This is a genomic window from Flavobacterium psychrotrophum (assembly GCF_003403075.1).
Taxonomy (GTDB): Bacteria; Bacteroidota; Bacteroidia; order Flavobacteriales; family Flavobacteriaceae; genus Flavobacterium; species Flavobacterium psychrotrophum.
On the sequence record NZ_CP031557.1, the window covers coordinates 3,690,042 to 3,747,712 of the forward strand.

General features: G+C 41.0%; 58 protein-coding genes and 1 tRNA gene (2 of these 59 cut by a window edge). 27 read left to right on the forward strand and 32 right to left on the reverse strand.

The features are described 5' to 3' along the window. The 8 genes from DYH63_RS15885 to DYH63_RS15920 all read right to left on the reverse strand — a co-directional run. Positions 1-507, reverse strand: the 5' portion of a protein-coding gene (locus tag DYH63_RS15885) for a DNA-3-methyladenine glycosylase I (RefSeq protein ID WP_116789726.1). The gene continues 54 nt to the left of window position 1, outside the view; the window shows 507 of its 561 coding nt (coding positions 1-507); the start codon lies at positions 505-507; its stop codon lies off the left edge, out of view. Between the two features lie 2 nt (positions 508-509). Continuing rightward, positions 510-1,190 carry a queuosine precursor transporter gene (locus tag DYH63_RS15890; RefSeq protein WP_116789727.1) on the reverse strand — a complete coding sequence of 227 codons (681 nt, stop codon included), beginning with the start codon at positions 1,188-1,190 and terminating at the stop codon, positions 510-512. 24 nt (positions 1,191-1,214) lie between these two features. Beyond that, complete coding sequence (locus DYH63_RS15895) at positions 1,215-1,622, reverse strand: type II toxin-antitoxin system VapC family toxin (protein ID WP_116789728.1); 408 nt, start codon at positions 1,620-1,622, stop codon at positions 1,215-1,217. Beyond that, positions 1,623-1,865, reverse strand: a complete 243-nt coding sequence (locus DYH63_RS15900; protein WP_116789729.1) for a hypothetical protein — start codon at positions 1,863-1,865, stop codon at positions 1,623-1,625. 49 nt (positions 1,866-1,914) lie between these two features. After that, complete coding sequence (locus DYH63_RS15905) at positions 1,915-2,745, reverse strand: alpha/beta hydrolase (RefSeq protein ID WP_116789730.1); 831 nt, start codon at positions 2,743-2,745, stop codon at positions 1,915-1,917. Positions 2,746-2,867: 122 nt separating this feature from the next. Continuing rightward, complete coding sequence (locus tag DYH63_RS15910; RefSeq protein WP_162927059.1) at positions 2,868-3,194, reverse strand: hypothetical protein; 327 nt, start codon at positions 3,192-3,194, stop codon at positions 2,868-2,870. Then, on the reverse strand, positions 3,143-4,105 hold the full coding sequence (locus DYH63_RS15915) for a hypothetical protein (protein ID WP_116789732.1): 963 nt from the start codon (positions 4,103-4,105) through the stop codon (positions 3,143-3,145). Before DYH63_RS15915 ends, DYH63_RS15910 begins: the two co-directional genes overlap by 52 nt. A gap of 113 nt (positions 4,106-4,218) precedes the next feature. Next, a tRNA-Leu gene (locus DYH63_RS15920) sits at positions 4,219-4,298 on the reverse strand. Positions 4,299-4,469: 171 nt separating this feature from the next. Between DYH63_RS15920 and DYH63_RS15925 the strand changes: the two genes are divergently transcribed. From DYH63_RS15925 to pth, 3 genes are all read left to right on the forward strand, one after another. Beyond that, positions 4,470-5,411: a ribose-phosphate pyrophosphokinase gene (locus DYH63_RS15925; RefSeq protein WP_116789733.1), complete on the forward strand. Its 942-nt coding sequence runs from the start codon at positions 4,470-4,472 to the stop codon at positions 5,409-5,411. A 31-nt stretch (positions 5,412-5,442) separates the two neighbouring features. Further along, the gene (locus tag DYH63_RS15930) at positions 5,443-6,051 is read left to right on the forward strand and encodes a 50S ribosomal protein L25/general stress protein Ctc (protein ID WP_116789734.1); all 609 of its coding nucleotides are present in this window, start codon (positions 5,443-5,445) and stop codon (positions 6,049-6,051) included. Positions 6,052-6,262: 211 nt separating this feature from the next. Continuing rightward, the gene (gene pth, locus DYH63_RS15935; RefSeq protein WP_116789735.1) at positions 6,263-6,889 is read left to right on the forward strand and encodes an aminoacyl-tRNA hydrolase; all 627 of its coding nucleotides are present in this window, start codon (positions 6,263-6,265) and stop codon (positions 6,887-6,889) included. 92 nt (positions 6,890-6,981) lie between these two features. Here the strand turns inward: pth and DYH63_RS15940 are convergent, their stop codons facing one another. Both DYH63_RS15940 and DYH63_RS15945 read right to left on the reverse strand, forming a co-directional pair. Next, entirely contained in the window at positions 6,982-9,675 is a 2,694-nt protein-coding gene (locus tag DYH63_RS15940; protein ID WP_116789736.1) for a zinc-dependent metalloprotease, read from the reverse strand. Between the two features lie 152 nt (positions 9,676-9,827). After that, positions 9,828-12,515 carry a zinc-dependent metalloprotease gene (locus DYH63_RS15945; RefSeq protein WP_116789737.1) on the reverse strand — a complete coding sequence of 896 codons (2,688 nt, stop codon included), beginning with the start codon at positions 12,513-12,515 and terminating at the stop codon, positions 9,828-9,830. Positions 12,516-12,708: 193 nt separating this feature from the next. Between DYH63_RS15945 and DYH63_RS15950 the strand changes: the two genes are divergently transcribed. From DYH63_RS15950 to DYH63_RS15970, 5 genes are all read left to right on the forward strand, one after another. Next, positions 12,709-13,644, forward strand: coding sequence for a bifunctional riboflavin kinase/FAD synthetase (locus DYH63_RS15950; protein ID WP_116789738.1), 936 nt, complete (start codon positions 12,709-12,711; stop codon positions 13,642-13,644). Further along, positions 13,641-14,966: an HTTM domain-containing protein gene (locus tag DYH63_RS15955; protein ID WP_116789739.1), complete on the forward strand. Its 1,326-nt coding sequence runs from the start codon at positions 13,641-13,643 to the stop codon at positions 14,964-14,966. Before DYH63_RS15950 ends, DYH63_RS15955 begins: the two co-directional genes overlap by 4 nt. 185 nt (positions 14,967-15,151) lie before the next feature. Then, a complete protein-coding gene (locus tag DYH63_RS15960; protein ID WP_162927060.1) occupies positions 15,152-15,625 on the forward strand; it encodes a hypothetical protein in 474 nt (157 codons plus the stop codon). A gap of 83 nt (positions 15,626-15,708) precedes the next feature. After that, positions 15,709-17,370 (forward strand): tetratricopeptide repeat protein, encoded by a 1,662-nt coding sequence (locus tag DYH63_RS15965; protein WP_116789741.1) that lies wholly within the window; start codon positions 15,709-15,711, stop codon positions 17,368-17,370. Positions 17,371-17,454: 84 nt separating this feature from the next. After that, entirely contained in the window at positions 17,455-19,323 is a 1,869-nt protein-coding gene (locus DYH63_RS15970) for an OmpA family protein (protein WP_116789742.1), read from the forward strand. Between the two features lie 3 nt (positions 19,324-19,326). Here the strand turns inward: DYH63_RS15970 and DYH63_RS21710 are convergent, their stop codons facing one another. Beyond that, positions 19,327-19,458, reverse strand: coding sequence for a hypothetical protein (locus DYH63_RS21710; protein WP_256386671.1), 132 nt, complete (start codon positions 19,456-19,458; stop codon positions 19,327-19,329). A gap of 285 nt (positions 19,459-19,743) precedes the next feature. Between DYH63_RS21710 and DYH63_RS15975 the strand changes: the two genes are divergently transcribed. The 3 genes from DYH63_RS15975 (at position 19,744) to DYH63_RS15985 (ending at position 23,089) form a co-directional block, all read left to right on the forward strand. Continuing rightward, a complete protein-coding gene (locus DYH63_RS15975; RefSeq protein WP_116789743.1) occupies positions 19,744-20,625 on the forward strand; it encodes a cupin-like domain-containing protein in 882 nt (293 codons plus the stop codon). Between the two features lie 47 nt (positions 20,626-20,672). Next, positions 20,673-21,152: a regulatory protein RecX gene (locus DYH63_RS15980; protein ID WP_116789744.1), complete on the forward strand. Its 480-nt coding sequence runs from the start codon at positions 20,673-20,675 to the stop codon at positions 21,150-21,152. A gap of 95 nt (positions 21,153-21,247) precedes the next feature. Further along, the gene (locus DYH63_RS15985) at positions 21,248-23,089 is read left to right on the forward strand and encodes a tetratricopeptide repeat protein (RefSeq protein WP_116789745.1); all 1,842 of its coding nucleotides are present in this window, start codon (positions 21,248-21,250) and stop codon (positions 23,087-23,089) included. A gap of 109 nt (positions 23,090-23,198) precedes the next feature. Here the strand turns inward: DYH63_RS15985 and DYH63_RS15990 are convergent, their stop codons facing one another. Together DYH63_RS15990 and DYH63_RS15995 are read right to left on the reverse strand one after the other, a co-directional pair. Beyond that, a complete protein-coding gene (locus tag DYH63_RS15990) occupies positions 23,199-24,095 on the reverse strand; it encodes a helix-turn-helix domain-containing protein (RefSeq protein WP_116789746.1) in 897 nt (298 codons plus the stop codon). A 129-nt stretch (positions 24,096-24,224) separates the two neighbouring features. After that, positions 24,225-25,046, reverse strand: coding sequence for an SDR family NAD(P)-dependent oxidoreductase (locus DYH63_RS15995; RefSeq protein ID WP_116789747.1), 822 nt, complete (start codon positions 25,044-25,046; stop codon positions 24,225-24,227). A gap of 215 nt (positions 25,047-25,261) precedes the next feature. On the opposite strand from DYH63_RS15995, the gene DYH63_RS16000 reads away from it, so the two are divergent. The 3 genes from DYH63_RS16000 to DYH63_RS16010 are packed head-to-tail and all read left to right on the forward strand — an operon-like array spanning position 25,262 to position 27,304. Next, entirely contained in the window at positions 25,262-25,837 is a 576-nt protein-coding gene (locus DYH63_RS16000; protein ID WP_116789748.1) for a hypothetical protein, read from the forward strand. A gap of 4 nt (positions 25,838-25,841) precedes the next feature. Continuing rightward, positions 25,842-26,918: a hypothetical protein gene (locus DYH63_RS16005; protein ID WP_162927061.1), complete on the forward strand. Its 1,077-nt coding sequence runs from the start codon at positions 25,842-25,844 to the stop codon at positions 26,916-26,918. Beyond that, a complete protein-coding gene (locus DYH63_RS16010; RefSeq protein WP_116789750.1) occupies positions 26,918-27,304 on the forward strand; it encodes a hypothetical protein in 387 nt (128 codons plus the stop codon). The genes DYH63_RS16005 and DYH63_RS16010 overlap by 1 nt, the downstream gene beginning before the upstream one ends. A 61-nt stretch (positions 27,305-27,365) precedes the next feature. Here DYH63_RS16010 and DYH63_RS16015 read toward each other — a convergent pair whose 3' ends face one another. The 4 genes from DYH63_RS16015 to DYH63_RS16030 all read right to left on the reverse strand — a co-directional run bounded on the left by DYH63_RS16015 (position 27,366) and on the right by DYH63_RS16030 (position 30,700). Continuing rightward, the gene (locus tag DYH63_RS16015) at positions 27,366-27,782 is read right to left on the reverse strand and encodes a hypothetical protein (RefSeq protein ID WP_116789751.1); all 417 of its coding nucleotides are present in this window, start codon (positions 27,780-27,782) and stop codon (positions 27,366-27,368) included. A gap of 47 nt (positions 27,783-27,829) precedes the next feature. Continuing rightward, positions 27,830-28,231, reverse strand: a complete 402-nt coding sequence (locus DYH63_RS16020; RefSeq protein ID WP_116789752.1) for a lipocalin family protein — start codon at positions 28,229-28,231, stop codon at positions 27,830-27,832. 109 nt (positions 28,232-28,340) lie between these two features. Then, positions 28,341-29,888 (reverse strand): Rne/Rng family ribonuclease, encoded by a 1,548-nt coding sequence (locus DYH63_RS16025; RefSeq protein WP_116789753.1) that lies wholly within the window; start codon positions 29,886-29,888, stop codon positions 28,341-28,343. A 506-nt stretch (positions 29,889-30,394) separates the two neighbouring features. Next, positions 30,395-30,700: an HU family DNA-binding protein gene (locus DYH63_RS16030; protein WP_256386736.1), complete on the reverse strand. Its 306-nt coding sequence runs from the start codon at positions 30,698-30,700 to the stop codon at positions 30,395-30,397. Between the two features lie 149 nt (positions 30,701-30,849). On the opposite strand from DYH63_RS16030, the gene mutY reads away from it, so the two are divergent. From mutY to gldD, 4 genes are read left to right on the forward strand one after another with little or no spacing between them, the layout of a single operon-like run. Continuing rightward, entirely contained in the window at positions 30,850-31,857 is a 1,008-nt protein-coding gene (gene mutY / locus DYH63_RS16035; protein ID WP_369692790.1) for an A/G-specific adenine glycosylase, read from the forward strand. 44 nt (positions 31,858-31,901) lie between these two features. Beyond that, a complete protein-coding gene (locus DYH63_RS16040; RefSeq protein WP_116789756.1) occupies positions 31,902-32,339 on the forward strand; it encodes a single-stranded DNA-binding protein in 438 nt (145 codons plus the stop codon). Positions 32,340-32,361: 22 nt separating this feature from the next. Further along, positions 32,362-33,660: a gliding motility-associated protein GldE gene (gene gldE, locus DYH63_RS16045; RefSeq protein ID WP_116789757.1), complete on the forward strand. Its 1,299-nt coding sequence runs from the start codon at positions 32,362-32,364 to the stop codon at positions 33,658-33,660. Continuing rightward, a complete protein-coding gene (gene gldD / locus DYH63_RS16050; protein ID WP_116789758.1) occupies positions 33,644-34,213 on the forward strand; it encodes a gliding motility lipoprotein GldD in 570 nt (189 codons plus the stop codon). The genes gldE and gldD overlap by 17 nt, the downstream gene beginning before the upstream one ends. Before the next feature lie 361 nt (positions 34,214-34,574). Here gldD and DYH63_RS21365 read toward each other — a convergent pair whose 3' ends face one another. From DYH63_RS21365 to DYH63_RS16070, 3 genes are all read right to left on the reverse strand, one after another. Then, positions 34,575-35,162: a heavy-metal-associated domain-containing protein gene (locus tag DYH63_RS21365; RefSeq protein ID WP_162927062.1), complete on the reverse strand. Its 588-nt coding sequence runs from the start codon at positions 35,160-35,162 to the stop codon at positions 34,575-34,577. A gap of 393 nt (positions 35,163-35,555) precedes the next feature. After that, positions 35,556-36,122: a DUF3127 domain-containing protein gene (locus tag DYH63_RS16065; RefSeq protein ID WP_116789759.1), complete on the reverse strand. Its 567-nt coding sequence runs from the start codon at positions 36,120-36,122 to the stop codon at positions 35,556-35,558. Positions 36,123-36,188: 66 nt separating this feature from the next. Then, a complete protein-coding gene (locus tag DYH63_RS16070) occupies positions 36,189-37,064 on the reverse strand; it encodes a flavin reductase family protein (RefSeq protein WP_116789760.1) in 876 nt (291 codons plus the stop codon). Positions 37,065-37,238: 174 nt separating this feature from the next. Between DYH63_RS16070 and DYH63_RS16075 the strand changes: the two genes are divergently transcribed. After that, positions 37,239-38,396: a sensor histidine kinase gene (locus DYH63_RS16075; RefSeq protein WP_116789761.1), complete on the forward strand. Its 1,158-nt coding sequence runs from the start codon at positions 37,239-37,241 to the stop codon at positions 38,394-38,396. Positions 38,397-38,455: 59 nt separating this feature from the next. Here DYH63_RS16075 and DYH63_RS16080 read toward each other — a convergent pair whose 3' ends face one another. The 7 genes from DYH63_RS16080 to greA all read right to left on the reverse strand — a co-directional run bounded on the left by DYH63_RS16080 (position 38,456) and on the right by greA (position 42,051). Next, the gene (locus DYH63_RS16080) at positions 38,456-38,992 is read right to left on the reverse strand and encodes a hypothetical protein (protein ID WP_116789762.1); all 537 of its coding nucleotides are present in this window, start codon (positions 38,990-38,992) and stop codon (positions 38,456-38,458) included. Between the two features lie 101 nt (positions 38,993-39,093). After that, entirely contained in the window at positions 39,094-39,498 is a 405-nt protein-coding gene (locus tag DYH63_RS16085) for a hypothetical protein (protein ID WP_116789763.1), read from the reverse strand. 98 nt (positions 39,499-39,596) lie between these two features. Next, positions 39,597-40,106, reverse strand: coding sequence for a hypothetical protein (locus DYH63_RS16090; protein WP_116789764.1), 510 nt, complete (start codon positions 40,104-40,106; stop codon positions 39,597-39,599). A gap of 4 nt (positions 40,107-40,110) precedes the next feature. Beyond that, positions 40,111-40,524, reverse strand: a complete 414-nt coding sequence (locus DYH63_RS16095; RefSeq protein WP_116789765.1) for a lipocalin-like domain-containing protein — start codon at positions 40,522-40,524, stop codon at positions 40,111-40,113. A gap of 195 nt (positions 40,525-40,719) precedes the next feature. After that, complete coding sequence (locus tag DYH63_RS16100) at positions 40,720-41,049, reverse strand: lipocalin-like domain-containing protein (protein WP_116789766.1); 330 nt, start codon at positions 41,047-41,049, stop codon at positions 40,720-40,722. 119 nt (positions 41,050-41,168) lie between these two features. After that, the gene (locus tag DYH63_RS16105; RefSeq protein WP_116789767.1) at positions 41,169-41,558 is read right to left on the reverse strand and encodes an HIT family protein; all 390 of its coding nucleotides are present in this window, start codon (positions 41,556-41,558) and stop codon (positions 41,169-41,171) included. A gap of 16 nt (positions 41,559-41,574) precedes the next feature. Next, on the reverse strand, positions 41,575-42,051 hold the full coding sequence (gene greA / locus DYH63_RS16110; RefSeq protein ID WP_116789768.1) for a transcription elongation factor GreA: 477 nt from the start codon (positions 42,049-42,051) through the stop codon (positions 41,575-41,577). Positions 42,052-42,219: 168 nt separating this feature from the next. Between greA and DYH63_RS16115 the strand changes: the two genes are divergently transcribed. Next, on the forward strand, positions 42,220-42,648 hold the full coding sequence (locus DYH63_RS16115) for a Rieske (2Fe-2S) protein (protein WP_116789769.1): 429 nt from the start codon (positions 42,220-42,222) through the stop codon (positions 42,646-42,648). Positions 42,649-42,876: 228 nt separating this feature from the next. Here the strand turns inward: DYH63_RS16115 and DYH63_RS16120 are convergent, their stop codons facing one another. Continuing rightward, complete coding sequence (locus tag DYH63_RS16120; protein ID WP_116789770.1) at positions 42,877-45,171, reverse strand: GH92 family glycosyl hydrolase; 2,295 nt, start codon at positions 45,169-45,171, stop codon at positions 42,877-42,879. Positions 45,172-45,415: 244 nt separating this feature from the next. Beyond that, positions 45,416-46,162 (reverse strand): DeoR/GlpR family DNA-binding transcription regulator, encoded by a 747-nt coding sequence (locus DYH63_RS16125; RefSeq protein ID WP_116789771.1) that lies wholly within the window; start codon positions 46,160-46,162, stop codon positions 45,416-45,418. Positions 46,163-46,275: 113 nt separating this feature from the next. Here DYH63_RS16125 and DYH63_RS16130 point away from each other — a divergent pair, with 113 nt between their 5' ends. Both DYH63_RS16130 and DYH63_RS16140 read left to right on the forward strand, forming a co-directional pair. Further along, a complete protein-coding gene (locus DYH63_RS16130) occupies positions 46,276-46,878 on the forward strand; it encodes a 5' nucleotidase, NT5C type (protein ID WP_116789772.1) in 603 nt (200 codons plus the stop codon). A gap of 550 nt (positions 46,879-47,428) precedes the next feature. After that, positions 47,429-47,734 carry a hypothetical protein gene (locus DYH63_RS16140; protein WP_116789774.1) on the forward strand — a complete coding sequence of 102 codons (306 nt, stop codon included), beginning with the start codon at positions 47,429-47,431 and terminating at the stop codon, positions 47,732-47,734. 66 nt (positions 47,735-47,800) lie between these two features. Here the strand turns inward: DYH63_RS16140 and DYH63_RS16145 are convergent, their stop codons facing one another. From DYH63_RS16145 to ahcY, 3 genes are all read right to left on the reverse strand, one after another. After that, complete coding sequence (locus DYH63_RS16145) at positions 47,801-48,973, reverse strand: MFS transporter (RefSeq protein WP_116789775.1); 1,173 nt, start codon at positions 48,971-48,973, stop codon at positions 47,801-47,803. Between the two features lie 310 nt (positions 48,974-49,283). Next, positions 49,284-49,919: a leucyl/phenylalanyl-tRNA--protein transferase gene (gene aat / locus DYH63_RS16150; protein WP_116789776.1), complete on the reverse strand. Its 636-nt coding sequence runs from the start codon at positions 49,917-49,919 to the stop codon at positions 49,284-49,286. A gap of 282 nt (positions 49,920-50,201) precedes the next feature. Next, positions 50,202-51,518, reverse strand: coding sequence for an adenosylhomocysteinase (gene ahcY, locus DYH63_RS16155; protein WP_116789777.1), 1,317 nt, complete (start codon positions 51,516-51,518; stop codon positions 50,202-50,204). An 87-nt stretch (positions 51,519-51,605) separates the two neighbouring features. Here ahcY and DYH63_RS16160 point away from each other — a divergent pair, with 87 nt between their 5' ends. The 5 genes from DYH63_RS16160 to DYH63_RS16180 form a co-directional block, all read left to right on the forward strand. Beyond that, positions 51,606-52,238, forward strand: coding sequence for a 4'-phosphopantetheinyl transferase family protein (locus DYH63_RS16160; protein WP_116789778.1), 633 nt, complete (start codon positions 51,606-51,608; stop codon positions 52,236-52,238). Positions 52,239-52,254: 16 nt separating this feature from the next. Next, positions 52,255-52,881 carry a nicotinamide riboside transporter PnuC gene (gene pnuC, locus DYH63_RS16165; RefSeq protein WP_116789779.1) on the forward strand — a complete coding sequence of 209 codons (627 nt, stop codon included), beginning with the start codon at positions 52,255-52,257 and terminating at the stop codon, positions 52,879-52,881. Further along, positions 52,851-54,758, forward strand: a complete 1,908-nt coding sequence (locus DYH63_RS16170; RefSeq protein ID WP_116789780.1) for a DUF4301 family protein — start codon at positions 52,851-52,853, stop codon at positions 54,756-54,758. Before pnuC ends, DYH63_RS16170 begins: the two co-directional genes overlap by 31 nt. Before the next feature lie 10 nt (positions 54,759-54,768). Next, complete coding sequence (arfB, locus tag DYH63_RS16175) at positions 54,769-55,170, forward strand: alternative ribosome rescue aminoacyl-tRNA hydrolase ArfB (protein ID WP_116789781.1); 402 nt, start codon at positions 54,769-54,771, stop codon at positions 55,168-55,170. A gap of 630 nt (positions 55,171-55,800) precedes the next feature. Beyond that, positions 55,801-57,671, forward strand: partial view of a TonB-dependent receptor gene (locus DYH63_RS16180; RefSeq protein WP_116789782.1) — the 5' portion only. The gene runs 313 nt beyond the window's last position; the window shows 1,871 of its 2,184 coding nt (coding positions 1-1,871); the start codon lies at positions 55,801-55,803; the stop codon falls past the right edge of the window.

The following is a 57,671-nucleotide window of genomic DNA, read 5'->3' on the forward strand; positions in this document are numbered from 1 at the left end:
CATGTGTGCATAAATAATGGTACTGCCTACAAATTTAAAGCCACGCTTTTTAAGGTCTTTACTTATTTTGTCGCTTAGTGGTGTGGTAGCAGGCACTTCGCTTAAAGAGTTTACCTTATTATCTATAGGCTTACCATCGGTAAAAGCCCAAAAGTATTTACTAAAGCTACCAAACTCCTCCTGCACTTTTATGAAATTCTGCGCATTTGTAATAGCCGAATGCACTTTAAGCTTATTACGTATGATGCCGGGATCTGCCATGAGCCTTTCAATTTCTTCCTCGCCATACTTGGCTATCTTTTTATAATCAAAATTTTCAAAAGCCTGCGCAAAGGTTTCGCGGCGTCGCAATATGGTTATCCAGCTAAGCCCCGCCTGAAAGGTTTCAAGCAACAGGAACTCAAACAAGGTTTCGTCATCATATACCGGCCTACCCCACTCTTCATCGTGGTATTTTTGGTACAGCGGGTCGGTTCCGCACCAGCCGCAGCGAATTTTATCGTCCATAATTATATTTGGTTAGGTTTATGGTTGTGCACATATTTCTCTATCAGCCAGTGGCCAAGGTAAATAAGCGGCGTCATTAATATGGCAATAATAAGCTTTACGCTATAGTTTGTAATACCCGCCTCTATATACATAGGAAAACTCATTTTCCCTGTGGCATAAAACGCAATGCCAAGTACTATAAAAGAGTCAAAGAATTGCGAAATAACGGTTGAACCAGTACTGCGCAGCCATATCATTTTTTCGCCTGTTTTTCTTTTAAAGAAGTGAAACAGCGTTACATCTATAAGCTGCGATATAATAAAGGCCGTGATGCTACCCACAATAATCCACATACTTTGCCCAAACACAGCAGTAAACTGCGCATCGGTAACCCAGCCGGGGCCATTAGCGGCAGGTATTTGCATGGCAAAATACAGCAGTATAAAACAGTAGGCAAGCAGGCAGGCCGTAATTACAGAAAGGCGGCGTACACCTTTTTGCCCAAAGTATTCGTTAATAAGATCGGTTGTTACAAACACAACCGGCCAAGGCACAACGCCTACACTCATTAAAAAAGGCCCTTGCCCAAATATTGGCCCAATGTTAATCAGTTTTCCGCCAATGAGTTCGGCAATAACGGCATTGGTAATAAAAATTCCGGCAAGGATGACGTATAGGGTACTTTTGCGGTTTTCGAACATTGAAATTAAAAAATATTATTATGCTTATATGGTATCCTCAAACCAATTTTCAAGATGAATTCCTTCAAGTCTCACAAAATCTTTGGTATTATCCGTAACTAAGATGAGTTCATTTTCTACTGCTGTTACACCAATCAATAAATCAAATTCGTCATGCATTGGTGTCCCTGCTTTTCTCAAACGAACTTTTTCAGTTGCATACCTTTTAATGCTACCATAAATAGGCACAATAGTCAGCCCATTTATAAAGCTATCTACGGCAACATGATTTTTAGAAGGATTAAGGCTATTTTCAGCTCCAAAGCGCAACTCGGCAACTGTAATTTCAGATATGTAACAATTCTTAAGCCCCTTAGCCTTAAATATGCTATCTATATCAAGCTTGCCTCTTAAAAAAAAGACGCAGATACTGGTATCGATTAAGTAGCGCATCTAGAAAGAAATATCCTTATTAATAAATTGCCTGTTATCTTTTATATCCTTTATAATTTCTTCTGCATTAGCAGCGTCATCAAAAGCGCCAAAAGATTTATAAAAAGCAGCTTCTCTCTTACTGGTAGAAAGTTTTTTTAACGATTTAGCCAAGCGCTCCAAAAGCTCTAATTTATTAACATCACTTAGCCCCTCAAACATATTTGAGTACGCATCTACAATATTTTTATCAATTACAGCCATATCTTTTTTCAAATATACGCAAAAAACCTATAAGCAAAAACGACAATTGTTACTCCCATTTCTTAACCCATGCCTCCATAGCATCAATATTCATTTTTTCGGTATCGGGGCTGTTCATTCCCACATCGTGTCCTTTACCCGGGCGGATAATAAGATTAGACGGCACATTTATTTGCTTAAGTTTTTCCTCAAAACGTACCGATAGGTGATAATCTACAAGTTCGTCGTTATCGCCATGTATAAGTTGAGTCGGAACTTTACTAATATGGAAATACGGGCTCACATTTTCAAATGCACTAACGTCAGCTCCCTCAGCGGGGTTGTAACCGGCATTAGCAAGGTCTTCAAGAATTTTTATCCTGCCCTGCTTGTACAGCCCCGGTAAAAAAGTTTCGGCATCAAAAATAGAAGGCGCGCACATGGCGGTAATACTGCTTACTTTTCGTTTACTTACATAACCGTACATTAGCGAAAGGTGTGCCCCGGCACTAATACCTACAAGGTTTAAACCTTTAAGGGTATAACCATATTTTTTAGCATTGTCCTGCACATACTGTACTGCGCTATCTATATCGTCTAGCAATTGGAGCAAGTGAACCGAATCGCTTACGTATCGGTAATCTACATTAGCCACTACAAAACCGCGATCGCGCAGGTCGCGCGCATGCTTATCAGTATATTCATTACCACCCATGCTCCATGCACCTCCATGCAGCATAATAACAACCGGTGTTTTCTTATTGATATCCTTCGGAAGGAAAAGATCGAGCTGTTGCTGTTTAGCAGCACCATATTTAAGGTGATACAGTTCTTTTTGTGCAAAGGCATTTGTAGCAATAAATATGAAGATACCCATAAGGGCAGTAAGTTTTGTTCTCATAATAATGGATGTGTTTTGGAAACGCTAAGGTAAGGGATTTTCTATCGGAAATTTTAGAGAAAACCAGACGCAATACCTAAAATAGCAGCAGAAAAACGACACGCCTTATAACACATAATGCTCTATATAAACCATGTAATTATTCCATTATTATAAAACCCTACCCGTTTTTCCATAAGAAACAGGAAACTTTTTTTAGCGACAAACTGAAAATCTATTACATTCATGCGGTAACCTATAGCTGCTTTTTGACCTGACTGCCACAACAACCCTGGCTTTATCATGAGTGTTTTAGAATATTTACCAAAAAGACTCTTATCTAACCTGAAAAAGCCCTCGCTTGTGTAAAAATAAAAATGTTTATCGAAAGCATTATACGTTACCGGCCCCACATATTCTAACAGGTCAGGAAACAAATATTCATAATCATACGTAAGTAAATTAGGCAAATCGGTAAACTTATATTTCCCCCGCTTATCTTTTTCCCAACTTTAATCGATCCGTCCAGAAAAAAATGCATGAGGCTTTCAGTAATTACTACTTCTCCTTTACCATTTTCAGCAACCCCTTTTAAATTTCCGGTTAGCGTAGCATCTGCCAGTAATGTTCTTTTACCGGCATATTGAGGATTATCGTAATGAGCTCTTAAACGCTTTTTATTTTTTAGAGAAAACACATACGCACTATCCTTCTGCATTTCGCGGTTTAGCTTATCTTTTCTTTCTTTATTGATTCTTAAACTTTTACGATCATCAAATGTTTCACTAAAGTTTCTGTATTCATAAAATGTAAGCGTATTTAAATCAAACACTACATTGTAAGCACCAAATTCACCGTGATCGTACATCATCCATAAATGTTCTTCGGAATCCATATAATAAAAATCGGCACGTTTTACCACTCCTGGCCTACGGTACTCATAGAAACGCAAGGCATCTGTAGGTTTGTTGAGTATACCTTTATAAATCATTCCTTGTGACGTAGCGAAAAGTGGAAGATTTTCTTTGTCATAAAAAACACTGTGCACGGTGCCTAATTCAGCGTCTTTTAAAAAAGGATCTGTTTGCATGCCTTTTAACTCTGCAATACCCTTCTCTGCCTTATAACAAAACACTTTTCCGAGCTTGTCTTTTGCTAAAGCTGTAACCTGATCAGATATTAGGGTGCGCAAAGTATCGCCATTCATCTGCCAAACAAAAAGCTGATTATGGGTATCAAGTGCATATATGTAATCTGAACTGTAATGCATTTGCTTGTATGCCACAGGAAGATCCTGATGTTTTTGAGGTATGCTATCGGTAGTTTGAGAAAAAACACAACAGTTGTATAAAACGGAGATAACAAACAAAAAGAATTTCATGGTTGGGGCGGTTTTCCCAAAAATAGTAAATCTGCCTTTAACTACTATATGAAATCACCTGAAAGGATAATAACTTTAAAACTAAAAAAGCCTCTCATTACTGAGAGGCTTTGTACCTAGAGTGGGAATCGAACCCACACACCGAAGTACGCGAGTTTGAGTCGCGCGCGTCTACCAATTCCGCCATCCAGGCATATAAAACAAACCCGACTTATAGAATGTTTTCCGGCTGCAAAAATAGAAAATAATATTTAATTTCAGGAAAATAAGAACACTTTTTACCTAATGTATTGAATTAAATTTCTAAATTTGCACCCTGTTTAGAAACACAACACACTAACTAACTACTAAACAGTATATTGAAATGTCGTATTTAGAACCGGAAGCTAAGATATTTGCTTGTTCTCAAAGTACATACCTGGCAGAAAAAATTGCTGCTAATTATGGTATTCCATTAGGCAAGGTATCATTTTCGCATTACAGCGACGGCGAATTTCAGCCGTCTTTTGAAGAGTCTATAAGGGGTTTACGCGTATTTTTAGTATGCTCTACCTTTCCCAGCGCGGATAACCTTATGGAACTGCTGTTGATGATTGATGCAGCCAAAAGGGCTTCGGCAAGACACATAACTGCCGTAATACCTTACTTTGGCTGGGCACGCCAGGACAGGAAAGACAAGCCACGTGTACCCATAGGGGCTAAGCTTGTTGCAAAATTGTTAGAAACGGCCGGCGCTACCAGGATCATGACCATGGACCTGCACGCTGACCAAATACAAGGATTTTTTGAGAAACCGGTAGACCACCTGTTTGCATCGACCATCTTTGTACCGTATATAAAATCGCTAAACCTGGAAAATCTTACCATAGCCTCTCCGGATATGGGTGGTAGTAAAAGGGCTTATGCATACTCTAAATTCTTAGGTTCTGATGTGGTTATATGCTACAAACAGCGCAAAGAAGCTAATAAGATAGAGACCATGGAGCTGATAGGCGACGTTACCGGCAAGAACATTGTGCTGGTAGACGACATGATAGACACCGGTGGTACGCTTGCAAAAGCAGCCGACCTGATGATGGAAAAAGGTGCACTAAGCGTTCGCGCTATATGTACACACCCTATATTAAGCGGCGGCGCTTATGAAAAGATAGAAGGGTCGCAACTGAAGGAACTTATTGTTACCGACAGTATACCACTTAAGAAGGAAACTTCTAAAATAAGGGTGGTTAGCTGCTCTGGCCTGTTTGCAGAGGTAATGCACATGGTGCAGAACAACAACTCTATAAGCGGCAAATTTTTACAGTAACTTATTTTTTATTAATTTATAATTATTTCAAATGAAATCAATTACGATCAAAGGATCTGAAAGAGAAAGCGTGGGTAAAGCGGCAACGCGTACGGCACGTAATGCTGGAATGGTACCTTGCGTGTTATACGGAGGAGATCAGCCAGTACATTTTATTGCAGAAGACAAGGCATTTAAAAACCTTGTTTATACTCCAAACGTACACACTGTAGTAATTGAACTTGCAGGTAAAACATTTAACGCTATCCTTCAGGATATCCAGTTTCACCCGGTAAGCGATGCTATACTTCACATTGACTTTTACCAACTTCATGATGATAAAGAAATCACTATGGAAGTTCCAGTAAAAGTTGTAGGTAACTCTAAAGGTGTTATGGCCGGTGGTGTACTTCGCCTTAACCAGCGTAAACTTAAAGTGCGTGCACTTCCTGCAAACCTTCCTGACTTTGTTGAAGCTGACATTACCGAACTTGAAATGGGTAACAAGCTTTACATAACTAAACTGCCTCAGGATGGTTACAAACTGCTTCAGCCAGACAACACAGTAATCGCTCAGGTACGTATTTCTCGTGCTGCGATGAAAGCTGCTCAAGAAGCTGCAAAAGCTGCAAAAGCTCCTGCAAAAGGAAAGAAAAAATAATTTTATCTTTTCGATATACTCAAAAGCGTCCTCAAAAGGGACGCTTTTTTGGTATATTAGGTAGTTAGTATTTTAGAACATTAGTATCTTGGTATTTTAGACTGTTAGTAAATGGAGGCTATCAGAATGCACTTCGTACTGCCTTAGATTTAGACATTCTAAAAATCTAAAAATCTGGCAATCTAAAAATCTAAAATTTTATCTTTGCCCCATGAAATGGCTTACCAACCTTTTTACGTCTAATAAAGAAGAAAAAGAACCTGCAGATCCTATGAAAAAGTTTTTGATAGCCGGCCTTGGCAACATAGGCGCCGAATATATACATACACGCCACAACATAGGCTTTAAAGTTCTCGACCGCCTTGTACAGCAGGAAGGCCTGGAATGGCAAACTGCAAAGCTGGGTGCCGTAGCAGAATATAAGCTTAAAGGCCGTACCCTGATTTTACTAAAGCCTAACACTTTTATGAACCTTAGTGGCAAGGCAATAAAATACTGGCTGGATAAGGAAAACATCCCTAAAGAAAATTTACTGGTTGTAACCGATGACCTCAACATACCCTTTGGTACCATTCGCATTAAGGCTAAAGGCAGCGATGGCGGCCATAATGGGCTAAAGAGCATACAACAGTTACTGAGCACATCAGATTATCCGCGCTTTCGTTTTGGTATAAGCGATGAATTTAAAAAAGGCCAGCAGATAAGCTATGTACTGGGTGAATGGGATGAAGAAGAGAAGGCCAAACTTCCGGAAAGGCTTGATAAATCTGTAGAGGCCATTAAAGAGTTTACCCTATCTGGCCTGGCAAATACCATGAGCACTTTTAACGGAAAGTAATATTCATTCAGATTATTAGAAAAGCAATCGCATTAAAACAAACAGAGCGCCTAATAAGGCGCTCTGTTTTTATTATAACTATGTCGTAATAATTACTCTATAACAATTTTACGGGTTTCTTTACGATTTCCATCCTGAACAACAACCAGGTAAACACCTTGTTGCACAGTACCCAGGCTTATGTTATTACTAAACAGCCCAGTGTTTGCATAACTCCTGTTATACACCTGCCTGCCGCTCATATCATACACACCAAGCATTACCGGTTTTTGCGATACAGATACAAACTCTACATTAAAGCTACCTTTATTAGGGTTAGGGTATAATTTAAAGTCTTTAAGTCCAAATTCTGCAACAGCAGCCGGCGTAAACACATAACCACAAACCTGTATACTCCATGAGTTTAGTGTTCCTGTATTTTGAGCCTGAATATCAGAAAACTCTAGTTGCCATGTACCCCTTGCATCTTGTCCTGCAAATGCAGAAAGACTCTCTACAGGCACATAAGTTCCTCTTGTAGGGTTACCACACACAAAGCTATTTCCGTTATCGCTGTAAGTTACATTTAGATTATCCCTGGTTCCGCACTGACGATCCCAAAGTAACACTTCGGTACTAGCAGGGCTTTTTACCTTAAATATAAGGTCGCCCACATTTGTATGGTCTGCGCTAACATTTACAGTTACAGATGTAACCCTGTTAACTCTGGTTACAGATGCGTTACTTGTAGTAAAAGCAGTAGTATTATCTGGTATAGATACGTTTCCTGTACCTTCATAAGTAGCACATTCTGTACTAACAATAAGCCCTACCGAAAAATCAATCGGGTTAACTGCATAATACACATTATTTACAGCTTCAACCATTAAACGGCAAAAAGGAGCCTGTATGTTTGCAGGCACAGTAAACGTTTCAGAGCCATCATTTGGCGTATTAGCCACAAGCACTGTGTCAAAAGTCTGGCCGCCATTAGTAGAAAGCAGGATATTTACTGTAGCTGTATTAATACCGTTTGCAGTAGTACCGGCCACATCCCAGGTTACGGTTTGCTGGTCGCCACCCTCCCATACTATATTATCATCGTCCTGAGAAGTAACAGCAAACGGCCCTGCGGTTGCATTAACTGTTATAGCTACGTCGCGTCGGCTTGTTTGCCCGCCCAAAACACTGTTATCTCTAACTGTGTAGGCAAAACGCAGGGTTCGTGCTACATCAGATGTCATCTCCCAAGTAGGGTAAAGGTTGCCTTCAAGCACATCGCTTAGTTGCGGGAAGTAACGATTTTTTGATGTTGATGGCACAACAGAACGATAGTTTGGCCCCTGTATAGCAAAGCTTGTAGGTGTATTTGCATGCAAATTATCATTAGTTACTCCGTCAATTTGCTCCCATGTATAAGTAAGAGCATCTCCATTAGCATCTGTAGCATTGCTGCCTTTTAATACAAAAGCAGTACTTCTTGGTATTGTTCTGTTAGTAAGTGCAGGAACAACAGGTGCAGCATTAGCTATTGTATTTGTTGCTGCACATCCTGTACTGGTAAGCACCTCAAAAATTTCGGCAAGGCTTACCGCATTAAAATAAGCATCTGAATGCTCCTGAACGTTAGCACCGCCACAAATACCGGCATACCCCATAATGGTGGTACCACTACCCGGCTCTACCGAAGTCCTGTTGTTGGCATTGCCATCACAACTGCCGTCTTCTCCGTTAAAAATGTGGTTACCGCCAAACTGGTGGCCCATTTCGTGAGCTACATAATCTATATCATACGGGTCTCCCACAGGCGCAGGGCTTCCTGTTATACCCATAGCTTTGCTTCTTGAACAAATAGAACCTAATTGTGCAAGGCCACCGCCACCCGTACTTACTGTATGTCCTATATCGTAGTTATTATACCCTATAATACGGTCTATTACTGTTTGCGACTCTCCTATAAGTGCTCCGGCATTATTATTAGTAAGACCATCATTACTAGTTAAAAAAATAACATTAGTATTGTTAGGCACCAACTCCATAGTAACAGCAACTTCGCGCTCATATACACCGTTAATACGGGTCATACTTACCACCATTGCGGCAAGTACGGCTGCTTTTTTTTGAGCATCTGTACCATTTGCAACGCCCGCAGCACGTATATGGAAATTAGAATATTCAAAAGTACTGGCCATTGCCAGCCTGTAAGTTCTGAATACACCGTCATTATTAGCAGGAGCACGAAGGCCCTCGCCAAAATTTTGTGCTTTTTCTTTTACCGGGTTTTCTGCCACCTCACAGCTAAAGCTACGATCTTCTTTAAGATCAACCTTACGGTAAGATATGTATGTAGCCGCATCTTTAGTATACGGGTCTATATATAAAACTCCTTTTGGAGAAAGTACCATGGCATGAAGGCCAAAAATAGTAGTACTAAAACGCACCGTAGCCGATGGGGTTTCGATACCCTGACCACTATAAGAGCGTAGTTCAGGATATTTTGCAGCAAGCTCAGGGTGCATTACAGATGCTTCGTAAATACGATAATGTTCTGTTTTGCCTTCGGCATTAGGAAAAGCAACAATAAGATTGCTGTTTCCGCCGGCACTACGCAACGGCGCTGTAGACAAAACCTTTTTAAAGGTAGCATAATCAAGGTCAAACAGGTTGTAAGTGCCAGGCATTGCTATCCTGTCCATTTTTTCCCTGCCCTTTAAAGTTGCTTCATTCGTTTTTTCCCAACCACCGTTTTGGGCATTCCCGAAGAAAAATGCAAACAATAAAATTGTTGCAAGTAATAGTTTTTTCATGATAATCTTTTAGGTAAAAGCACAAATCTAATAGCAAAATTTCATTCTACAGCTATTTACACTTATTTTTTTTCATTTTTACACAGCATCACAATTAAAAAAACAACAAAGGGCGCCGTTACCAGCACCCTTTGTTTCAGTATTTTAACATTTTACTGTACCACTATCTTACGTGTTTCTTTGTGGCTGCCTTCCTGCACAGTTACAAGATATACACCTTGTTCCGCATTTTGCAGGTTTACGTTTCCACTAAAAACACCGGTGTTAGAAAAAGACTTATTATACACCGCCCTGCCCCTTATATCATGCACTGTAACATTAACATCGTTACTTGTCTGTGCTGTAAATGCTACGGTAAAAGAACCGGCGCTTGGGTTAGGATATATAGAAAAGCCCTGCAGCCCGAAAGTTTCAGCAGCCAGTGCACTCACCGTTTGAGAACACACTTGTACCGCCCATGAGTTTAGGGTTCCACTATCATCTGCCTGCGTATCCCTGATTCTTAGCCTCCAGTTACCGGCAGTTGCAGCAGTTGCGTAAGATGCAAGTGTACCCTGTGGCTTATAAGTACCCGTTGTAGGCGATGCACATACTACTGCACTACCGGCATCGCTAAAAGTAACATTTAAATTATCGTTTGATGTACACTGCCCATCCCAAAGATTTACGGTAGTATTAGCAGGGTTAACAATATTTATAGTAAGGTCGCTTACATAAGGGTGTGTTACATCTACAAGAACATTAACGCTTGTAACCTCATCTGTAGTAGCAGGTACCGTTAACGACTGCGTTGTATAGGTAGAAGTACCATCCGGTATGCTTAAGCCTGTAGTGTTTGTATATGTAGTACAGTTAGAGGTTATCCTGTAACCAATACCAAATTCAGCCTGGTTTACCGCATAAAAAACATTGCCTACAGCTTCTACAAGTATGCGGCAGTGTGCGCTTTCTGTACCGGCAGGCACAGTTATTACCTCGCTACCATCATTATCAGTAGCCGACGCAAGGATTGTAGGAAACGTAAGGCCGCCATCTGTAGAAAGCAGGATGTTTACCTTAGCCGTATTAATGGTGTTTGCAGTTGTGCCGGCAACATTCCAGGTTATGGTTTGCTGGCTGCTTACAGCCCAGGCAGCATCTGCGGCATCAGACGTGCTTTGAGATGTAACCTCAAATGGCCCTGCGGCAGATTTTACGGTAATAACAGCTTCATCTGTCATGGTCTGGCCACCATTAGCAACGTTATCCCTGCCGGTAAGCGTAAAATGAAGGCTACGCGCTACGGTAGAAACACTCTCCCAGTTTGAAATAAGTGAGTTGCTGATAACACTACTGAATGCCGGAAAATATCGTGTGGCTGATGCACCGGGAGCAACACTCCTGAAAAGCGGGCCGGCAGTTTTAGTTGAAAGTGCAAAACTATTACTTTCTGCAACTGCCCTGGTGGCGTTATCATTTTCTTCCCAAGTGTAGGTTACTGTAGCTGGGTTTGCCTCTGCCCCTACTGCCTTTAATACAAACGCAGTACCCTTTGGTATGCTGTAGTCGCTGCCGGCATTTATAACAATACCTTCATTATCCATATCAAGGTCTACCGGGCATGAAAGGCCTGCCAGGTTAGCCTGTACCTGTTTTATACTTGCATATGTAAAATAATCATCAGAATGCGCCTGCACGTCATAACTTCCGGTTATACCGGCATAGCCCATTATGCTGCTGCCACTTCCCGGTTCAGTTTGCGCGCCACTGCCTTCATAAGCATAAGAAAAAGTGTGATTGGCACCCATTTGGTGTCCCATTTCATGCGCCACATAATCTATATCAAAAGTATCGCCCTCAGGTATGCCATTTGCCGGAGACGTAATACCACTACCTTTAACAGCATCTTCGCAAACACAACCTATACAACCGGCATTACCACCGCCGCCTGTAGCCCCAAAAAGATGTCCTATATCATAAGCCTCTTCGCCTATTGTAGCTGTAAGGTTTGCCTGTAGCTCATCGTTCCAGTTATCCATGTTAGTAGCGGTAGAATAAGGATCTGTAGACGAATTAGTATAAATAATGCTGGCTTCCTGGTCTATAAGCAACAACTGCACGGCAAAGTCCTTTTCAAAAACACCATTAGCACGCGTCATAGTAGCGTTCATGGCTGCCAGTGCCCCGGCAATTGTTCTGCCATGGTAAATGCCATACTCTCCGGTACATGATAGTGCCAGCCTCATGGTCTTAAATGTTTTTGCATCACTCTTAGCAGTCAATGCGCTGCGCTCTGCAACTTTTTTGGCTCCTTCAAGGTCTATAGTTGTACATTTAAAAGGCAGTTGCCCTTTAGCGCGCTTTACGCCAGAATTAAATATAACATAAAGCTTATTGTTATCTGTATAAGGCTCTATAAATTCGGTCTCTTTATCAGCCCTTAGTACCATGCTCTGAACATTTTGCGGAGATACACTTATTCTTAAATACGCAGTAGGATCTTCTACACCAATACCTACATAAGAACGAATATCAGGGAACTGCGCCTGTAAGCCCGGCATAAAGTTAGATGCCTCAAGCACCGTAAAATGCTCTAAAGCACCACTAATTGTCGGTATTGTTATCTGCACTCCCTTTGCGCCCGATGCCCTTTGCGGAGCCGAGGCAAGCGTCTCCTTAAGCTGATCGGTATCAAGGGTTAAAAAGGTCATCTTGCCGGATGCGGTGGCAAAGGCCTTTTTAACATCGCCATAGGCTGTCTCCTTTCCCGCCGGAACGGTTGTCCAGATTTTTTTGCCCTGTGCAAACATCGCCGTAAACGAGAACGTAGCGGCAACACATAATAGGAACGTTCTTTTCATTCTTAAATAGTTAAGTTTAGGTAAATAAATAGGCTTCAAATTTACCACGCAATCGCACTAATTTAACCCCCGTAAAATGGGCGTTTACCTACAAAATTTATTAGAAATCAGCCATATATCGTTTTAGTTAAACTTTGCCCTCAAAATCTTAACTTAATACATTAAATTTGCGTTTGTTAATAATGAAAGTGGTTTGAAAATCTACCCCTCTATACAGGAATTTACCCCACCTGCAAAAACCGTAGTTACCCTTGGTACTTTTGACGGTGTGCACAAAGGACATAAAGTTTTACTCCAAAAACTTGCCGAAGCATCGGCGGCCATGGGCTGCCAGAGTGTAGTACTTACATTTTTTCCGCATCCGCGAATGGTTTTGCAGCAGGCATCTGATGTTAAGCTGCTTAATACGATGGAAGAAAAAGCCGGACTGCTGGAAGCCGCCGGTGTAGACAACCTTATCATTCACCCGTTTAGCCACGAATTTTCGAGGCTTACTGCCGAAGAGTTTGTAAAAGACATACTGGTAGATAAGCTTAGAGTAGGCAAGATCATTATAGGGCACGACCATCGTTTTGGGCGTAACCGTACTGCCACCACTGCCGACCTTATTATTATGGGACTGGAACTGGGCTTTGAAGTAGAACAAATATCTGCCTTGCAGGTTGAAGAAAACAACGTAAGTTCTACCCGTATACGCAATGCCCTTACTGAAGGAAACATAACTCTTGCTAACAGTTACCTGGGCTACCCTTACTTTATTACCGGTACGGTAAGCACCGGTAAACAACTGGGCCGTACCATAGGCTACCCTACGGCTAATATTGCGATTGGACAGAGTTATAAACTGATACCCGCACATGGGGTATATGCTGTTTCATCTATCATTCATGGAAAAATTGTTTTTGGGATGATGAACATTGGCACGCGCCCTACCGTAGATGGTACCTACCAGACCATAGAGGTAAACTTTTTTGACTTTGATGCCGATATTTATGGTGCCGAGCTAAAAATAAATCTGCACACACGCCTGCGCGACGAACATAAATTTGAATCGTTAGATGCGCTTAAGCAACAGCTGGCACGCGATAAAGAAAACACCCAAGCGTTTTTTAACAGCCACCATGTATGAAAAATCGCCTGTATGAGCAGATAGATAATGCACCGCTGGTGCTCTTCAGGATATTTTTTGGCTTTTTGCTGGCTTGCGAAACCTTTGGCGCTATGGCCACCGGCTGGGTTAAGCATAACTTTATAGACCCTAAATTTACCTTTAGCCATATAGGCATGGACTGGCTCCAGCCACTACCCGGCATTGGTATGTATTTTTACTTTGGTATAATGGGGCTGCTGGGGCTGCTTATAATGGCAGGCTATAAATACCGCTTTAGCATTATATCGTTTACCATTATGTGGGCGGCGGTATATTTTATGCAAAAAACATCGTATAACAACCATTACTATCTGCTTGTACTGGTAAGCCTTATTATGTGTTTTTTACCGGCAAACACTTACGCATCGCTGGATGCACGCCTAAAACCATCCATCAAAAAATATAGCATGCCCAAATGGTGCTCCTGGGTTATGATAGCGCAGGTAAGCATTGTATACCTGTATGCCACTATTGCTAAGTTTTATCCTGGGTGGCTAACCGGCACTTTTACATACAATTTACTAAGCCAGAGTGTAACTACTGAGGGCTTTAGGGATATTATTGTTACAAAATGGTTTGCGCTTTTTATAGCGTATGCCGGCATAGCCTTTGACTTGCTTGTAGTACCGCTGATGTTATTTAAACGCACCCGCACCATAGCTTTTTTTGCTTCGCTCATCTTTCATATTTTTAACAGCATTACCCTAAAAATAGGCATCTTCCCGTTCTTTGCGTTAAGCTTTGCCCTGTTCTTTTTTCCGCCCGATACGATCAGGAATATATTTTTCAGAAAAAAGCCAAAGGTATTTTTGGCCGCACCACAATTTGAAGGGCAAAATATTATACGCTGGTTTTTTGTACCCTACCTTATCATACAGTTTTTGCTTCCGCTGCGTCACCACCTTATAAAAGGCGATGTTTTATGGACGGAAGAAGGCCACCGCCTGAGTTGGCGCATGATGCTGCGCAACCGCAATGGCAGCACAAATTTTACCGTTAAAGATAAAAGCACAGGAAACACTGTGGCTTATGATATAGATAAAGACCTTACCGTAAAGCAACGTGCTGTTATGGGCACCCGCCCGGATATGATATGGCAAATGGCTCAACGTATAAAAAAACAGTTTGCAGCACAGGGCAAAGACGTTGCCGTTTATGCATACACAACCGTTGCCATAAACGAGAGCAGCTATGACACACTAATAGACCCGGATACTGACCTGGCTACTGCCGAATGGAATTACTTTTTTCATTGCCCGTGGATTTTATTGAATGAAAAAACGGACACTAACAAAGATTAACATTCTTTTAGAATTTCTTTAATTTAATCATAATTGTTGTATTAAAGTTTTACTAATTCACATTATGTTCTGCGTTATATTGGCTAAATTCGAAGTAAGAAATCTCAGCACTCACACCGCTGTACGATCATTCTTCAATTATCAAGACAAAAAAATAACTGAATACAGAACCCAAAAAACGAATTATGAAAGCTTCAAGAATCATCATCAACGGCCTCCTTATTTTTATCTGCATCGGCGTTTATTTCCTGATCATGGATAAGCTTGGCCTCTCAAAAAATATTTACCTGCGCCTTGTAAACTTTGTATTTGTAATTTATGGTGTTAACCGCACGTTGCAGGCAAATTTTAAAGACAATGTTTATGGCTATTTTACTAACCTGGCCTCAGCATTCCTAACTGCATTTATAAGCCTTGCAGTGGGTGTTTTCAGTTTTATGATATATGCAGAATACCAGGGTGGCGAAAGGTACCTCCAGGATTTTGCAGACACCTATATTTTTGGTGGTAGTAACCCATCGCCCTACCAGTTTGGCATCGGCTTATTTATAGAAGGCCTTGCGGCATCGGCCATGGTATCTTTTGCACTTATGCAATATTATAAAGGTAAGGTAGAAAACATAAATACTATAGATGACCGCGCCCACAACCCCCACTAATAAACGCATTTATCAATAAATAAGAGCTCCTTTTTAAGGAGCTTTTTTTATGCTTATATTTGGGCACCCATTAAATAAACGCAATGCACAAAAAGCACACTTACCGCATATTTTTATTGCTGCCGGCGGTATTGCTTTTATGCTTTACTGCAAAGGCACAAACCGTAGCACAGTGCGACAGCCTTATAGTAAAAGGCATTGATGCCATGTGGAAAAAAGAGTATGTGCGCTCTATGGAACTGCTAACCCAGGCACGCACTATTGCCGAAAAAAACCGCTGGTATAAGCAGGAGTTCCTGGCCATTAACAACATAGGGGCTAATTACTATGCCATGCTTGATTATGGCGAAGCCCTTAACTACTACCTTGAAAGCTACACCCTTGCCGTAAAAAAACTGGAACCCGTAAATGAGATGGTAGTGCTAAATAACATTGCCATACTCTACTCCCGCGAAAAGAATCACGCAAAGGCAAAAGAGTATTTTAGCAAGGCATATGAAATAGCCAAAGAAAACAACGACTCGCTAAAAATAGGCCTTTATGCCATAAACCTGGGCAATGCCGCTAACGAAAGCCGGCATCTTAAAGAGGCGCGAAAATATATAGATGAAGCCCTGATCTTTACCAAAAGAGATGTGCAATTATATGACCTGGCCGGAGGTGCCCTTGCAGAAAACCTTTTACTTTCGGGTAATACACAAGCGGCCCGCGAAAAGGCCACACAGGTACTTGCTGTTACTAACAATCCTAATTTTAATGGATTAGGCACTACACTGGGCATGGTAATAGCGAAAGCCTATAATAAAGAAAAAAACTATCCGGAGGCAGAAGTTGCTATACGCCATGTTTTTAAAATGAATCCGGCCCTTGATATTAAAAAAGACCTTTATGGGCTTATGTCTAATGTATATGCCGGTAAGGGCGATTACAGCAATGCCCTGATTTATAAAGACTCGGTGGTGTGGGCTGAAGAAGAACTGAACCGTGCCAAGAACGGTGAGCTTTACCAAACCAACAGCGTTAAGTTTGAGTTGCAGGATTACCAGAACCAGCTTGCCATAAATGCCGAAAAACTAAAATCTGAACGCAAACTGTTTTATTACATCATAGCAGTAGCTGCAGCACTGCTTGCTATTATTATACTGCTTATGCGAAATATATCGGTGCGCAATAAGCAACGGCAGCTACTGGCTGAGCGCAACGAGAAAGAACTGGCACTCGAACTTGAAAAAGAAAAGAATGAAAAGCTGCTCCTCGCCCGAGAAATAGCCGAAAAAGAAGCAGCATCCTTACTGGAACAGGAACGCCTTAAGAATGAAATAGAAGTGCGCAACCGTAAGCTTTCCGCACGTGCCTTATACCTTTCCGGCCGTAATGAACTGATAGAAGAAGTTATAACATCATTATCACAAAACACGGCAGTTGCAGATAACGCATCGCTAACACAGCAGCTGCGTTCCTTAAAAGGGCACCTTAAAAATAATGATGAGTGGGATAGTTTTATTACCCATTTTGAAGAAGTAAACCACGGCCTGCTCGAAAAGCTAAAGGCTAAGCATCCATCTATAACCGCTAACGACCTGCGTTTTATTGCTTACATCTACATGAACCTGAGCACTAAAGAAATTGCCACGCTGCTAAACATCACTCCAGAAGCCTGCCGCAAGCGCAAAGAGCGCCTGGCATCTAAAATGGAACTCCCGAATAATACGTCGCTCTACGATTATCTCTCGTTTGTTTCGTAATGCACATTATTTTTATTTCTTAAATAAACGTTAAGCCGGAAAAATTTTTACCTTTAGCCGCTACGTTAACCAACGGAAAAACACATGAAAAACTTATACTTAGCCCTTACGTTTGTACTGGCTGCAAACACACTTAGCGCACAAACTAAAGACACCGAAACGGCCGATAAGCTTTTTGCCCGTTTTGAGTATGTAGATGCCGCAAAAGAATACCTTAAGCTTACTAAAAAAGGCAAAAGCCCATATGTTTACAAACAGCTTGCAGACAGCTACTTTAATGTTTTTAACAGCAAAGAAGCTATAAAATGGTATGCAAAAGCCATAGAAAGCAAGCAGGATGCCGAAACATACTTTCGCTATGCCCAAATGCTGAAGGCTGAGGGCAAGTATGAAGAAGCGAATGCACAAATGCAAAAGTTTGCAACACTGGCGCCAGACGACCAGAGGTCTAAAACATTTTTACAGGACCCCAATTACCTGCCAAGGCTACGTAGCCAGGCAAAACTTTATGACGAAAAGTTACTGGACATTAACGATGAAAAGTATGCCGACTTTGGCGGTGTAATAACCGACGATAATACATTTTACTTTGCCAGTTCGCGGAATACTCTTCGCAAAACCTATGGCCGTAATGAAGAGCCATATCTTGATATGTATACCGCTACATACACAAACGGCACCTTTAGCAAGCCAACGGCTATAAGCGACATTAACTCTAAATGGCACGATGGCCCGGCAAGCGTTACCGGAGATGGTAATGTAATGTATTTTTCGAGCGAAAGTTTTGTAAACGGCACGTTTGAAAAAGACGACTCAGGGCAGCGCACCGGTTTGATACACCTTTTCCGTGCAGAGAAAAAAGATGGCAAGTGGACTAACATTAAGCCGCTGCCGTTTAACGGAAAAACCTGGAGTACCGGAAACCCATCTGTTACTAAAGATGGTAAAACACTCTACTTTGCCAGTAACCGCAAGGGTTCTATGGGCGGTAGTACCGATATCTGGAAAGTAGAAGTTAAAGGTCCTAACGCGTATGGCGAACCTGTAAACCTGGGCAACAAGATAAATACCGAAGGCAGGGAGAACTTTCCTTCTATTACAGATGATGGTAAGTTATTTTTTGCGTCAGACGGGCGCAAGGGCTTTGGTGCACTTGATATCTTTATGATTGACCTGGCCCACAATGGCGAAGCCCTTAACGTAGGCCAGCCGGTAAACTCGCCACTTGATGATTTTGCCTTTAGCTTTAACGTAAAACATAACATAGGCTTTTTTAGCAGCAATAAAGCCGGTAAAGACAACATATACCTTGCCACCCCTATTTGTGGAGTAGAAGCCGTTGTAACCGTAAAAGACGAAGTTACAGGCAAACCTATTCCGGTTGCTAAAGTAGCCATACTCGATGAAAAGAATAACATCATCGAAACCCGCGAAACATCGGCAGATGGTGTACTTACATACAGCGTAGACTGTAACAAGCCCTTCAGGCTACTAGCCGAAGCCAGTGGTTATGAAAATGCTACTGTGGCACTTCCGGCCACTAACGGCGGCAAACTAGACCTTATTGCAAACCTGAAACCGCTTAGCGCCCTTATTGTAGATGGCAAGATAATGCTGAAAAACATTTACTTTGAGTTCGACAAAAGCTTTATTACACAAGATGCGGCAACTGAGCTAAACAAGCTTGTACAAATCATGAAGGCTAACCCTACCATGATCATAGAGCTTAAAGCGCATACCGATACCCGCGGTAGTGCAGAGTATAACCTGAAACTATCTGACGACAGGGCAAAGGCTACCGTGCAGTATGTAATATCGCAGGGCATTGCCGCAGAGCGTATTTCGGGTAAAGGTTATGGCGAGAGCGAGCCTATTGTAAAATGCGGTGATAATTGTACTGACGAAGAACATGCAAAAAACCGTAGGTCTGAATTTATTATTGTAAAAAAATAGGTTTTACAAATCCTGTAAGTGGGCAATGGTTTTTGTAAATATGGTAAAGCCAAATATGGTTACCACTTTTATAGTACGAAGCACATTACAGTCTTTACTAAATATGTGCATTGTTTTTGTTTTAACCAGTTTCATAATAATGCAAATTATAGATTTAATATCCTTTTAATTTAAACGGCTGCCGCGCTTGCCTCACAACGCAGCAGCCGTTTTTATTTAACTTTCTTACTCAAACATACTATTCTTACATTATTTATTTTTTTAAATAATAGACAAACAACAGTTAAGCATCGGTAAATGGCATTTTTGTAATGTCCGGTGGATAAGCGCTTCTTACATATTGGCTAAACTTTAAGATTGTCTCCGTTTACAATTTGCTAACGCTTTAGTAATTTTGTACTGCTAATTAGCCTATACGTTATGCAATTAAACCTAACGGAAATTGAACGGGTAAAAACCATTTCCAAAGAAGACTTCTATAACAACTACGTAAAAAAGCAAAAACCCCTGGTAATAGAGCAGCTAACACAAGACTGGCCTGCCTATGAAAAGTGGAAGCTTAACTATATTAAAGACATAGCCGGAGACAAAACCGTACCCCTGTATGATGACAGGCCAGTATCTCACGAAGATGGCTTTAACCAGGCACATGCCACCATGAAGATGGGCGAATATGTAGACCTGCTGCAAAGTAAACCTACTAATTACCGCATTTTTTTATACAACCTCATGAAGGAGGTGCCATCGCTAAAAAACGATTTTAAATGGCCTGACATTGGGTTAAGACTGGTAAAACAACTGCCCATGCTTTTCTTTGGCGGAGAAAACAGCAGGGTATTTATTCACTACGATATCGACTTTAGCAACATACTACACTTTCATTTCCACGGAAAAAAACGCTGCATCTTATTTGACCCAGGCCAAACGCCATACCTGTATAAAGTACCCCATGCGCTTATATCAAGAGAAGATATTGATTTTGACAATCCTGACTTTGACATATGGCCGGCACTAAAGCAGGCAAAAGGGCTTGTTGCAGATCTTAGCCACGGAGAAATGCTTTATATGCCCGAAGGCTACTGGCATTACATGAAGTATGTAACCCCGGGTTTCAGCATGAGCTTAAGGGCTTTTCCGCGCAGGCCACTAAACCTTATGAAAGCAGCTTACAATGTTACCATAATGCGCTGCTTTGACAATTTTATGCGCAGGTATAAAGGCCAGGCCTGGATAGACTATAAAAACCGTGAGGCCATTATCCGTACACATAAAAAGCTGAACCTGCCGGTAGAAAGCTTTTAAGAAAATTACAGTCCCGTTTTAAAGCGGGATTCTTTATTTTTACACTCATGGATACAGGCCACAAAACATATACGGTAGATGAAGCCACCCGAAAGCTAGAATATTTTTGCAGCTACCAGGACCGTTGTCATGAAGAAGTATTGCAAAAGCTTAAAAGCCTGCGCATGATACCACAGGCAATAGATGCAATAATGGCTCATTTAATAGAACATAATTTTTTGAATGAAGAACGTTTTGCCTGTAGTTTTGCCCGTGGTAAGTGGCGTATAAAACAGTGGGGAAAGCGCCGCATTGTACAGGAACTCAAATTCAGAGACATTTCACGCTATAATATAGAGCGCGCACTCAAAGAAATTGATGAAGAAGAATATATAAATCAATTCAGTAAACTGGCAGAAACACAGTGGGAAAATATAAGGGAAACTTCCATCCTTAAAAAAAAGAAAAAACTTACAGATTTTTTATTGCGAAAAGGATATGAAAACGACATTATATATGACAAAATTAACAATCTGACTGAATTTTGATATTAATATTTTAAATATTTCGCAATTCACAAAATTTTGTTAAATTAGCAAATTCCTTCAATTGTCCCTAACTGAAGCAAAGGAAAAAGCCCTATATGAAATACATTTTTTATCTACTTATATTTTTTGTAAGCTTTACGTGCTTTGCGCAACGCGAAAACGAATTTTCTAAAACGATAAAAGACGCGCAGCGCCTGGTTTACAAACAGCCGGACAGTGCACTTGTAATTGTAAAGAGAGTACTGGCAAAGCCTAACCTGCCAGATACTATTTATGGCAGCATGTATAACATTTATGGTATATACTATGGTATGCGCGGCAACAACGATTCTCTTATTTATTATCAAAAAAAGTCTATATCGTACTTAGATAATTATCCCGAATTTAAAGCACGCAGCCTGGCAAACCTAGGTGTAGGCTACAGGAACAAAGGCGAATACAATACTGCCATAAGCACATTTAATGCCGCGCTTGAAATTAACCGGAAAATAAAAAATGATACCGGTATAGCAGTAGATTATGGCGAACTGGCAAGTGTATACAACACTATGGGAGATTATGAAAAATCTATAAATCTCCTTATCAGCGCAATAGATATAGTTAAAAAAGATAAAAAACAGGATAAACTGCCTGCCCTGCAACAAAAGCTTGCAAACACCTACCTGGCTCAGCGTAACTTTAAATTTGCAATAGACCTTTATATGGACTGCCTGCCTAATTTTAAAAAAATGGGCCAGCTGAAAAACTACTATCTTACGCTTGTAAACCTTGCAGAAGCACGCATACACCTTGAAGACCTTAGCGGAGCAAAAAGCGCGCTTGCCGAAGCCATTAAAGGGCTTGAAGATTTTGGAGATAAAAGCATTATAGGCATTTCTTATGGTAAGCTGGGGAATATAGAAGAGGGCCTTGGAAACCATGCAAAGGCACTGGCTTCTTATAAAAAGGGACTGGAGCTAATGCTTCAGGTAAAGTCTAACCGTGCAGTTCGTGTAGCATCAGAATATATTGGCTTATTAAACAAAGATAAAAATGCAGTAGCTGCCCTTGCATTAGCTGCCCGCATAGACCGTTCGGGACTTTTTGAAAACAGCCCTAACGAAGACAAGATGTTTTACAAAAAGGCAGTAGGTGATGCTTACAGCAACAACAACAACGAAAGCGCCGCCATAAAAGCCTATCAGGAAACCATAGTTATGAAAGACTCTATTGCGGCTAACGACAGGCAAACGGCAATAGGAGAAGCCCAGGCTAAATTTGAAACCGAATTGCAACGCGAAAAGAACGCAGCATTACAGGCCAATAACAAATCGCTCCAAAAGACGATAGAAGCAGAGAAAACACGCAGGTGGCTGTATGGCATGGGCATACTGGCTATAGGCATACTTATACTGCTTGCACTAAGGGGATACTTTTTAAAATCGCGCCTGCAGGCCGAACAACTGCGCACCATAGAGGCAGAGAAAAACATGATACAGCAGCAGCACCTGCACGAGCAGGAGCTTACCAATGCACAACGTGAAATAATAGACGAAAAGCAGCGCGAACTTACCAGTACAGCCCTGCGCATGGCTAATTTTCAAGATGGTGTAATGCAAATTATTGATAAGTGTAATACCGGCGAAATATCTAAGATGAGCGACCTTAAAAAGGAACTCCAGACTCTTGCTAAACAAGAAGATTACTGGAAACAGTTTGAAACCCGTTTTAACAACCTGCATCCGGAGTTTGGTAATTCGCTACAACACCGCTTTACAAAACTTACCAAAAACGATATTGAGTTTTGCTCACTACTTAAGCTTAACCTGAGCAATAAAGAAATAGCATCATTGCTTCAAATTTCGCACGAAAGTGCCATCACCAAAAAGTATCGCATCAAGAAAAAGATGGAAATAAATGATGATGATGAATTTGAAAGGATGCTGACGGAGATGTGATGTAGTAAACAGCCTGATTCAAAATCATACTGCGCCGTTAATCTAACCACAAGGCACACGAAGCTTATACAAAGTTGTATGCTTAGTGGAAAAAAAGCCTCAAGACATATCAATTCAAAAACTGTTTCCTGTATTCTACAGGGCTAAAGCCTGTTTCCTTTTTAAAAAGACGGCTAAAGTATGGCGGGTTTTCAAAGCCCAGTAAATAAGCCGTTTCTGCAATGGTTTTTTCGGGTAGCTGAAGTAAGTTCTTGGCCTCCCCTACTAAAAAAATATGGATAAGTTCCAGTGCCGTCTTACCGGTTTCCTGACGCAGCAGGTCGCTCAGGTAGCGGGTAGAGGTATTAAGCGCATCGGCCATCGCCTTTACTGTAGGCAGGCCACCGGTTTGCAACAGGCCTTTTTCAAGATATGATGCGAGCAGGCTATTGAACTTTGATACCGTAGCTCCGGAAAGCTCTGTACGGTTAATAAACTGTCGTTTATAAAAACGCTGCGAATATTTTAATATAGAGTCGATATGGGTCAGGATAATGTCACGGGTATACTCGTCCTGGTTGGCATTGTTTTCGTCTTCAATTTTAAAATACAGCTCCCATATTATCTCCTCCTCGCGCGGCGAAAGGTGCAGAGCTTCGTTAACCTCATAATCAAAAAAGCCATACTTTTTTATCTGGTCGTGCAGCAGGTGCCCGTTAAGGTAATCTTCGTGAATGTAAATAATAAAGCCTTTTTCTTCCAGCTCCAGATCTTTTATCTCTACAATTTGCCTTGGCTTGATGAATGAAAGCGAACCGTTTTCATGGTCGTATTTAGTACGCCCGTAATTAATAACACCCGATTTCATTTTTTTAAACATGATCGTATGAAAATCAGACGTAAACGCACCTTCGCCAATGTTACAGCTTACCAGACGTTCGCATAATATAAGCCCCAACATAGGATTTTCGGGTGGCGGGCAGCCGGTGTCGCGGCTAAGTTCTATGATACTGCTATAATGTTTCATGCTTTTAAATATAATATGGGCTGTCTCAATGTGTGATTAGTAAATTGAGATTCCTCCTATCGTCGGAATGACAAAACGCTATCAAAACGCCATTGAAACAGCCCTATAAAATTAATAAATTATGTGCAATTAATTACCATGTGCGGCTACGGCAACTTCATCCCAGGCATCCCACTCGGCTATACGGCCTTCATATACCTGTTTTGCCCAAGGTAATGCGTGTTTACCTAAGAACAACCTTAACGGAGGCTGTGCTGCATCTACAAGTTTAAGTACAGCTTCAGATGTAGCGGCAGGATCACCAAACAGGCCTTCCTGGCTATTAGCCTCGTTAAAGGCGTTCCTTACTTCGCTATAAACGTCAAGTTGCTGTGTTTGCAATGCGCTGGCTCCGGCCCAGTCTGTAGCAAAACCATTTGGCTCGATAAGCGACACATTGATACCAAAACCTTTTACTTCCTGAGCCAGCGTTTCGGTAAGTCCTTCTACCGCAAATTTAGAGGCATTGTACAAACCAAGAAGTGGCAGTGTTGTAATACCAAGCACACTGCTTACCTGAATAATGTGTCCGTACCCCTGCTCCCTGAATACAGGTACGACAGCCTGTGTAACCCATAATAAACCAAATACGTTAGTTTCTATCTGGGCGCGGGCTTCGGCTTCGCTGGTTTCTTCAATGGTACCAAAAAGGCCATAACCGGCATTGTTTATAACCACATCAAGCGTACCAAAGTGTTCTTTGGCTTTTGCTACTGCGGCAAAGCTTTCGTCGCGGCTGTTTACATCAAGCTTAATAGGTAGTATAGCATCGCCATAAGTAGCTACAAGATCGGCAAGGGTTTCAGTATTACGCGCCGTTGCCGCTACTTTATCACCACGTTTTAAAAAGGCTTCTGCCCAAAGTTTCCCAAATCCGCGGGAAGCACCTGTTATCAAAATTGTTTTAGACATTGTTTTGTATCTTTAAGATTATGATACAAAGGTATACCCGGTGCCCGCCCTGCGACTTATACAGAAATACGGAATGCTGATACAAAAGTGCGGGTATGTGACTAAAACACAAACAACAGGTTACGTGTAAAATACCTATTTATAGGTATTTAAAAAGATTTAGATATGTTATAAGTTAGCAAAGCGAACAAACTAGCAAACAACACCTTACATACATGAAGCTCAAAACCTTTTACCTGTTGGCATTTGCCTCGTTAGGACTCTGCTCCTGCTCAAATCTTTATGAAGTACATTATTTTAAAGATAAAATATCAAGCTCATCTTCAACAAAAGTTATCCCAAATTATTACAAAGTAGAAATTAGGGCACACTCATTCCTTTCGAGTTCAAGATATCTTTCAGGGTACTTTGACCAAAGCGCAATCAATCTTTATTTCAATGAATTTACCCAACCTGCAAATGGTAAATTATTTGGCAATAACGAATCATCATCAGCTTTTACCGATGAGAAAGGCAATGAGCTTGTACTTATATTTTCGACCAATTCTAAAGCTGTTTCAGACCAGATAGGTGCCATAGCAAAAAACCAGGTTGTATTAAACTCTGCGGCCACTGTTTTTTTGAAAGATAAATTTGACCAATCCCGAAAGCTTAGCCAGGAACTTGATAACGCTGATAATGACAAAAACACATTTATTTTTCAGGCAAATGCTTATCTTAAGGATATAACAACTAAAACTGAGGCAGAACAAAAACTTGCAATTCAACAGTTAATACAAACCTTAAATTAAGATTATGAACAGGATTTTGTTATTAATAGTAATGGTAATAATTTCTTCTGGCTGCAGCAGTAAGCTAAAAGTTATTGTAAGGACAGCAGATAGGGAACAAGTAATTAAGTATGGTGGTGATCTTATAAGAGCAGATATTGTGAATTCAACTGTAGCAATTGAAGCTTTTCTCAACAATTCAGCGTCAGACAAGAAATTAATACTTGATAAAATTAAAGCTAAAATAATCAGTGAGCATAAAGGAGGTAAGATTGAAGCCAATACAGAAAAACAATGGGGTGAAGATTTTGACTATGCAGTTGCAATAATTCGCAACCACAATAAAAAAGCAATTGACGCCTTATTAAAAATAACACCGGCAGCAGATACAAAAACAATTAATGATGCATATGTAGAAGCATATAAATATATTGATGATACAAGGCTGTTAACATCTACCTTTATATATAACATTACTACAGCAGCAGGTATAAAAAATCCGAATACTGCTGAATTAATATCCGGTACGGTGCTTGAAACCACTAAGAACGAACTTAATTCATCCAGGATGCGTTTTCCTATTATAGGCGACCCACTCACTTCTTTTATTACTAAAACAGAAAATAAGAATATATGGAAGAGCACCTTTAACAAAACCCGCTCATTTACTCTTTTTGGCAATTCTGACATTGCTGTTATACTTCGCTCTAATCCACCAGAAAAAGAACTTAAGAGTGGCGATTATAATAACAACTTCACTATTAAAGGCGTAAGAATGGATGCTGCAGATGCTACAAATGCCATTTTTACCAGCCTCGCCCAAACCATGAATTTTATTTCCAGCCTGCAGGGAATACCATTACCTCAATCCCAAAAACCAACTCAAGAGAATCCTGCACCTGAGACTACACAACTTATGCAAGATATAGAGACTAACACAAAAAGCTTTAATCTGGAAACTAAAAAACTGGAAACTGCAAAAAAATTGCTCTTACAAAAAATGCTTATTGAGAATACTCAATCAAAAAGTGGTGCTGATTTGACAGCAAGTATAAAACGTATAGAAGATTTTTGGAATGAACTAAAAAAAACACTTGAATAATGAGGAAAATTTATCAATTAAAAGAAAATCTTGATATTCCCGGACAAAATTTTATAGTCAAGAAAGGAACATTAGCCGAAGTAAATTATGTGTTTGATATCAAAGACAACGATATACCAACACAACTGGGACTAAACTTTGAAAATATTAACGGTACTTATACAATTGAAGAATCTTTTTTTAATGATTTGATTTTTTCAGAGAATATTACATTCTTAGAATCAAAATTTAACGAAGGAGATTGCGTAAAAAATGATAATCTTGGAACAGGCACAGTAATAAGCGTTGAGTATAAAGATTACTCCTTAAAGGGCAGATATTATTATTGGGTAAAATTTACAGATGGTGATTATTATACCGCAGAAAACTTTCTCGATTTTTGCTAAACACAAACCCCGCCCTTACATCAGCAAGGGCGGGGTTTCGTTATAAATAAAACTATAAAAGTTACCTACGGGTAAAACGCATCGCTAATCCATTATCTGCAACAATATTACCCTGCTCATCAGGAAGCCCTTCAGGAATATAAACCGACAAGGCATTGTCTTCTACTTTATAAAGATAAGTATGCCCACCCTCTATAGCAAAACCCTGTGCCGTAAGAGATACATTATAAGTACCCGAAGTAACCATAAAAGGATATTTGCTCTCTACCTTGTTGTTAACCACAAGCGTATTAAGATTAGTAAGCGTCCAGGTTATATCGCCGTTTTTTAGAGCAGGTAATTCCGCAAGAAAAGCTACATAGCTATCCATGTTCCATTTGCCGTTAGCAGTGCCGTCGTTAGCTACCGGGCTGGCATCATCGCTGGAGCACGAAGCAAATAGAACAGTAATAAACAAAAGTGTAAAAATCTTTTTCATGGTATTTAAAATATTAATTGGTTACGTAAAAACTATAATACGGGCTGTTACATTCCGGATAATCTACTGAACTTTATCAAAGAGCCATCCTGAAGCCCTTCTTCCCCTTCGGTTAAAGTAAGTTCATCTCCAATAATTGCATACCTGTAATACGACTCAAAATCATCGTGTTTTATAAGAATGCGCTTATTGTCTATAGAAATAGCATACGTGCCAGAGTAAGGATAAACGCGGGCATCATCGCTATTATTAACTACAATAAGCTTATCTCCATTAAATTGCCACACAACCTCATTAGCTGCGATTACCGGGGCGGGTAGGTCTGTATACATATATAATGCATCCATTTGCCACTTGCCGTTTAAGGCAGCGGCAGTATTGTTATCATCATCGTCAGAACACGAACAAAAGCTTGCTGCAACAAGCAAAAGTGTAAGGATTTTTTTCATGGCAATTATAATTGGTTTTGTTGTAAGATGCAAAAAACCTTTAAAGGTTGCTTATAAAAATGCCTTAAAACGAAAAAAACCGCCCTTGCATCTGCACGGGCGGTTTTTGTTATTCTGAAACAGCGTTTCCTTTGCTGTCATAAAAGTGGTATTCTAAAAACGTGTAAGCGTCACGTGGTATTACTTTTACCCATTTTTTATGCTCTAAATACCATTTAGCGCGTATAGATGGGAAACCTTTAGTAAGGTATGCCGCCACAAACGGGTGCGTATTAAGCACTACTTTTTTGTGGTTGCGGATAATTCTTTCAAGGTCGGCCGTTATGCGGTCTATTACCAGTATAGGGGCTTCAATTTCGCCTCCACCCGTGTTAGGGTTTTCCTCCCTGGTTTTAATATTTACCTCTGGCCTAACCCTTTGCCGCGTAATCTGGACAAGGCCAAATTTACTCGGTGGCAGGATCTTGTGTTTTGCTTTATCGTCGCTCATTTCCTCTCTCAGGAAATCATACAGTTTTTTGCGGTTATCCGGATTTCCCATATCGATGAAATCCACCACGATAATCCCTCCCATATCACGTAGCCTTAGCTGCCTTGCAATTTCGGCGGCCGCTATCATGTTTACTTCAAGGGCAGTATCTTCCTGACTCAGGGCCTTATTAGAGCGGTTACCACTGTTTACGTCTATAACGTGCAGGGCTTCTGTATGCTCTATAATAAGGTAAGCACCTTTGCTCATAGATACCGTTTTTCCAAAACTGGTTTTTATCTGCCTTTCTATGTTATATTTTTCAAACAAAGGCAGGTCGCGGTTTTGGTAATGCTTTACGATATTTGCTTTTTGAGGGGCTATCTCCTGCAGATAGTCCTTCGTTGCGTAAAAAAGATCTTCATCATCTACATAAATCCCGGTAAATGTGTCGTTAAACACATCACGCAGTATAGACGACACCTTGTTTACTTCACCCAGTATTTTACTTGGGTGGTGGGCGCTAGGCAGGCGTTTGCACATACCGGTCCACTTGTCTATCAGATTCTGGAGGTCTTTGTCCAGTTCTGCAACTTTTTTCCCTTCGGCTACCGTTCTTACGATAACGCCGAAACCTTTTGGCCTGATGGATTGCACCAGTCGTTTAAGGCGGTCTTTTTCTTCTTTTGACTCTATTTTTTGCGAAATAGAAATACGGTCGCTAAAAGGCACCAGTACCACATAACGGCCGGCCAGCGAAAGCTCTGAGCTTATGCGTGGGCCCTTGGTACTTATTGGCTCTTTTACCACCTGTACAAGAACGCTTTGGTTAGCACTAAGCACATCGGCTATGGCTCCGTTCTTATCTATTTCAGGTTCAAAAGCAAAATTTTTAAGGGAATAATCTTTTATTTTACCTGCGCTTACAAGTTTTATGAATTTCAGCGTAGAAAGAAGGTTTGGCCCAAGGTCATGATAGTGCAAAAAAGCATCTTTCTCAAAGCCAACGTTTACAAACGCAGCATTAAGGCCCGCTACGGGCTTACGAATTTTTGCAATAAAGATATCACCTACGTTAAACTGGCTCTTATCCTCCTTTTCTTTGTGTAATTCAATTAGTTTTCCATCTTTTAATAAGGCAAAATCTACGGCTTCAGAACCAGATCGAATAATCAATTCTTTGTTCACGCTGTACGTTTTTATCTGTTTATTGTTTATAGTTCATGGTTTATAGTTCATGGTTGCGCACGGCAACTACAAACTACAAACATCAAACTATTGAACAGTCTGCAGATGGATTAAACAATTATTTTACAGGCATTGTTGTACCCGGTGTTTACAGACTTTTAGATAACAGAACATAGATATCAGACATTTTTATCTGGCCCTTTATCTATTATCTTTCATCTTATGCCTCTAAACTTTTTCAATGAACTCAATTTTTGAAGACCTTAAGACAACAGATAAAAGACTTAAAGTTTTCTCCAAAACTCCTGATCTTTTATCTGTCATCTTTAATCTTCTGTGTATTGTAAAAACTTTTTCCTTAAAAAGAAAAAAGTAGTTTACACTACTTTTTCTTCTTGTGACGGTTAGCTCTCGCGCGTTTTTTACGTTTGTGGGTAGCTACCTTATGTCTCTTTCTTTTCTTACCACTTGGCATAGTTAAGGGTGTTTGTGGTTAATAAATAATGTTATTTTACTTCTGTATTCGTTTTAACGCCGTCTACAAATATCTTAGCAGGTTTGAATGCAGGGATATTGTGGGCAGGTATTTTGATGGTAGTATTTTTTGAAATATTCCTACCTGTTTTCTCAGCACGTGTTTTAATGATAAAACTTCCGAAACCTCTTAGGTATACGTTATCTCCGGTTTCCAGTGACGTCTTTACTTCTTCCATAAAAGACTCAACTGTTGCTTGCACATCTCCTTTTTCAAGTCCAAGTTTTTCCGAAATTTTCGCTACGATGTCTGCTTTCGTCATTTTTTCTAAATTTATTATTGTATGTATTTTTTTTGAGTGTGCAAATATAAGAATTAAAAAAACAATTATTCAAGGTAAACTATTAAAATTTAATAACATAAACTTTTAATTTTGCAAACCATCCCATAACAATGACATTTTCTAAGTTCTTAATTCAATGGTATTTGCAACACAGGAGACAACTCCCGTGGCGCGAAACCACGCACCCCTACCCCATTTGGCTATCAGAAATTATGCTTCAGCAAACGCGTGTAGCACAGGGGCTTCCGTACTTTTTAAAATTCATGGAGGCATTTCCAACCGTAGCCGATATGGCCAATGCACCCGAAGAAAAGGTACTCCACCTGTGGCAGGGCCTGGGCTATTACAGCCGTGCCCGCAACCTGCATGCCACCGCAAAAGAAGTAACTTTTAACATGAATGGAAAGTTCCCGAAAAGCTTTTCGGGACTGTTAAAATTAAAAGGCGTGGGCGATTATACCGCCGCTGCAATAGCTTCTATAGCCTATGGCGAGGCTGTACCCGTGGTAGATGGCAACGTATACCGGGTATTATCGCGCGTGTTTGGTATCGAGACAGACATATCTTCATCGGGTGCTAAAAAAGAATTCACTGCACTGGCGGCATCGCTCCTGCCACCGGGGCAGGCATCAAACTTTAACCAGGCCATGATGGAGTTTGGCGCGTTGCAATGTGTGCCTAAAAATCCTGACTGTACTATTTGTATTTTTAACCAGACCTGCGTAGCCTACAATACCGGGCGGGTAAACCAGCTGCCCGTAAAGCTGAAGAAGCAAAAGGTTACAGACCGCTTTTTTAACTACCTTATTATAAAGGATGCAAACGGACGCACCCTGGTAAACCGCCGTGGCGACAAAGGCATATGGCACGGACTGTACGAATTTCCGTTACTGGAAACCCCTGCCGCACTAAGCAAGGAAGAAACTGTAGTATTAATACAAAGTTTTAAAAACCTTGGCTTTACTCCAAAAAACATCAGCATTATTAACACTGAGCCGGTTATACACAAACTTTCGCATCAAAAGCAACACATCTGGTTTTGGGAAGTTATTACTGATACCGAATTACCCGAAGCCGTTGAAAAAGAGCACTTAAAAACAATTCCACTACCTATTGTATTGCATAATTTCGCTACCGAATATTGGCCATAACATTAAAAATTTTCTTATATTTGGTTTAAATCAAACACAAGGCCATGAACGGAACGTTAAATAAAGTGATGCTTATAGGACATCTGGGCGACGATGTAAAGCTGCACTATTTTGAGGGCGGCAACTGCATAGGCCGGTTTCCGCTTGCTACTAATGAGGTATATATAAACAAGCAAACCAACGAGCGCATAACAAGTACCGAATGGCATAATCTGGTGGTGCGCAATAAGGCCGCCGAAATCTGTGAAAAATACCTGAGCAAGGGCGATAAGATATATATAGAAGGCCGCATAAAATCGCGACAGTGGCAGGGAGAAGACGGCACCACAAAATATACTACCGAAATACAGGTGACCGAATTTACATTCCTTACCACTAAAAAAGAATATGACCCCGGCAAGGCACCTGCCCCTGTGGCAGAGCCTGCACGCCCTGCTTATGAAGTACCTAATATGCCTGCTAATGACGACCTGCCGTTTTAATATACAATAAATACCTTTTGTTTTGGACGACCCCGGCCCCACGACCTTACTATCTATAGACTATAACCTGGTTATCGGTTTTACCGGAATTGTTATCCTGCTTTTTTGTTCTGCGTTTATATCGGGTACTGAGGTGGCACTTTTTTCGCTTACGCCAGATGACCTGGAACGCATCAACACAAAAGCACCAAAAAAGGGTACACTTATAAATAAGCTGCTCGAAAGGCCAAAAAAGCTACTGGCCACCATTACCGTTACCAATACGTTTATAAACATTGCCATAGTAGTATTTTTTTTTCGCATGAACTGCTTCTCAGCCATAACATTGCCAGGGCTGCGTTTTGCTATAGAAGTTGTTATAATAACGCTGCTTATATTACTGTTTGGCGAAGTATTGCCCAAAGTTTGCGCTACCCGGAACAACCGCCGCTTTGCAAAAAGGGTAGCTTACCCGCTTTATATACTTAATCGTGTGCTGACACCTATTAATGTACCCATGCGGGAATTTACGCTCTGGCTCAATAAAAAGTTTAACGTACAACAGGAAGGCCTAGATGTAGACCGCCTCTCACAGGCATTAGAACTTACAGATTATGGCGATGCCAACCATGAAGAACAAAAAATACTGGAAGGTATTGTAAGCTTTGGCGCTAAAGATGTAAAGCAGATAATGACGCCCCGTATTGATATTTTTGCGCTGGATATTACCGAAACATATACTTCGATAATGCCTAAGATCATAGAAACAGGATTTTCGCGCATACCGGTGTACAGCGAGAGCATAGACAACATAAAGGGTATACTATATATTAAGGACCTTATTCCGCATATCGACAAAACTAATTTTGAGTGGCAGGCCATTATACGCGAACCTTATTTTATACCCGAAAGTAAAAAACTGGACGACCTGCTTCGCGAATTCCAGAATATTAAAAACCACCTCGCCGTAGCGGTAGATGAATATAGCGACACATCCGGCATTATAACCCTGGAAGATATACTGGAGGAAATTGTGGGCGACATTAGCGATGAGTTTGACGATGACGATGTAACCTTTAGCCAGATTGATAGCCGTGTTTTTTTATTCGATGGCAAAATAAGCTTACGCGATTTTTACCGGGCGACGGATGTAGACGAAGATATTTTTGAGGAAGCCAAAGGCGATGCCGATAGCCTGGCGGGCTTTTTACTGGAGATAAACGGTAATTTTCCTGAAAAGGGGCAAAAAATTAATTTTAATGGCAATATCTTTACCGTCGAATCTGTTGATAACAGGAGAATAAAACAAATTAAGGTTACACTGCATGACAAGGAAGCATAAATTTTTAGGTTTGATCGTATTACCGCTTGCGGTACTTTTTACCGGTTGTGGCGAAGACCCAAAACCAAAGCCTGAATCTTTTTTAAGGCTCGACTACACACTGGGCGATTATACGCACTTTGAATCAGACTGCCCATACACCTTTGATTACAACACTTTTTCGAGGATAAAGAGTAAAGGCAACTGCAATTTTATTGTAGAATACCCTAAAATGAAGGCCACAATATACCTTACTTACAAGCCGGTACAAAACAACCTGGACCTGCTGCTGCGCGATGCCGAAAAACTAACCTATGAGCACGTTATTAAGGCCGATGAAATAGATACACGCCCGTTTATAAACAGGGAATCTAAAGTATATGGCATGTTCTCTCAGGTAGGCGGCGATGCGGCTACCAATGCCCAGTTTTATGCTACCGACAGTACACGCCACTTTCTTACCGGATCGATGTACTTTTATGCCAAGCCAAATTTTGATTCTATAATGCCTGCCGCTGCCTATATTAAAGAAGATATGCAAAACCTTATGGAATCGTTGCGCTGGAAGAACTAATTACAGCTTGATTTCAGAATTAAGATTACAATACGAATTCAAAGGGGACTGTCATTGCGAGGGAGGTACGACCGCGGCAATCTTTTCTAAAGAGTTTTAGTAGATTACTGTGTTTCGCAGACAATGACTGCATCTGATAAGCAAGTCGGCTAAAACCCAAAAAACACATTGAGATTCCTCCTTCCGTCGGAATGACAAGTGCCGCAACAAACGACCTTATCTATTGTATGCGCGTTCAATTACAATTATGCACAGCTTTGCAGCTTTGCGCCTTTGGGAGAAAAATATTTAAACTATCACTACACACAGACACAAAAAAAAGCAGCCCTAAAGCTGCTTTTTTTGTGTCTGTATGTAAAAATTACATGCTACCGCCTTTTTCGCCGTGGCACGATTTTTTAGCATCAGCACCGGCAGCGCAGCATCCACCTTTTTTAGCTTCGGTTGTGCAGCCTTCTTTTGCTTTTTTACCCTCTGCTTTTGCTTCTTTAGCCTCTTTTTTAGCAGCTTTTTTCTTTTTGTCTTTGTCCTTGTCTTTATCACCAAAAGCTTTAGCATCAAAAAATGCTTTATCGCCAGATGATTTTACGTCAGATACTTTATAAGCGCCATCTGCAATTTTCTCTACTGTCTTTACAAAGCTCTCAGGTGTTTGTTTTGCAGGATCAAAAGATATAGTAGCCATTTTGCTGTCAAAATCAACTTTTGCGTCTTTAACACCTTCCATACCGCCAAGTTTTGTTTCGATAGTCTTAGCACAACCCATTGGGCAGGTCATACCATCTATCTTAAAGCTTGTCGTTTCGGTAGCAGCGGTTTCTTTTATCTGCGAACTATCTGTAACCGTTTGGTCGTTCGTTTCTATATTACCATCTTTAGCAGTGTCTTTACAGCTTGCAAACACAAGTGCGGCTACAGCCAAAAGCGAAAGTTTTTTTGCAAAATTCATATTATGCTATTTTGTATTAATAATTACTTTATTGTCAGGATACAAATGTATATAAAATCGTATTTGGATAAATTCAATTCGTCCGTTTTTTTACGTTAAAAGTTGCCGCAATATTTATTCGATTTTCATGGAAAACTAATACCAAATGAAAATATAATATAGTTTAAATATTTTTCTCGCAAAGGCGCAGAGGCGCAAAGTCATATTCATATTAAACTAAAAAAACAGCCAACTGACAAGCCTCAAAGCTTTGCGCCTTGGCGTCTCTGCGTGACATTTAAAATATTGACTATAATAGCCTTATTTGCAAATAAGGCAACTACCTCCGTCTCTAAAATCAAAAAATCCCCAAAGTGAAACACCCGGGGATTTATATTTATCATTAGCTATATACTAGAACGGAAGGTCGTCGTGCTCCTCTTCCTTATAGTTTGTAGCCGGCTCAAAAGCATCGCGTGCGGCAGGTGGCTGCTGGTTAAAGCCTTGTTGTGGCTGACCATATCCGCCGCCTTGCTGAGGCTGTTGACCATAGTTACCCTGCTGTGGCTGTTGCCCGTAGTTACCTTGTTGTGGCTGACCATAACCTTGCTGCGGCTGCCCGTAGCCCTGTTGTGGCTGACCATAACCCTGCTGTGGTTGCCCGTAGCCTTGTTGTGGAGCACCATAGCCCTGTTGCGGCGCATCAGATGCTTTTTCTATCCTCCAGCCCTGTATGCTGTTAAAGTACTTTGTTTCGCCCTGTGGGTTTACCCACTCGCGGCCCCTAAGGTTTATAGAAACCTTTACCGGCTCGCCCACCTGATAGGTATTTAACAGGTCGCATTTGTCCTGTGTAAACTCTATCATAATGTGTTGCGGGTACTGCTCATCGGTAGTAATTACCAATTCCCTCTTCCTGAAACCGTTAGCACCAAAGGCTTTGGTTTCGTCAATCATCCTGATCCTTCCTAAAACTTCCATAATCTTGTCTGGTTTTTTCTGCCTCTCCGGGCAGCTATCGTTACTATTAAAAAATAAAATTAAAATCTACTTTTTTGCCAGCAGCAGTTTCCATGCAGTGGCCACCTCATTATTATCAAGGTATTCTTTGGCGCGCAGTAATCTTTTACCCTCATCATCAGCGCTTAAAAGAGCTTTTGCCTCAAAGCTGTCTTTTACAAATATATCGATTTCTTCGGGTGTGGGCAAATTTTCGGTATTACCCAGTTTACCCATATCATTACCGTCAAAAACCGTGCTGTTTTTTATAAATTCAGGAATAGCATCTACACCTATACCTAATGTGGTAAGAGGCTTTTCTACCTCAAACAGCCCTTCGCGCGAACGCGAATACCAGTTGCCACCCAGCCTTGAAACCAGGTCTATCTTATACTGGTCTATATTGCCATTTTCATCTAATATACTTTCATCAATGTGCATTTTAAGCACTTCGCACAAAATCAGGTTGCCTGCCCCGCCTTTATCGCCCATGGCAATAATATCGTTTACACGGCACTCAAACTGTACCGGAGCCTGTTGTACACGTGGCGGTTTTACCATATCGCTGGGTATCATGTTAAAGCCGGCTTTTTCAAACTCGTTTACTCCCGCTTCATATTCTGTACTGCTAAGCGATGTTTGCTCTACCATACCATAGCTCACAACATTAATTACCACCTCGCGGTTAAGCTCGGCATTTAGCAGTGTGTGTTTTACCGTATTGTCCCTTACCCTGCGCGATGGCGAAAAAATAAGTATGGGCGGATTTGAACTGAATATATTAAAAAAGCTGAACGGAGACAGGTTAGGCACACCATTGCGGTCTACCGTGCTTGCCAGCGCTATTGGCCTGGGGCCCACGGCGCTTTGCAGGTAACCGTGCAGTTTTGGCGTAGTTACTTCCTTAGGGTCTATGGTAAGCATTTATATTGTTTGTTGTTAGGGCAAAGATACTTTTTATACCCTACCACACTACCGTTGTTAATAAATTAAGTAACGCTTAGCAGCCAGTAAAATAACAGCGGGCGTTTGCCGTTATGGTTGTACTACCTTCCTGCCAAATTATCTTTTACTATCTTTAAGGCGTAAATAAATTATATGCAGATTACCGACAAGAGGACGCTTACCCGCTGGATTATTATTATAGCATCTTTTGCCCTTGTGCTTTTTATAGTCTGGAACACGTATTATCTTTTCCAGATATTTAAAAAAGAAGAGCATGCTAAAATGCAACTTTGGGCAAATGCCACAGAGGCGATAGGAAGCCCTACGGAAGATAAAGCCCTGCTTACCCTTCTTGATATTACAGAAAGCAACACTACAATACCCATTATACTTACTAACAGCGAGGGCAAAATAAAAAAAGCCCGCAATGTAGATGAACACATTATAAGAAATGACACTGTTATAGACCACGAAGCCGCCTATAAGTTACTGGAAGAACTTAAGGCTTCAGACAACAAACTTACCGTTGTAGAGGGAGAAGTTATGTATGGTTATTATGGCAACTCTACACTACTTAATGTGCTTAAATATTATCCTCTTGCACTGGGGCTTATTATTTTATTATTTGGCGCGGTGGTGTATAACTTTTACCGGGCTACCAAGGCAGGAGCCCAAAACCGCCTTTGGGCAGGTATGGCAAAAGAAACCGCACACCAGATAGGCACACCACTATCTTCTTTACTGGGGTGGATAGAAATTATGCGTGCCGATGATGTAGATGCAACCACCGTAGCAGAGGTTGAAAAAGATGTAATGCGCCTACAAACCATTGCAGACCGTTTTAGCAAGATAGGCAGCGAACCCATTTTAGAAAAGCTTGATGTAGTAAGCGAAACAGAACGTTCGTTCCAGTACCTTAAGTCGCGTGCAAGCCGCCAGGTAGCATTTACCTTTAGTGCGCCAAACCATGCCATACCCGTAATGCTAAACCCCGAACTGCACAGCTGGACGATAGAAAACCTTGTTAAAAATGCCATAGATGCCATGAAAGGTAAAGGCACCCTGGATGTACACATAGAGGAGCGCGAACGCTATGTGCGCATAAAAGTAACCGATAGTGGCAAGGGGATACCAAAAACACAGTTCCGCAAGGTGTTTGAACCGGGTTTTACTACTAAAAGGCGTGGCTGGGGACTTGGACTTTCGCTAACCAAACGTATTGTGGTTGAATATCATAAAGGGCGCATTAAGGTAGCCCAAAGCGAAATAGGAAAAGGTACTACCATGCAAATCAATCTTGATAAGGCTTAGAGCCTGTTTAAATTTTATTGATTATTTGCCTATGCTTAAATTAAAATTCAAACAGATTCTTAATTAGCGGGCAGGAAAGATTCTGAATTAGGCTGCGCTTTAACAGTGCCCTGGTTTACATCTATGGTTTCTCCGCTCATATTGTATAACGTTCCTGAGAATGTACCTGTAAGGTTACCCTCTTCTGTAATCTGCAAGTCACTGCTAAAGCCCGGGGTTATAATTTCGCCAATGGTCATAGCATAGTAACCGTGCATTACAATAGAACGGTCGCCTATCCTTTCGCTAATACCAAAATCTATTTGTTGTACGGTGTAACGGCTGTTAACGAGTTTTAACTCTAATTTTACCGAATACCGTGTCATATGCACATCTTCATACGTATTAATTCCTATAATTTCTATGTCATACTCAGGCCCACGGCCCGGTACTACTACAAAACTAAGGTCGTCAAAAGTAATTTTTTCACCATTGTAATTTAATGAGATTTCTCCCTCGGCATCTTTGTACTTATTTACCTCGTTAGCAGTATCATCATCAGTAGAGCAGGAAAAAAGCGTAAGGCATAAAAAGCCCAGCATTGTAAAGTATTTCATGGTTGGTAGTTTGGTTATTCTTGTATAATTGACACTAAAACAATGCCACATAATAAAAAAAGCGGAAAATAAATTTCCGCTTTAGTATAATTTAAATACTGCTATGGTGCCGTAGTGTATACATAAGTAATTTTTGTACCATTTGCAACGGCATCAATCCTCATGTCTTTGTTATTAAGCTTTATAACCGTATATGTCATGGTCACGCCATTCAATATCGTTGTTATATTTTTATCAACAGTGGTATAAGTACCTAATGTTACTCTTGGGTCTGCCTGACAGTCATAAACGTCTACAAACCTTAATACTCCGGCCGCCTGAAATTCAAGGTAATCTTTTCCGCAAGTTTCGTTACCCACATATGGTGTAGTACGCCCACCAACAATGCTTGATACATAGTACCACCTTTTTTGAAGGTTATCAAAGTTAATATCTTCTTTATTGTCGTCATCGCTGCACGATACCAGGCCTGCAAGCAGTATGGCAATTGCCAATAATTTTTTCATAGTTATTTTATTAAGGGTTATTGAAATGCAATAGTAAAAAAACTTAGGCTTTAAAACACCTGTGTTAACAAATACTTAAGGCAAACATAAGTAAATACTTACTGAATCAAAAAGCTATAATCTCCGGAAATGTATATCTCTTCCTCAGCCGGCGCACCATTTTCTCTGGTATATCCTGAAAATTCTCCCGATGCCTCCGTTTTCTTACGGGGTTCATGATCATTACTTGTAAAACCAGACTGCATCCAGTTAGATACCGCAGTGCCATTTGCATAAGCATGATAGTTTTTTACAGCATATCCATCCGGGGTTTCCTTTTTTACCATCAGGTCATAAGCAGCTATCGAAAAACCACCGCCGTGCTGTTCCAGTTGCATGTGTATTGAATACCGCAGTTCTGAAGTGCCCGGAAAATACACAAAGCCATCCATTGTAGTGACAAAGTATAAAAAACTTCCCTGCACATCAACAACAGGATTATCTATAACATAAGATACATTATCTATTTTAAGAGACATAGTACCGGTGCCGGTGTAAGTAGGCTGTGCATCATCGTCACCACAGGAAGCAAGACTGAATAACACAAATAAGAGCAGTAATTTTTTCATGGTATTAGTTGGTGGTATAAATTGTCTGTACAGCCTCCGGGGTACCATCCTCATCAATATCAGTATTATTTTCGATAACCAGCCTTGAAGCTGTAAGCTGTTTTATAGTACCTGTTGATACCGTACCATTTTCAGCTGTTCGCGTTATTGTATTTCCGTCCAGGTCATACGTATAGTAGTCTGTATAATCTTCGCAGTTGTAAACCTCTGTAAAGTTAACAGTGCCATTTGTAAAAAATTCAAGGTAATCCCGGCTGCAGGCATCATCCGGTTGTGGTATGGTATTTCCGGCATATTTATAGGCATCTACATACCACTTACGCCCTGTAAGGTGGTTTGTATCTATTGATGTGCTGCTGCTGTCATCACTACAGGCCGCAAAGCCTGTAAGCAGGCAAAGTAATGCAAGTTTTTTCATGGTTATAATGTTGGTTTTTATGCTGCAATAATAAGGAATAAAAATGGCTGAAAACAAAAAAGCGGGAATAAATCCCGCTTTGCGTTTACATTACCAAATTAGTTATTTTGTAAGTGTAAGTGTTATAGTAGTATCATTAGTACCGTCATCGTTAAGATCATAATCTTCTAAGATTACAAGCTTTGAAGATGAAAGTTACTGAATAGTACCCGTTAAAGTAAACTCTTCGTCAAAGTTAATGGTAATCTTCTTACCTGTAAGGGTATAGGTAATATTGTCTGAATTAGAATCACAATCCGTGTCATAATACACATCTGTACCTACGCCGTTTGCTTTAAATTCGGTATAATCTTTAGCTGTCGCACAGTCATTCTCATAGGGCTCTGCCTTTAGTCCCTTAATTTGAGTAGTAGTAGGGTACCATTTTCCAATAAGTTTTTCTGCACTTACAGAAGATGAAGAATCGTCATCAGAACAAGAGACAAGAAGAATCGCAGCCATAGTAAGGTCTAATAATTTTTTCATGATTTTAAATTAATTGGTTGATAAAGCACAAAAACATTCCTATTTTTAACAAAAACAAATAATTAAAAATAAAAAAGCCGGAAAAATTCCGGCTTTTACTAAATTATTATAATTGTAGGCTACAAATTATCACTTATTGCTTTTGCAAGTGCCTCAAATTCTTCTTTTTCTAATTTTACTTTATCTATAAACCGCATTTCATCCATCGTATTTAGCGGAATAAGGTGCACATGTGTATGAGGTACCTCTAACCCTACTACAGCCACACCTACCCTTTTGCAAGGAACGGTTTTCTCAAGCGCTATGGCTACCTTGCGGCTAAATTGCATAAGGCCCAGGTAATCCTGCTCGTCCATATCAAATATCTTGTTTACTTCCTGTTTAGGTATGCAAAGCGTATGCCCTTTAGCATTAGGGTTTACATCTAAAAAGGCAAGATACTTATCGTCCTCGGTTATTTTATAAGCGGGGATTTCGCCATTTATAATTTTTGTAAATATAGAGCTCATAGTAATGCCGTTTTAATTAGTCTCTTGACAGTTCAAGAACATCAAACTTAAGGGTACCGTTTGGCACGGTAATCTCGGCCGTTTCGCCTACTGATTTACCTAAAAGCCCCCTACCTATAGGTGATGTAACCGATATTTTACCGGCTTTAAGGTCGGCTTCACTTTCCGCTACAAGCGTATAGGTCATTTCCATGCCATTGGCCTGGTTCTTAATTTTTACTTTACTGTGCACAAGCGCTTTGCTCAGGTCTAACTGCGTCTCATCTATAAGGCGGGCATTAGCCACCAGCTCTTCTGTCTTGGCAATTTTAAGCTCAAGCAAACCCTGCGCTTCTTTGGCAGCGTCATACTCAGCGTTTTCAGAAAGGTCTCCCTTATCCCTGGCTTCGGCTATGGCCGCGCTGGCTTTTGGGCGTTCTACGCTTTTTAGCTGATCCAGCTCTTCCCTTAATTTTTTTAACCCTTCTGCAGTGTAATAAGATACTGTACTCATAACTTCATCGTTTATATAAATAGAAAAAATCCCAGTCAGGACGGGATTTCTTTAATGCAAAGATAATATTTATTTGAAATATCGTTTTTTAATTAGGCCGTAGCCGATACCAAAGTTAATTAAATTAAATTTGTTTCATAATTTTTCTGTATAAATTTAAAATCTGCAATGAAAAAAATAATTGCCCTTCTTATTGCCCTTCCTTTACTTGCCTGCTGTAGCCCTGAGTCTTTCAGGAATAATAACAAATATCTTCCCGGCTATAATTTTAGTGCTCCTATAGACATGTCATTACCACTGTACACCGACCTTATGTATACCGGAAACCCTGTTTACATAGGCACTGCCGGTTATGGCATAAACGGTATTATTGTAATGAAAACAGGAAATGGCTATGCAGCCTGGGAGGCCAGCTGCCCTAACCAGGAACTGAGTGACTGTTCTATGCTAAGAATTGTAGGAATTAATGCGCAATGCCCTTGTGATGATGTAGAATACAGCCTTTTTACCGGCCAGGCTACCACACCTGTAGAGTATGGACTGAAACCCTACAGGGTAGAGATTATAAGCAATACCTATATAAGGGTATATAACTAATTTTAGTGCAGTTTTTAGTACGGCTTGTCATGCTGACCATAGGGAAGCATCTCTAATCGTTATTGAAACCCTTCGACTCCGCTGCGCTCAGGATGACAAAACATAGCTAATCAGCTTTTTGTGCCAAATAATAGCTTAATTCGAATGTCTTTCTCGCAAAGCTTTGCGACTTCGCGGCTTTGCGAGAAATTTTTAATATATCGGACTATATTATACTTTGAGGTAGTATTACTTTTTCGCTTTAGCCCCCATATAAAACACCAGCGTACCACCATTCATAATATCGCTGTGCTTAATGGTAGTACTGCCATATGGTTTACCATTAAGTTCTGTTTTTTGAACATATACATTTTTTGCACTTTGGTTTTTCGCGCTAATGGTAAAGGTTTTACCATTCTCTAAATGTAATGTTGCCGATTTTACCAATGGGCTGCCCAGCGCATACGCATCGCTGCCCGGTGCTACCGGATAAAACCCAAGGCTGCTAAAAATGTACCACGCACTCATTTGTCCCGTATCGTCATTGCCGCCAAGGCCATCCGGCGATGGCTTATACATAGCATTAAGAATCATGCGCACGCGTTGCTGGGTTTTGTAGGGTTGCCCCAGCCAGTTATACAAATAGGCTACATGGTGGCTGGGTTCGTTACCGTGCACATAGTTGCCAATAATACCATCCCGGGTAATGTCTTCGGTATGTTCAAAATACTTATCGGGCAGCTGCATGGTAAAGAGTGAATCAAGGTGTTGCGTAAACTTTTCCCTCCCGCCATTTAAGGCAATAAGCGCCTCAGGATCCTGGGGTACATACAGGCTATAGTTCCATGCATTACCCTCTATATAGCCCGCCTGCGAAGTTTCTAATGGATCGAACTGCTTTATAAAACTGCCATCGGTTAGTTTTGCCCGCATAAAATCGGAGCTTTTATCCCAAACGTTATTGTAATTACCGGCACGCTTGCTGTATTCGGCATACACTTTATTGTTACCCAGTTTCTTTGCCATTTGGGCAATGCACCAGTCGTCATAAGCATACTCTAATGTCTTAGAAACCGATGCCCCACTTTTATCTTCAGGCACATAACCGAATTCTTTATACTGTTTAATACCGTCATAATATTCCAGGTTACTGGCATCTATGCACGCCTGCAATGCTTTATTAGTATCGAAACCTGTATTGCCTTTAACCACGGCATCTGCAATTACCGATACTGCGTGGTAGCCTATCATGCACCAGTTTTCATTAGCATAATGGCTCCATACCGGCAGAGCATGGTGTACACTCTGGTCGTAATGCGCCAGCATACTCTGTATCATATCGGCATTGCGTTTGGGTTGCACCACATTAAATAGCGGGTGCAGCGCCCGGTAGGTATCCCAAAGCGAAAAGGTGGTGTAGTTTGTAAAACCTTCGGCTTTATGAATGTTCTGGTCAAGGCCCTTATAACTGCCATCGGTATCCATATATACGGTAGGGTTAATAAAAGCATGATACATGGCTGTATAGAAATTGACTTTATCGCTGTCGTTAACCGTTTCAACGCTTATCTTATCAAGTTCTTTTTCCCATAATTGCTGGCCTTCAGTTTTTGTCTTCTCAAAATCCCAGTGCGGAATCTCCTTTTGCATATTTGCCAGTGCCCCCTGCGTGCTTACCGGCGAAAGCGCAAACTTTACCTGTACCTGCTCTCCTGCCGCCACATCAAAGTCAAAGTACATACGCAGGTTTTCGGCTGCCTGCTCCGGGAAGTTCTTTGTCTGGTCAAAGCGGCGCCAAAAGCCGTTGTAAATATTATCCTTATCATAGGTTTGAGCACCATAGTTTTTTATAGGCTTGCTAAAAGCCATAGCAAAATATACGGTACGGGTACGCGCCCAGCCACGCGTTTGGCGGTAACCGGTAACCAGCGTATCGTTTTCTACACGCACAAACGTCCACACGTTTTTATTGTTATGGTTGTAAATGCCATACATAAAATCAGCAATAATATGAGCAGTTTCGGCCTTTGGGAAGGTATATTTATGAAACCCCACGCGCTGGCTGGTGGTAAGTTCGGCAGTAATATTATGCGCATCCAGCTTTACCTTATAATAATTAGCCTTTGCCACTTCATTAGCGTGCGAATAGCCCGACCTGTAACCGCTGCCGGGTTTATCTGCCGTGCCGGGATTGAGTTGTAAAGCACCCGTAGTAGGCATTAGCAAAAAGTCGCCCAGGTTGCTATGGCCGGTACCGCTAAAATGTGTGTGGCTAAAACCTACAATGGTTTTATCTTCGTACTGGTAGCCCGCGCAGTATTCATATACTTTGCCGTTGTACTTTTTATTAAGCTCATAAGCAATGGTATCGGTTTCGGGGCTTAGCTGTACAGACCCAAACGGCACTGTAGCACCCGGATAAGTATGCCCCATTCGCTGGGTACCAATAAGCGGATTAATGTAGTCGAAATTTTTCTTTGCAGTTTTTTGGCTGTAGCCAATAAACGAAAGCAATAGCGTTGCGGCGAGTAGTTGTAATTTCATCAGGATAAAAATACGCAAGGCAACGCAATTTACAAACATGGCGTGCTTGTATTTACAACGAACTCATCTTGACTTTTTTGATTGAAGCGAAAAATAGGGATTTTTGATTCAGATTTTGACTTTTTTGCACTGCATAGCAGCGCTACGGAGTAAGAAACAGGCGAAATATGGAGCAAAAAGACCAGTTTGCAGCCAATTGAAAAAAGTCAGGATGAGTTCTACTAATAAATTAACATAAGTGCACTTACACCACCTTTAAACCTAAATCACGGTAGGGTTGTAATTTTTCATTATCACTATCCACTTCGGTAATTAGTACATCTACCTTAGTAATAGGGCAAATAAAGAAAGCCTCGGCGGTATCTATTTTTTCGAGCGTAGAAAGTGCTATTATCTGTCTTGCATTTTCTACCATGTTGCGTTTTACAAGGCTGTCCTCATAACTGCGTGCGGTAAGCCCGGTGGTATGGATGCTGCTTACGCCAAAGAAATAAATATTTGCACGCACATTGCGTATGGTATCAATAGCCTGCTGCCCTATGGTAGTAAAGGCTGTTTTGTAAAGCCTGCCCCCGGCAAAAATCATTTCGGCATTAGGATGATCTTCCAGCGCCTCGGCTACCGGAAAGCTGTTTGTTACCACCTGTATCTTGAGGTCTTTCGGCAGCATTTGTGCCACGGCAAGAACTGATGTGCCTCCATCCATAAAAATGGTTTGCCCGTCTTTAATAAATGTAATGGCTTTCTCTGCCATGCGCAGCTTGTGGCTTACGTCATATTTTTCGCGGTCACGGTAGTGCTGGGGTATGCTGGAGTTTGCTATGGCGCCGCCACGCACTGCTTTTAAAAGCCCTTGTATGTCGAGTTCTTTAATATCGCGCCTTACCGTATCTTCAGATACGTTTAGTAAGCGGCTCATTTCGCCAAGCTGTACGCGGTTATCGCGGGTTAAGTGTTCCAGTATCAACTGTAAACGCTCATCTTTTACCATGATGCAGATTAATTTACTGCAAAGATACAAAAATTTAATATTGCAAAAGTTTGCAATTATTTGCAACATATTGCAATTTATAATTATCTTTGCCGCAAGATAACGCAAACCTCATGAATACCTCAGAAAAAAAGAAAACGATTGCAATCGACATGGACGGAGTTCTTGCCGATGTAGAAAAGCAGTACCTTGACTGGTATGAAAAAGATTATGGCACAAGGCCGGAACCCGAAAGTATGCTTGGCCTTATGGAATGCGATGCGTTGCCAAATGATGCGATAGCTAAATTTTTGGTAACACCAGGCTTCTTCCAGACCCTGCCCGTAATGGAGGGCGCTGTAGAAGCGGTAAAAGAACTTATGAAAGAGCATGAAGTATACATAGTGTCGGCAGCTATGGAATTTCCGCTTTCATTATATGAGAAAAAACTATGGCTGGAAGAACACTTTCCGTTCATCCACTGGAGAAATATAATTTTTTGTGGCGATAAAAGCGTAATCAATACTGATTTCCTTATAGACGACCACCTTAAAAATCTTGACAACTGCCCTGGCAAACCCCTGATGTTTAATGCGTTTCATAACGTTAACCACCACCACCACCAAAGGGTAAGCCACTGGAACGATGTACCGGCACTGGTGCGCGACCTGTGCAGTATTCGCAAAAAGCTTGAGGCGCTGCCCGTACTGGCAAACCAGGACAGGCCACGCTGGTAAAATTTCTGATTTTTTAATTCCTGCCCGCTCCGGCGGGTTTTTTTATTGGGTATAATTACGTACATTCGGTGTAAACCGACCCGATTAATGAAATGAATATTAAGAGAAAAATCCCTGCCGAAATTATATTTGCCCGATTACTGATAGCCGTGCATATAGTATTTTGGTCTGTTATTTTGACGATAGATGTGGATAATTCTTTTATTCTGTTTTTCTGGTATTTCGCTGCGGAAGTATTGGCGAGTACAGCGTCGGTAATATGGCTAAGTGTATAAAAAAGCCAAAGAATTTTCTTAGCCATGCACTAACTGTATCGTTGTTATTAGTGGTGGTTATTATAGTTTTTATTGCATTCGCCATTAAATTGAGTAAAGATTTAACATGAAGCACCAACACATCCGTCCGGCTGTAATTATCCTGTCTGTTTTTTTGTGGTAGGCATAATAATCTTTCCTAATGTAAGCGGTTTTTTTGTGCCTTAAGCTAAAAATGACACCTATTTATTCGATATTTGAAGCATGGAAGGCATCTGCCGATAGACTTAAACAATATGCAAAACAATCAACCTGATAAAGACAAGCTTCTTAAAACTACCGCGCAGTGGGTGCTTATCCTACAGTTTTTGTTTTTTATAGCAGGTATATTTTTTTTGCTGGTCAATCCTGTAAGTGCCTTCTTTTATTTTGTATTATGGACTGGGATTGTAGGTGCAGTAAACCTCTTTTTTGTCATTTTCCTGTTTGGCTTCCGTCAAAAAAAATACAGGGCATATGTAGTGCAGCTTATATTGTTTCCGCTAATACTGGGCTGTGGCGGCATGTTTCTGGCAATATGCATCTCATGGAGAAATGGCTAAGTCGCAGCATTTTTCCGCCAGCATTTGGATTTATGGGCATAATCATAGCCATACTTACTTCGGGCATTACCTGCTAAGCTGTTTCTTTTCCCAATATACAATATATACAAAAGCAATGACCACCATGGCAGCGGCTGCATAAAACATAGCCGGGATGCGTGCCAGTACATCGCCATAGTACCAGCCTGTAAATGCTGCGCCAAGCCCTATGCCTGCTTCCAGTGCTATGTAACCTGTAGCAACGGCTTTGCCTCTATGGTCCGGATGGCTCATTTCTACCGTCCAGGCATTAATGGCAGGCGAGTAAATGCCCTGTGCCACACCATAAACGGCCGCCGCAAGCATAAGCATAAATACTGAGTTTGCTATACCGGTAAGCACCAGTGCTGCCACAAGTACTACAAGCCCTATTTTTATAACGCGGGTGCGCCCATAACGGTCGCTCGCTTTGCCGGCTACAAAACGCATAACCAGCGAAAACAGCGTAAGGACCATAAAAAATGTTCCCTTATTGGCTATTTGCAACGACTCAGACCTATCGGGTATCAGCGTTAGCATGGCACCGTAAGACAGGCAGGTAAGCAGCATTACTATTGCTGCAGGAATTACCTCTACGGCAATTATATCTTTGCGCGATATTTTTAACAATGCCGGACGAAATTTTTGCCTTGCCACAAGGGTTTCTTTCATATTCATAATAATCAGGATGCTTAGCAAAGCCAGTGCAGACGACACGTAGAACAATACGTTTATACTAAAATACAGCGTAATAAAACCTCCTATTGCAGGGCCTACTGCCATACCGGTACTAAAACACAGTCCGTGTATGCCCAGTGCCTCGCCCCACCTTTCCTTAGGAGCAATATCTGCTACATAGGCTGATGTTGCCGTGGGTTTAAATCCTGTAGAAAATCCGTGTAATAACCTTAAAAATAAAAAACCTGATACCGATGTAAGTACGGGATACAACAATCCGCACACAAAACATACTATAGACCCTACCGCCATAACAGGCACACGCCCCACGGTATCGGTAAGGCGGCCGCTAAACGGACGCGATATACCGGCGGTAAGTGTAAACAATGCTATAATTAACCCTTTATATTCGGCACCACCCAGGCTGCTAAGGTAATTAGGCAGTTCTGGTATAAGCATATTAAAACTTGCTGAAAACAACAACGAACTAAGGCATAACAGGCCAAATTGCAGGTTGTAAATAGGGTGCGGGGATTTTTTCATAACGATTTTTCAAAGGTACGCAAAACAGTTTTAAGTCAAAAGGCTTAACCACTAAGCGTAAGAATTTACCACGGAGGTCACTAAGTTAAAGCCACGAAGTCCACAAGGTTAGCCGCCCAAGGGCAGAAGGACACAAAGCTGCGTGTTTTCTTAAAACTGAATAATCTGTTGAAATTTACATAGCGCTTTGCGTTCTTATTGAGCATGAATTTAATATCCAACTTTGTGTACTTAGTGGTTTCTTTGTGCGCCTTGTGGTAAACGTTAAAGCTCAATTTAAAATTCAAAATACAGAATTTAAAATAATAAATCACGACCTCAATATTTCCAGAAAATCTTTCCTTAAAATTTCGCGTGCGCCCAGGCTTTCAAGGTGGCCGTTGTGCACCTGGCAGTCGAGCAGGCGGTAGTTTTCTTTTTCGAGCTTTTGTGCAAGCGCTATAAAAGCCATTTTACTGGCATTGCTTACTTTGCTAAACATACTTTCGCCACAAAATATATGGCCCAGGTCTATTCCGTACAGTCCGCCTACAAGTTCGCCGTCCTGCCATACCTCTATAGATTTTGCAAAGCCCAGTTCGTGCAGGCGTATGTAAGCTTCGGTCATCTCGTCGGTTATCCAGGTACCTGCCTGCCCATCGCGCTTTATGTCGCGGCAGTTAGCAATAACATCGGCAAAAGCCGTATTCCAGGTTAGGGTAAACTGGTCGCGGTTAATAATGTTCCGCATACTTTTAGATATCTTGAGTTCCGGAAAAAAGAGTACCATACGCTCTGGCGGGCTCCACCACAGTATAGGCTCGTCATCTTCAAACCACGGAAATATACCACTGCGGTAAGCCAGCATAAGCCGTTCCGGTGTAAGGTCGCCACCTATGGCTACAATGCCTTCCGGCGAAGACCGGTGTACCGGCGGAAAATATAATTCTCGTGATAAAAAATACATACTGTTGCTAATTGCGGCTACAAAAATATATTTTATTTATAGAAGTGGTTTAAACTTTTTCAACCGAAGTTATACTAAATAAAAATACACCCTTATGGGGATTTCAGGTTTTAACAGGGCTGCTTAGCTTTGTAATGTTAACGGGAAGTGCATCCTGGTAAAATATTTCTGATAGTTTTTAATTGAAAAGCCCCGATGATTGGACACCAACGGGGCTTTTTATTTTTAGCATATTTTAGAATTGAAATCTAAAATCTAACTTCTTAATTCTAATTTCTAAAATTAGTAACGGTAGTATTCAGGCTTAAATGGCCCTTCTACACCTACACCAATGTAAGCAGCCTGGCCTTCGCTAAGTACTTCAAGCTCTACACCCAGTTTAGCAAGGTGAAGCGATGCTACTTTTTCGTCAAGGTGCTTAGGCAGCATATACACCTCATTACCATAAGCAGCACTGTTTGTCCAAAGCTCGATTTGGGCTAGTGTCTGGTTAGTGAATGAATTACTCATTACAAAACTTGGGTGGCCTGTAGCACAACCAAGGTTTACAAGACGGCCTTCCGCAAGGATAAGAATATCTTTACCTGCAATAGTATACTTATCAACCTGTGGCTTAATTTCAACTTTGCTAGCGCCGTGGTTGCCGTTTAGCCATGCCATGTCAATCTCGTTATCAAAGTGGCCAATGTTACAAACAACCGTTTTATCTTTCATTTGCTCAAAGTGGCGGCCTACAACAATATCTTTATTACCAGTAGTGGTAATAATAATGTCTGCATTACCTACAACGGTATCCAGTTTTTTAACCTCATAACCATCCATAGCAGCCTGAAGCGCACATATAGGGTCAATTTCAGTTACGGTAACAATAGAACCCGCACCACGGAAAGAAGCAGCAGTACCCTTACCTACGTCGCCATAACCGCATACAATTACACGCTTACCTGCAAGCATAAGGTCAGTAGCACGGCGCACCGCATCTACAGCACTTTCTTTACAGCCGTATTTATTATCAAATTTAGATTTTGTAACAGAGTCATTAACGTTGATAGCCGGCATTACAAGAGTACCGTTTTTCATACGCTCATAAAGGCGGTGTACACCTGTAGTAGTTTCTTCGCTAAGGCCTTTAATACCTGCTGCAAGCTCAGGAAAACGGTCAAATACCATATTAGTAAGGTCGCCACCGTCATCAAGAATCATGTTAAGCGGCTGACGGTCTTCGCCAAACCAAAGTGTTTGTTCTATACACCAGTCAAACTCCTCTTCGTTCATACCTTTCCATGCGTAAACCGGTATTCCGGCAGCAGCAATGGCAGCAGCAGCGTGATCCTGGGTAGAGAAAATGTTGCAAGAGCTCCACGTTACCTCTGCGCCAAGTGCCTTAAGTGTTTCTATAAGCACGGCCGTTTGTATGGTCATGTGCAGGCATCCTGCTATGCGGGCACCTTTAAGCGGCTGGCTTGCACCATATTCTGCACGTAGTGCCATAAGGCCCGGCATCTCAGCTTCTGCAAGCTCTATTTCTTTTCTACCCCATTCCGCAAGCGAAATATCCTTTACTTTATAAGCCTCATACGGCAGCGTGGTTGTACTCATACGTATTTATTGTATATTTGTATTAGCAAAAATTTTTGCAAAGTTAATAAATTGCAACTTAAGTTTCCCAACCCTACTTTATAATAAATGCCTTTATATAAATCGCTTACCATAGATAATAACACCCAGCTGCTTGTATGGCAAAATACAGAGCCGCTGGAAGAGCTATTGGCCACGGTAAGCCTTAAGGATGTTTGTGTGCATAAGTTCGAAAAAATGAAGAGTGAACAGCATCAAAAAGGCTTTTTGGGCGTTCGGAAACTAATGCAGCACATAGGGTATACTGACTTTGACCTGTTTTATGATGCTAACGGAAAGCCACACCTTAAAGACGGCAAAAACATTTCTATTACCCATTCATATGCCTTTAGTGCCATAATAGTGAGTAGCAAGCAGAGTGGTATAGATATGGAGATGCAGCGTGAAAAGGTGGTAACCATTGCAGAAAAATTTTTATCTAAAGAATTTGCCTACCTCGACCCTACCCATATGGAAACCTACATGCGTATGCTTATAGTGCTGTGGGGCGTAAAAGAAGCCGTATATAAAATGGTGTCGCGCAAGGGGCTTAGCTTTAAACAAAATATAGAAGTATTTAAGTTTGCTATGGAAGACGGTCGTGGAGAGGCCGCCTATGCCTATGAAGAACTTGCCGCCAGGCTGCCGTTTTACTTTATGGAGCTGGAAGGATTTACCCTGGTATACTGCCTGGGTTACTAACTTTAACTGTTTTTTAATGTTTGACGTTTTAGATTTGTTGTTCAGTCAATATAAAGGCTATACTTTTGCACAAATAATTTTAGAGGCTGTAGCCGTTATACTGGGAATTGTAAGTGTAGTTTATAGTAAAAAAAACAGCATATTGCTTTATCCGGCAGCAATAGTAAGTGCACTGATATACATTTACTTATTATGGCAATGGGAACTGTATGGCGACCTGATAATAAACATGTATTATTTTTACATGGGCATTTATGGATGGATATTGTGGAAAAAATCATACGGAAAAGACAACGATTTTCTAAAAATCACAAATTTATCGCAGCAGGATTACCTGAAATCGGCATTTATTTTTATTTTTTCGATTATATTTGTTTTAGTAATATATTGGTCTTTTGACAAGTTTGATAAATGGTGGGCATATGCCGACATATTTATGACGGGGCTGTTATTTGTGGGGACATGGCAGCTGGCAAAACGTAAACTTGAAAACTGGCTTTTTTTAATAGCGGGAAACATCATTGCTATACCGCTATTTTATCTTAAGGGATATACCCTTACGAGTATTTTAAATGTAGTTTTAACAGTAATTGCCATTTATGGCTATTTAGCATGGAAGAAAATTTTACACGCCAAAAAGTAAACACGTTATACTTAACGGTTTATGCAGAGCAAGACAGTAAATCAACCGCTGCTTTGCTTAATCAGCAACCTTTTGCAGAAGAAAAAGATAACAGGAAACTGAGTTTTAAGGCTAAAGACATTGGGGATGTCGTTAATCCTAAACCATCTGACCTCGCTATTGTTATAGCGCCCGAAGGAAATAAAGCTGCTAACGAACTTGCCGAAAAACTGCGCCAAAACCAAAACCTGCGTATAAGGGTTACAGAAGGTTATGATGATGTGTATGCTAAAGTACACGAAATAGTAAGCGAATTAGAAAAGGCATTAGAACTTGGCATGAGCCTGGTTGATTTTCTTCAGATATACAGACGCTGCATTTCGATGGAAAAAATTCAAAACCAAATTGAAATTTTCAATACCGGCATCGCAAAAATAAACCTGGATCGCCAGGCCGTTATAGGCGATGGCATTACATTGTTGCAAAAAGACGAAGCCACCAGCCTTGCAGAATTTTTTGACAGCAAAAGAGATAATTACAAACTTAAAAAGTTTGTACCCGCATCTGGCGCTGCAACACGCATGTTTAAATTTCTGCATGATTTTATGCTGGGCTACGATCCTAAAAAAGAAACCATTAACGGCTATATAAACCGTGTTAGAGACAACTCGTTACAGGTATTTTTACTTGGGCTGGAGCGTTTTCCGTTCTACAAAGCCATAAGTGCCGTATCTGATAAAAATATAGAATGCCCTGATAAGGAAAACGAGAACGTGCGTGAAGACGAACGTAACTACAGCTTTATCAAAACCATGATGAGCGAAGAGTACTTTGATTATGCCAATAAGCCAAAGGGTATACTGCCGTTTCATTGCTATGGCGATTTTAGCGCCACTCCTGTCTATGAGCATTTAAAAGAAGCCGTGGCTTATGCAAGTTCTAAGGGACAAACTCATGTGCACTTTACCATATCTGAAAACCACCTTAACGGTTTCCTTGATTCTATTAACGATGCACGCGGCAAAGTAGAAGCAGAATCGGGCGTTAAGATCAACTTTAACTTTACTTATCAGCACCAGGAAACCGACACTATAGCGGTAGATCTTGAGAACAAACCGTTTAGAGACGAGAAAGGCGGCTTGCTTTTCCGTCCCGGGGGGCATGGTGCACTTATCGAAAACCTTAATCGCCTTGATGCCGATGTGGTGTTTATTAAAAACATAGACAACGTGCGCCATACAAAGATAGATACTATATCTACTTACAAAAAAGCGCTTGCAGGCATTATGATAAAGCTGCAGGAAAAGATATTTGGCTATATGAACGACATTGAGAGTGGCAACATTAATGAAGCCGAGCTTGATGAAATTGTAAAGTTTGCAGAACAGGAACTGTCTCAGGACATATCGCCTGATTTTGATAAATTTACCCTGCAAAACAAGTTCTTATATGTTATGGAACTGTTGGACCGCCCTATCCGCGTATGCGGTATGGTTAAGAACGAAGGCGAACCCGGTGGTGGCCCATTCTGGGTAAAAGGCAAGCGTGGCAGGCTGTCGCTGCAAATTGTAGAAAGCTCGCAAATAGACTTTGATAACAAAATACAGAGCCACATTTTTAGCCAGAGTACACACTTTAACCCGGTAGACCTGGTATGCGGCCTTAAAGATTATAAAGGAGAACGTTTTAACCTGCAGGACTATGTAGACACTAATACGGGCTTTATTGTGCAGAAGAACCGCATGGGTAAAGACGTAAAATCGTACGAGCTTCCGGGCTTATGGAATGGTGCTATGGCCGGATGGATAACCGTGTTTGTAGAGGTGCCTCTTAAAACCTTTAACCCGGTTAAAACCGTAAACGACCTGCTGAAGCCTGCACACCAGGACCCGGCATAAATTTTTAATTGTGGACACGGATAAGATTCTTACAGAACTGGATTATAAGGCGGTACGCAGCAGCGGAGCCGGTGGACAAAACGTAAACAAGGTATCCAGCAAGGTAGTGCTTGGGTTTAGGCCAGAGGCTTCTGCGGCGTTATCTGATGAGGAGAAGGCACTGATAGCCGAAAGGCTTGCCAACCGCATTAATAACGATGGAATGCTTATACTGCAATGCGATGAAGACCGCAGCCAGTTTAGAAACAAGGATATTGTTACCCGTAGGTTTCTGCAATTAATTGAAAATGCACTTAAGATACAAACAGTGCGCAAGCCTACTAAAATTCCGCGTTCTGTTATAAAAAAACGGCTGGAGGGCAAACGCCACAATGCCGATAAGAAACAAGGCAGGCGAAAGCCGGATTTTTAATTCTGATTATCAGATATTAGATTGTTTTTATAATCTATGTTTATTACAATATTACAAGCTTAGGGCTGCCAAACGGCAGCCCTTTGTTTTTGAATATAGCCGGAGCCATTTCTCTATATCCTAACAGCATTGTTGCTCAACCGTTTAGCATTGTACCGTTCAAACATTTTTTTCAACACGATTTTTCTTAACCACATAGAAACATAGCTGTTAGTTCCCCAAAAACCATTCAAAGTTCACATAGTAAAAGCTGCGCTTTACATAGCACTATGTGCAAAATCTAATTTCTATTTTACCTCTTAACTCAAAAAACTATGCCTCTATGTGGTCAGAAAAAGAATGTGTTAGCTCATAGATACAGTTCCGATTTTCGCTGATTCATTACTAATTTTTTCAATCTTTTAATTTTTCAATTTTCTAATCATAAATAAATAATTACATTTGCCGCGTCTCAAAGGGGTGCCCTAAACAATCGGGCTGAGATCATACCCAAAGAACCTGGGCGGGTAATGCCGCCAAGGGAAAACAAGGCAATAGAACGGAGTGCACGCCGAAACTATGCCCGGAAAAACAATTTTAACCATTAAACAAAAAGAATAATTACCCCTTTTATTCGTAAGCTATTTACGGATGAAAAAATTATTTAAAAAAGCTTCTGAGCCACTTAGCCATTTAGCCGCTAAGCCATTATTTCTTCTTATAACAACACTTTTATCGTCGGTGGCTTTTGCGCAACAGCCCGCTACGGCTCAAGACAGTATTAATAAGCTGGACGAGGTACTGGTACAGGCCGTGCGTGTAAATACAAACACACCTGTTACTTTTAGCAACATTACTAAAGCAGAACTTGCCCCGCGCAATCTGGGGCAGGACATCCCGCTGCTTTTAAACTACCTGCCCAGTGTTGTTACCACTACAGATGCCGGTAATGGCATAGGTTATAGCAGCATACGTGTGCGTGGCGCCGATGCCAGCCGCATAAACGTAACGCTTAACGGCATACCGTATAATGATGCCGAATCGCACGGTACTTTTTGGGTAAACATGGGCGACTTTGCATCGAGTGCAGAGAACATTCAGCTACAGCGCGGTGTAGGTACCAGTACAAACGGTGCAGGTGCTTTTGGCGCAAGCCTTAACGTACTTACTGATGCGTTCCAGAAAAAAGCGGGTGGCGAAATATCCAACTCCTTTGGAAGTTACAATTCGCGCAAGCACACCGTTAAATTCAGCACCGGGCTTATAGACAACCATTTTGAAATTGCAGGACGCCTTTCTAACATTGAAAGTGATGGTTATATAGACAGGGCTTCGAGCAGCCTGAAATCTTATTTTTTACAGGGTACTTATGTGGGCACTACAACATTAATAAAAGCAATTGCCTTTGGCGGAAGCCAGCAAACATACCAGGCCTGGAATGGTATTGATGCGGCAACCATGAAAGAGAACCGCAGGGCTAACTCTTCTGGCTATTATACTGATGATGCAGGTGTTGTTCATTTTTATAAAAATGAAAACGACAACTACTGGCAGGATCAGTACCAGTTGCACTGGAATGAAAAATGGGCTGAAAACTGGAGCACTAACGTTGCCGCTTTTTATACTAAAGGCCGTGGATACTATGAAAACTATCGCGATGATGCCGACCTGCCGGCATATGGCATACAGCCGTTAAGTGTTAACGGACAAGATATAAGCGTAGCTGACATTATTACCCAAAAATGGCTGGACAACGATTTTTACGGAACAACCTTTTCTGCTGTTTACAACAAAAATAAACTGAACGTTATAGTAGGCGGCGGTGCCAATAAGTATGAAGGGTCGCATTTTGGTAAAGCCATCTGGTCGCAGTATTCGGCTTCGGTAAGGCCGGATGACCGTTATTATGACAACAGCGCCAGCAAGACCGATTTCAATATTTTTGCTAAGGCTAACTATGCTATAGGCAGCAGCCTTAGCCTATTTGGAGATATGCAATACCGCGCTGTACATTATAAAGCTGATAATGTTACTGAAGATAATACAAGTGTAGTTCCGGCAGATGACACCTTTAACTTTTTTAATCCTAAGGCAGGACTTACCTATACCGTTAACGATAATAACAGTATTTACTTTAGCTATGCCCGTGGCAATAAAGAACCCCGCAGGGCAGATTATGAAAATGGCAGCACTAAACCCGAATCTTTAAATGATTTTGAGCTTGGCTGGAGGTTTAAAAAGAACCGCAGTACCCTGAGCATTAACGGTTATTATATGCGCTATAAAGACCAACTTGTACTTACCGGTGCCATTAATGATGTGGGCAGCCCTGTTTATGCTAACAGCGGCGACAGCTACCGTGCGGGTATTGAGGCCGATGCCAGTATTTATGCAACTGACTTTCTTATCATAAAGCCTAACATTGCAATAAGTACTAACAAAAATATTGATTTTTATAACGAAACAGAAAGCGGTACTGTAAACGCAGGCGATACTCAAATTGCATTTTCGCCATCGGTAAT

Excerpts from the sequence above, each read along its gene's own strand:
- DYH63_RS15890 (WP_116789727.1), bottom strand. The coding sequence starts at position 1,190 with ATGTTCGAAAACCGCAAAAGTACCCTATACGTCATCCTTGCCGGAATT.
- DYH63_RS15895 (WP_116789728.1), bottom strand. The coding sequence starts at position 1,622 with ATGCGCTACTTAATCGATACCAGTATCTGCGTCTTTTTTTTAAGAGGC.
- DYH63_RS15900 (WP_116789729.1), bottom strand. The coding sequence starts at position 1,865 with ATGGCTGTAATTGATAAAAATATTGTAGATGCGTACTCAAATATGTTT.
- DYH63_RS15905 (WP_116789730.1), bottom strand. The coding sequence starts at position 2,745 with ATGAGAACAAAACTTACTGCCCTTATGGGTATCTTCATATTTATTGCT.
- DYH63_RS15915 (WP_116789732.1), bottom strand. The coding sequence starts at position 4,105 with ATGAAATTCTTTTTGTTTGTTATCTCCGTTTTATACAACTGTTGTGTT.
- DYH63_RS15925 (WP_116789733.1), top strand. The coding sequence starts at position 4,470 with ATGTCGTATTTAGAACCGGAAGCTAAGATATTTGCTTGTTCTCAAAGT.
- DYH63_RS15930 (WP_116789734.1), top strand. The coding sequence starts at position 5,443 with ATGAAATCAATTACGATCAAAGGATCTGAAAGAGAAAGCGTGGGTAAA.
- pth (WP_116789735.1), top strand. The coding sequence starts at position 6,263 with ATGAAATGGCTTACCAACCTTTTTACGTCTAATAAAGAAGAAAAAGAA.
- DYH63_RS15940 (WP_116789736.1), bottom strand. The coding sequence starts at position 9,675 with ATGAAAAAACTATTACTTGCAACAATTTTATTGTTTGCATTTTTCTTC.
- DYH63_RS15945 (WP_116789737.1), bottom strand. The coding sequence starts at position 12,515 with ATGAAAAGAACGTTCCTATTATGTGTTGCCGCTACGTTCTCGTTTACG.
- DYH63_RS15955 (WP_116789739.1), top strand. The coding sequence starts at position 13,641 with ATGAAAAATCGCCTGTATGAGCAGATAGATAATGCACCGCTGGTGCTC.
- DYH63_RS15960 (WP_162927060.1), top strand. The coding sequence starts at position 15,152 with ATGAAAGCTTCAAGAATCATCATCAACGGCCTCCTTATTTTTATCTGC.
- DYH63_RS15965 (WP_116789741.1), top strand. The coding sequence starts at position 15,709 with ATGCACAAAAAGCACACTTACCGCATATTTTTATTGCTGCCGGCGGTA.
- DYH63_RS15970 (WP_116789742.1), top strand. The coding sequence starts at position 17,455 with ATGAAAAACTTATACTTAGCCCTTACGTTTGTACTGGCTGCAAACACA.
- DYH63_RS21710 (WP_256386671.1), bottom strand. The coding sequence starts at position 19,458 with ATGAAACTGGTTAAAACAAAAACAATGCACATATTTAGTAAAGACTGT.
- DYH63_RS15975 (WP_116789743.1), top strand. The coding sequence starts at position 19,744 with ATGCAATTAAACCTAACGGAAATTGAACGGGTAAAAACCATTTCCAAA.
- DYH63_RS15980 (WP_116789744.1), top strand. The coding sequence starts at position 20,673 with ATGGATACAGGCCACAAAACATATACGGTAGATGAAGCCACCCGAAAG.
- DYH63_RS15985 (WP_116789745.1), top strand. The coding sequence starts at position 21,248 with ATGAAATACATTTTTTATCTACTTATATTTTTTGTAAGCTTTACGTGC.
- DYH63_RS15990 (WP_116789746.1), bottom strand. The coding sequence starts at position 24,095 with ATGAAACATTATAGCAGTATCATAGAACTTAGCCGCGACACCGGCTGC.
- DYH63_RS15995 (WP_116789747.1), bottom strand. The coding sequence starts at position 25,046 with ATGTCTAAAACAATTTTGATAACAGGTGCTTCCCGCGGATTTGGGAAA.
- DYH63_RS16000 (WP_116789748.1), top strand. The coding sequence starts at position 25,262 with ATGAAGCTCAAAACCTTTTACCTGTTGGCATTTGCCTCGTTAGGACTC.
- DYH63_RS16005 (WP_162927061.1), top strand. The coding sequence starts at position 25,842 with ATGAACAGGATTTTGTTATTAATAGTAATGGTAATAATTTCTTCTGGC.
- DYH63_RS16010 (WP_116789750.1), top strand. The coding sequence starts at position 26,918 with ATGAGGAAAATTTATCAATTAAAAGAAAATCTTGATATTCCCGGACAA.
- DYH63_RS16015 (WP_116789751.1), bottom strand. The coding sequence starts at position 27,782 with ATGAAAAAGATTTTTACACTTTTGTTTATTACTGTTCTATTTGCTTCG.
- DYH63_RS16020 (WP_116789752.1), bottom strand. The coding sequence starts at position 28,231 with ATGAAAAAAATCCTTACACTTTTGCTTGTTGCAGCAAGCTTTTGTTCG.
- DYH63_RS16040 (WP_116789756.1), top strand. The coding sequence starts at position 31,902 with ATGAACGGAACGTTAAATAAAGTGATGCTTATAGGACATCTGGGCGAC.
- gldD (WP_116789758.1), top strand. The coding sequence starts at position 33,644 with ATGACAAGGAAGCATAAATTTTTAGGTTTGATCGTATTACCGCTTGCG.
- DYH63_RS21365 (WP_162927062.1), bottom strand. The coding sequence starts at position 35,162 with ATGAATTTTGCAAAAAAACTTTCGCTTTTGGCTGTAGCCGCACTTGTG.
- DYH63_RS16065 (WP_116789759.1), bottom strand. The coding sequence starts at position 36,122 with ATGGAAGTTTTAGGAAGGATCAGGATGATTGACGAAACCAAAGCCTTT.
- DYH63_RS16070 (WP_116789760.1), bottom strand. The coding sequence starts at position 37,064 with ATGCTTACCATAGACCCTAAGGAAGTAACTACGCCAAAACTGCACGGT.
- DYH63_RS16075 (WP_116789761.1), top strand. The coding sequence starts at position 37,239 with ATGCAGATTACCGACAAGAGGACGCTTACCCGCTGGATTATTATTATA.
- DYH63_RS16080 (WP_116789762.1), bottom strand. The coding sequence starts at position 38,992 with ATGAAATACTTTACAATGCTGGGCTTTTTATGCCTTACGCTTTTTTCC.
- DYH63_RS16085 (WP_116789763.1), bottom strand. The coding sequence starts at position 39,498 with ATGAAAAAATTATTGGCAATTGCCATACTGCTTGCAGGCCTGGTATCG.
- DYH63_RS16090 (WP_116789764.1), bottom strand. The coding sequence starts at position 40,106 with ATGAAAAAATTACTGCTCTTATTTGTGTTATTCAGTCTTGCTTCCTGT.
- DYH63_RS16095 (WP_116789765.1), bottom strand. The coding sequence starts at position 40,524 with ATGAAAAAACTTGCATTACTTTGCCTGCTTACAGGCTTTGCGGCCTGT.
- DYH63_RS16100 (WP_116789766.1), bottom strand. The coding sequence starts at position 41,049 with ATGAAAAAATTATTAGACCTTACTATGGCTGCGATTCTTCTTGTCTCT.
- DYH63_RS16105 (WP_116789767.1), bottom strand. The coding sequence starts at position 41,558 with ATGAGCTCTATATTTACAAAAATTATAAATGGCGAAATCCCCGCTTAT.
- greA (WP_116789768.1), bottom strand. The coding sequence starts at position 42,051 with ATGAGTACAGTATCTTATTACACTGCAGAAGGGTTAAAAAAATTAAGG.
- DYH63_RS16115 (WP_116789769.1), top strand. The coding sequence starts at position 42,220 with ATGAAAAAAATAATTGCCCTTCTTATTGCCCTTCCTTTACTTGCCTGC.
- DYH63_RS16120 (WP_116789770.1), bottom strand. The coding sequence starts at position 45,171 with ATGAAATTACAACTACTCGCCGCAACGCTATTGCTTTCGTTTATTGGC.
- DYH63_RS16125 (WP_116789771.1), bottom strand. The coding sequence starts at position 46,162 with ATGGTAAAAGATGAGCGTTTACAGTTGATACTGGAACACTTAACCCGC.
- DYH63_RS16130 (WP_116789772.1), top strand. The coding sequence starts at position 46,276 with ATGAATACCTCAGAAAAAAAGAAAACGATTGCAATCGACATGGACGGA.
- DYH63_RS16140 (WP_116789774.1), top strand. The coding sequence starts at position 47,429 with ATGCAAAACAATCAACCTGATAAAGACAAGCTTCTTAAAACTACCGCG.
- DYH63_RS16145 (WP_116789775.1), bottom strand. The coding sequence starts at position 48,973 with ATGAAAAAATCCCCGCACCCTATTTACAACCTGCAATTTGGCCTGTTA.
- aat (WP_116789776.1), bottom strand. The coding sequence starts at position 49,919 with ATGTATTTTTTATCACGAGAATTATATTTTCCGCCGGTACACCGGTCT.
- ahcY (WP_116789777.1), bottom strand. The coding sequence starts at position 51,518 with ATGAGTACAACCACGCTGCCGTATGAGGCTTATAAAGTAAAGGATATT.
- DYH63_RS16160 (WP_116789778.1), top strand. The coding sequence starts at position 51,606 with ATGCCTTTATATAAATCGCTTACCATAGATAATAACACCCAGCTGCTT.
- pnuC (WP_116789779.1), top strand. The coding sequence starts at position 52,255 with ATGTTTGACGTTTTAGATTTGTTGTTCAGTCAATATAAAGGCTATACT.
- DYH63_RS16170 (WP_116789780.1), top strand. The coding sequence starts at position 52,851 with ATGGAAGAAAATTTTACACGCCAAAAAGTAAACACGTTATACTTAACG.